Below are 57671 nucleotides of genomic sequence, written 5' to 3'. Positions count from 1 at the left end.
CCTGGTCACTAAGGCCGGCCTCTTTCACCGCCTGCCCGGAACCAAGCATCATAATTCCCCAAACGCCCGCAGTGGCGCAAAGATCGGGGTTTTGCTGCAATACGGCTGCTGTAATATCATGGGCTTTCGTGGCATCCCACTGAGCGGCCTGATCATTGACGATTGAGATAGCAGAATCTTCGCCCAATGCCTTTTTGAGTCCGGCGACAAACCAGACATTCGCCGCAGCTGTCAATTCACCTTGTACAATAGCGACTTTGCCGCTCTTTCCGCTACCGGTGCCGCATTCCTTGACAATATCCTGTCCGATTTCTTCCCCATGGCTCACCCAGTCAACGCCAACAAACCCGCTGGAGCGATAATTGGAAGCCATATTCAGCTGAATAACATGTGTTCCGTTTTCTTCTGCCTTTTTCAGCAGCTTGGCCAGCACCTGGACATCAGGATTTTGGACCACAAGATAATCAACTTTATCGGAAATCAAAGCCGAGATAGCCTGCGTCATAGCATCGACTTTCCACGCTGGATCCTTAACCACGAACTTCATGCCCGCAGCTTCAGCTGACGTCTGAATGCCATACATCCAATAGTCAGACAGCGGCAGGCCCAAGGAAATTGGCACATAGGCTACCGTCTTACCTTCAACCGCAGTAACATAATCACTACGCACCATACGTTCCGTTTTACCGCTGATTTTGCCGGCGGCCATTGTTGTAGATGCGACTGTAATCGCGACGCCCGCTATCATGAGCGTGCTGGCGATTTTCTTGATTGTTGCCTTTACCATTTTCGTAAGCCTCCCTTACATTGATATTTTATTCTTCTCTCAGAACGCGACCTCATCCGAACTATGTGACCTAGTCGCTAGTGGTCTCCCTGCTTATCTGTTTCTTCGTCTTTTGGATGTAATCTGCGATCCACGATAATTGCCGCCAGCAAAACCACCGCCTTTGCAATATTCTGGACATCCGAATTGATATTCAAAATTGTCATGCCGTTGAGTAGAATACCGATCAGTATGGCACCAACGACAACACTGACTATTCCTCCCCGGCCACCGCTCAGGCTTACTCCACCCAGCACCACGACGAGCAGCACATCGAAAATCAGTGTCGAATTTACGATTTCCGTGTTCATCGACGCGACAGTTGCGGCGGTCGTAATACCCGCAATAAACGCAGCAGCGGCGCTTATCATGTAAGTTAAAATTATGAGCGGCCGCACTGATATCCCAATTAGTCTCGCGGCTAGAATGTTATCGCCCAGACCGTAAATATGTCGCCCGATCGTTGTGCGCCGTAAAAACACATGAATAACGCCCGCAACAACAAGGAAAATCAGAACCGGCATCGGCAATCCAAAGACGATCCCTTGCCCCAGAAACAGAAAATCCGCAGCCTCTTTCGGTGGATAAGCATGAACGCCACTTAAGAGCACCCATCTGCCAACTCCAAAACAGACTAACCCGGTTGCAAGGGTCGCAAATAGCGGTGGAATTTCTATAAACGCTACAATCCAGCCATTCAGAATTCCCACTACAAGCGCAAAACCAAGGCCCAGGAACATGATCGTCACAAGACTCATGTCACTCGACATCAAGGTCAGGACCCAGGCTGAAGAAATGGCCATCACCGAGACTTGAGATAAATCAAGACCACGCCCGATTACGACGACCGCCATTCCTGTACTGAGAATTCCTAAAACCGCAATACTGCGCAGCATGGTCACCAAGTTCCCGAAAGAAGCGAAACCCGTGAGCGTCACCGCGAAGAAAAGAAAACAAACAAGGGCCGTCGCCAAGACGATCAGTTCCTGACTTGGTTTTTTTAGCCATCCCTTTTTTGCATAAGAGTTCTGATTTAAAGACGCATTTTCAGCAGTCTCAGCAAGATCTTGCCTGCTCATGCGACGCTCGCGGATAGATAGTTCCAGGCTAATGTCAAATTTTCTCTCCCCCGAGCATTGACGATTATTACTGTTTTTACGCCTTCCTCATTACTCTAATCCAAAATCCTCTAAATTAGCAAATTAGAAATCTTTGTTTTTTTAAATTCAACCATTGAGAGTTGAATTATCAAAAGACATCTTGATGAACTAATTTGACGCCCAATTTGAAGGGGCATCCCCTAGTCGTTCTCGCACTGGACATTAATAGAGATATTTTGGGCAGAGTTCAGAAGCGGTGAGAACAATGATCAAGCGATGAACTGATCAATGTTTTTTTCAGCGGGCGTTATATGTATGATCACAGAAATGATAAAACCATGACAGTCGAAGACGATAAATGTCGTAATGGTTCTCAGGGGACATCATCCTGTTGGTACGCGGCACATCTATAGTTTATACTACTTAAGCGTTATCGCCGACCCAAAGAGTGAATAGCTCTTCAACAATAGTCCCGCGCATGAATAGATTGTAAAATAGTCTTGCGAAGGTTCGCTCGGCTCGGCGTTGAATTACTCCAACTCAGTGATTACCAGCAAACCGGTAGATGTCATTTCAACGACTTGACCCGGTAGCACCAAGCAAGTTGTCGTAGGCTCTTCAATTATCAAAGGTCCCTCAAGCTGGCAGCCTGAGAAAAGCAATTCACGATCATAAACGGGGCATTCTACCCAGCCGTAATCTGGACCAAAAAAGACATCCCTCACGCCTTTCTTTGAATGGATAACCGATTGTTTTTCTTTCGGTATTTCACTTAGTGCGATGATATCGCTCTTATACTCAGCTTGCAGATGCAGATTAGTGATTTCGACCGGGCTTTCCGGCAACTGAAACGTATAGGCGGTTTCATGGGTCGCATGAAATGTGTCTAAAAAGCTCGCCACCGTATCATTGAGTTGAAAAGCGGCAGAAACGGAATGCTCCTGTCCTTGATAGCGCGCCTCAACGGAAAAATGAAGATGCAATTCCGCAGCTTCACTCACATTAAAATGTTGTTCTGCCTGAGCGATCAATTGTTGGAATTCCGAACGGACCTTTTCCAATCCCTCATTATCCATTTCACAGAACAAAGTCCTCCGCAAATCAGTCCGCGGCAAGGCCGCGAGCATCCCCCACGCGGAAAACACACCCGGATATACCGGAATTACCGTTGATTTTACGTTTAGCTCCCGCCCTAATTTAGTGGCCAACATGGGCCCCGCACCGCCCGTCACGACCAAGGATAAATCCCTGGGATCATGCCCACGCTGAACTGTTACAAGCTTCAAGGCATTTATCATATTAGCTTCAGCGATACGAATAACCGCGCTTGCGGCCTCTTCAACTGAGCATTTTAATGCAAGAGCAATTGGTTCAAATGCAGTACGCGCACTTGCTATGTCTAGGACCATTTGGCCATTGGCGAAATTCTCAGGATCAAGAATTCCAATAACCAACTTGGCATCAGTTACAGTTGGCAAAGTGCCGCCTCGCCCGTAGCAAACCGGTCCCGGCGTTGATCCCGCACTATCCGGACCAACATGTATATGACCCGCGTCATCTATCGACGCAATAGAACCGCCGCCTGCGCCGATCTCAACGATATCAACGACCGAGACTTGAACCGTATAGCCTGGCGAAAAGCGGCTCCATTCAAGTTTATACTCAGGAACTATTTGCGGACGTCCGTTCCGGATTAAAGAACACTTAGCCGTGGTCCCCCCGACATCAAGCAACAAAACATCCGGTGCATCAATCGCTTGGCCAATTCTCACAGCCCCGGCAATTGCTCCCGATGGCCCCGATTCAACAAGCGTGAGTGGCTGCAACCTGACATCATTAAATGTCGCCACCCCACCGTTAGACTGCATCGCATATAGCGGGCAATCGATCCCGATTTCTGTCAGTTTGCTCTCAAGGTTCCTGAAATACCTATCTATTACAGGTTGAACATACGCATTCAAAACTGCCGTACTCGTTCGCTCATATTCACGCCATTGTTGTGAAATCTGACTACTTGTAGAGACCATGACGCCCGGCAAAAGCGAGCGCAACAAGTCGGCACACCGCACTTCATGCCGATCATCGATATAGCTATGTAGAAATACAACCGCGATAGCCTCAATACCTGCGTCTCGACAGATATCAGCAACTTCGGCCACTTCGGCTTCAACTAACGGCGTGACAATATTGCCTTGCCCATCAAGACGCTCAGTTATTTCAAGGCGATAACGACGCGGAATATAAGGCGGCGGCGTTCTCGCCTTTAGATTATACAGATCGGGTCGATTACCGCGCCCAATCTCCAAAACGTCCCGAAAGCCGCGCGTCGTAACAAGCGCCGTTTTCACGCCTTTCCACTCAGTAATAGCGTTAATAACTGTGGTGCCGCCATGAACAAAAAAGTCAACAGCCGCTAGGTCAAGATTGCTCGTTTCGCATGCATCAGAAATGGTGTTAAGAACACCAGTGGATTGATCATCTGTCGTGGTTAGCGTTTTTGTAAACGTGATTTTTCCCGTTTCCTCATCATAAGCGATCAGGTCAGTGAATGTGCCGCCTACGTCTGTTGCCAATCTCACCATAAGCCTGTCACTCCTCACCCATCTTGAGGGCGGTCTGACTCAGACCATATGTCTCGAAAGCTTCTTCTGGCGTCATAAATCCATCAGCGATATCCGTCTGAATATCGGTAATAGAGCGGTCTTCTGAAGCCCCCCAACCGCCACCGCCACCGGTGACAACCTTTACATGGTCACCCTCCTGAAGTTGCCAGTTCGGATGATGATGGACACGAGAAGGAGTACTATCTGCGGCCGTCTGAACCTCAACGAAATTACAACTTCCTACAGCGCCGCCCTCCATACCCCAAGGTGGTGTACTGTTGCGACTGATGCCGCAAAAGAAAGACGCCTCGTCAGTGCGCATTTCATATTCGCGTATCAAACCGTAGCCACCACGATGGCGTCCTGCGCCGACACCCCCTTCAATATTGAACCCGTAGCGACGCACAAGAACCGGCAATTTCGCCTCCAGCAACTCTACAGAATGGTTATAGGTATCGCCATCAGTCAAAGCAATGAGCGCATTAGCGCCGTCACGATCAGAGGTCGCCCCCCAGCCACCGTGCTGCGGCTCGATATGAACGAACAGGTCTCCATTTTCCTTTTTACCGGTTAGATAGAGTACGGTTAAACTAGTATAGGATCCGGCCGAGAATTGTTCCGGCTTCAATGGAGCCAAGGCACGCCACACAAGCTCTGATGCATGAACGGACCCTTCATAGTACCAGCCTGTCGGTGCTGGCTTGGCCGCGCTAAAAACCGTGCCTTCCGGAACGATAACATCCAATGGCGCAAACCAGCCCTCATTAGATGGCGCACTTGGATCAACAAGCGCCTTAAAGACAGTCTTCACAGCCGATTCCAGCGCGCCACGTGTACAATTGACTGGCCCCGCTGTTGTTGGGGAACAGCCCGTAAAATCAGCTGTCATATGATCGCCCGCGATGGTGATCCGCACACATACCGGAATGGGATCGTCCGTCACCCCGTCACCATCGATTGTATCTTGGGCTTCATAGACGCCGTCCGGAAGCTCTGCGATCACTCGACGGCTACTCTGAGAGCTGCTCTCATTAATCTCAGAGAACGCTGCACTGACTGTCTCAAAACCATATTTCTGAGTGGCGTCACGAAGATTTCGCTCCGCAATTCGGACGGTTGCGATTTGAGCCCGGAGGTCGCCCATTGCCAATTCAGGCATACGCACATTCTCTTCAATCAGACGAACCAGGTCATCATTGAGTTTATCTTCACGGGCGATACGGATTCCGGGAAGTCGCAATCCTTCCTGAAAAAGAGAGGTCGCATCAACAGGCAAGCTGCCCGGCACAGTACCGCCGATGTCCAACCAATGCGCAACAGTAATCGCATAGGCTAACAATTGTTCTTCAAAAAATATGGGCCGAATAATGGCGACATCATTTGGGTGGGTTCCGCCCGCAAACGGGTCATTCGTCACAAAGATATCTCCGGTCGCCATGTCATCCTTGTAGCGTGCCGCCAAAGCTCTCACTTGATAAGAAAAAGTACCCGTGAATAAGGTGATACCGTTTGATTGTGCAATCAGGTCGCCGTTTGGCGCACAAATACCACACGCGAAATCAAGAACCTCGTATACGATTGGGCTCATGCTGGTCTTTGTCATGATGATGCCCATTTCATCGACGGTCGCCAGCAGTTTCCCGGTCAGAATTTCGACTGTTACCGGATCAACCTTCTTAATTGGCTCTGGGCTATTAGACATCAGTTTCCAGTGTTAATCCGCCCAGAATAATCTATCGCGGTATCTCAGAAGCGAAATTTACTCTAAATCGGCTTGTGTTATTTGGTTCGTATACGATCAACAAAGACGGCCGCAATTACGACACACCCCAGAACAATCATCTGAACATTGCCATCAATGCGCGTCAGGTTCATTCCATTTGACAGAACAGTAACAAACACGGCACCCAATAAGACCGCCGGGATACCCCCAACACCACCACGCAGGCTTACCCCGCCAATCACGGCGGCGGCGATACTCTCCAGTGCAATGCTGCCACCTAAGTTCGGTTCACCCGAACCTGTACGCGCCGTCAACAGAATGGCTCCGATTGCCGCCAAGACAGAACAAATAATATATGCATATGTCAGGTACAGGCGGCTCGGCATGCCGGCAACCTTAGCGGCCCTTGGATTACTGCCCAAAATGTAGAAACCCCGCCCGAACACGGTCCGAGTTAAAATCAAATGGATGATCACGAGCAGAACTGCGGCAATAATAATTGGCGCAGGTATGCCCAAAAATTCTCCACTATAAACCATATTACTGAATTCGCGTGGCACCCCAAAGACCGGCCGGCCACCGGATATCGTTGACGCAATCCCGTAACAGATATTCAACGAACCAAGTGTTACAATAAAGGGATTTACGCGCAGAACAGAAACGCAGAACCCGTTAAACGCACCGACTAGGACACCAAAGGCAATTCCGGCGGATACAGAGAGAACAATAGCCAGCGTCAAGGATTCAGGGTCGGACTTAACAATACCCGTCATAACCAACGCGACCAGCACACTGACGGACGATACGCACATGCCAAGCGACAAATCGAATCCACGGGTCAGGATCACCACCATTTGTGCGGCGGCAAAAATGACCAGATAACTGGCTTGCGTGGTAATATTCAGAAGATTTGCTTCAGACAGGATGCGCGGCTCGACAGCGGCAAAACCAAGCCCCATCAAGACAAGACAAATTGGCATCAGCCAACGCATGATTAGTGGCATAATGCGAGAAAGCTGCCCTTTTTGTGCGGAAACCGATGCGTCACTCACGAATTTTCCTCCGGTTACCATATTCTTCAAGTGCAACAGCAAAAATCACGATAACGCCAAGCACGATCGTCTGAATTTTACTGTCAATCCGCACTAAATTCATGGAATTTGTTACAATCGACAAGAACAAAGCGCCCAATGTCACCAGCTCGACCCGGCCAATACCGCCCCGCAAGCTGACACCGGCAATGACCGCCGCCGCAATAGATTGCAGCATCATAATATCACCGCCAAGCGTCGCCTGGCCCGAGCCAACACGAGCGGTCAGAAGAACGCCAGTAATCGCAGCCAGCGCGCCGCACATCGTATAGGCTGTGATCAAATAGCGTTTCGTCGATACACCGGATACCTGCGATGCCTGCAAATTTCCGCCAATGGCATAGATGTATCTCCCAAGAACCGTAAATCGCTGAATAATCCAAACGATTATAACAAGGGTCAAAGCGACGTAGACTGTGGTTGGTAAACCAAGCCAAAGAGCACGGCCAAAACCGTTTACAAAAACTTTCGGCATTCCATAAACAGGAATGCCGTTAGTTAGCAGCAAGGCAACACCAGAGGCAATTGAGAGCGTTCCCAAGGTGACCATAAATGGAGACACCCGAAGGTATGCAACGCACAGACCATTCACTAACCCTACAACTACGCCGCACCCAATCCCAGCCGCGACGCCAATGAAAATCACCAAACCGACGTCATCCGGCATGATACCGAGCATATTCGCCATTACCGTGGCCATGACAGTACTAGATAATGCGACAACCGCTCCGACGGATAAATCAAAGCCACCGACAATCAGAACCAACATTTGCCCCGCGGCCAGGATCGCCAGAAACGAAGTTTCCCTGAGCACATTGAGGATATTGAATATCCCCAGGAACCGAGGTTCGAAGATTGACAAAGCGGCGACAATGATCACCAGCAGAATAGGCAATAATCCCATCGTTGAAATGACCCTGACAAGATGGTTCACTTCTTTTTGGGGCAGATGACCTGAAGCTATGTTATTGCTCACCAACTAGGCTCCTGCTTTTGAATTTGCTTCTTCATCTTGGAAGAAACAGGATAAGACAGCTTGCTCGGTCATATCATCACCGGTCAATTCAGCGACCAACTTCGCACGATGCATGACGTAAAGCCGATTTGAAAGGTTCAAAACTTCTGGCAACTCTGACGAAACGAGAATAATTGCTGCACCGTTGTCGACTAATTCTTTCATGAGATCATAGACCTCGACCTTGGCGCCAACGTCAATCCCGACCGTCGGTTCATCAAACAAAAATATATCGGTTTCCCGGGTTAATCCGCGCGCCAACATGACTTTCTGTCGGTTACCACCGGATAGATTGCCTACTGCACGCTCAATATTGGGTGGCCGCAATTTTAATCGATCAACAATGCCCTGAATGAGCTTTCGCTCGTTCAGTTTTTTCAATACTCGCATCCATGAGAAATCCGTCAAATTGAGTGCGGCCATAGACGCATTTTCGCGAATGGGACGTTCCAGGGCCAAGCCTTCGGCAACCCGATCAGAAGGAAAATAACAGACACCTTTACTTAAACTGATATCCGGGCGCGGGTGCGAGATTTGTTCGCCTTTAACAATGATCTCTCCCTCTTCTAATGCCTCCAGCCCAAATACGGCCCGCACGAGTTCTGATTTGCCGCAACCAACAAGTCCTGCAATACCTGTAATCTCGCCAGCGCGAGCATAGATACTCACATTCTCAACCACGTGATTGGCGAGTGTAAGATTATTAATCTCAAGCAGTTTTTCTGCCGGCTTATGGTCAATTTTTGGAAACAGGACATCAATTTTGCGCCCTGTCATCAATTCCACGAGCTCATTTTCACCGACATCGGCGGCATTGCATGTTTCAATTTTGAGACCATCACGCAATACAGTAATTCTATCACCGATTTCTTTTATTTCGCGCATGCGGTGGGAGACATAAATAATGCCCACACCGTCGGCTTTTAATCGGCCAATCAGTTCGAACAGCTTATAGGTTTCGTTCTCGGTCAGGGATGCAGTGGGCTCGTCCAAAATCAGCAACCTAACATCGGCGAGCAGGGCTTTGGCAATCTCAACCATTTGCTGGTGCGCTCGTGACAATGACGACACGCGTTTTTTGGGATCTAAATCGAAGCCCAACATCTCAATGACTTTAGCGGCACGGGCACTCATCGCCTTTTTGCGAAGGAACCCGGTCGTAGATGTTTCTCGTCCCAAAAAGAGGTTCTCTTCAACCGTCAAATTCGGGATAAGTGAAAACTCCTGAAAAACAGGGCTAATTCCCATGACACGCGCTCGGTGGGGTGTCAGATGAGAAATGTCTTTCCCATCATAGCGAAATGTCCCTTTATCCGGCGGGAATGTTCCCGCGATAACATTTATAAGTGTTGATTTTCCTGCGCCGTTCTCGCCAAAAAGTATATGCACCTCACCACGACGAAGATCGAAATCTACGTTATCCAACGCGAGAACACCGGGAAACTGTTTAGAGATGCCACGCATCTCAAGGATACTTGAAGAAGGAACCTCCTCCCCAGTGTTAGCTGGGGAGGAAATCACTGCATCAAGAACTTGATCTGAATCTTTATACATAGGTTATGATTCTCTCAAGCTATTCGTTGCTTATTCTGCGGTCACAGAATATTCCGGCTTCCATGTCGCTGGCGCGAGTACCAGATCCATGTTGATTTTGTCCGCATTCGCTTTAGCAATCATATCGGGGATTGGCTTCAGGAATGTTTTCAATTCTTTACCTTCAAGAGCGCGGATTGCCATATCGACAGCAATCATGCCTTCAAGTACCGGATATTGCGTCGCAAATCCAAGAATTTCACCACTGTTCATGGCATCGAGCATTGCCTGATTTTCATATGAAGACATGATCATCATGTCATCGCTACGACCGATCTCGGCAACAGCGCCAATCGCGGCTTCAGCAGTCGGAGCTGAACCCCAGATAACATTCATGTCCGGATAAGCCTGCAGAGCGTCCTGGATCAGCTTGAGCTGAACACCAACGCCTGTATCACCAAACATTTCAGTTTCGATTTTCACGTTGCTGCCATCAAGAGCGCGCTGGAAGCCTTCATAGAATGCTTCTGCCCAACCAGATCCTGCAGGACCAGGGAATGCGACAGCGTTTGCCGGCTTACCCTTAAGGTGATCGAGTAGATATGCGCCAGTTTGTTCGCCCATGGTGTCAAACTCAACAAACATTTTTGCTGTTGTTTTTGCTTCTTTAACGGGGTTCACCGTCGCGATAAGCGGCTTGCCAGCAGCAATGCTTTCTTCGAACTTCTTGGCCAGTCCCGCTTCGGAAATCGGACCAACAATGATTGCATCGGCGTCAGAGGCCATGCAGTCATCGATTTGAGACAGCTGACGCGGGAGGTTCTCGTAACCACCAGCTTCAAGCAATGTCATATTGACGCCTTGGCGCTTGGCTTCAGTCACGATGCCGTAGGCAACAGCAACCCAGAAGCTATCTTTCATATGCGGGAAGGAAACGCAAAGGTTCCAAGGCTTGGATGCTTTTTCTAACGGAGAATATGTGGTTTCCACATTCTTGCCCGAGCTCGCATCATAGACCTTTACCGGCCACCAATCATCGGCTGCCTGTGCACTTGCAGCTGTGAGTGCAAATGCACCCAGAGCAGCTGCTACTAACGATGTTTTAAGACTTAATTTCATTATTTTCGCCTCCATGTATTAGCCTTGTTGTGAACGTCGGAAAATGAAATCTAACTTATAGAATTATGACGATTTCATTCAGACTTAATCAGATGATTTACTTGCCGACGTTATTTAACTGTCACCTTCGCTCCTACGCATTTACTTTAAGTGCCGCAGGTATCTTACGAGGAAGTTAGCGAAGCTCCCTCGTTGAAACTAAAGATCATCTTAGCGCTTCTGCTATCATTGTAAAATCTGAAAATCAAAACACTGACATCACTTTTTTCAATATTAAACAATGCTTTTTCACCAAAAAAAACACCTTTAGATAGTAAATATTACTGTTATCCCAGAATTTCTTTCGCCTCATCCAGTCCTCGCGTAATTCGATCGAACATCTCGTCGATTTCTTTCTCTGTAATTATAAGCGGAGGGCAAATACCAACGCCGTCACCAGGCATCGGCCGAAGTATAAGATTGTGTCCCAAGATTTTTTCAACAGCTAAGGGCGCCGCTTTTGCGCTGGCGGGATATTGCTCTTTGGTGGCTTTATCAGCCACCAGTTCCAGGCCACCAATCAGTCCGACACCGCGCGCCTCACCAACCAGCGGGTGTTCGCCCAAGGCCTTAAGTCTCTTTTGAAAATGTGGTGCGACACGTTGAACATGGCCTATGATATCGTCATCCTCATATATCTTTAGTGTTTCCAGCGCCACAGCCGCTGCAACAGGGTGTCCACCATAGGTGTTTCCCGTTCCAAAAGTCCCCAATTTGGTACTGTGTTCGACGAATGCGCTATATATCGCGTCCGTAATCAAAACGGCACCAATTGGCAAGTAAGACGAGGAAAGCTGCTTGGCGCATGTCAGGATATCAGGCTTGATTCCATAGGTATCTGATCCCCACATTTCTCCAGTTCGACCAAAACCGCAGATCACTTCATCTGCAATCATCAGCACGTCATGCTTTTTCAGAACCTTCTGTATTTTTTCGAAATAGGTTTTGGGCGGCGTCATAACACCACCCGCGCCCATGACCGGTTCCGCGATGAAAGCAGCAACCGTTTCCGGACCTTCATCCTGTATTTGCTGATCGAGATTTTCTGCCAGCCGTGTGGCAAAGTCCTCTTCTGACTCGCCATCTTCTCCATACCGATAATAGCATGGTGTGTCAGTATGGCGGATGCCTTGGATTGCGGGCAGATCCCATCCATCCTGCACATACGGCAGAGCCGTCAACGAGCCAGCCGCCACCGTTACGCCATGGTATGCGCGTTTGCGAGAAATGATCTTTTTCTTCTCCGGTTTGCCGATGGCATTATGATAATACCATACCATCTTGATGGCCGTATCGACAGCTTCAGAGCCAGAATTGACCAGATAAACCTTACTCAGGTCACCCGGGGCCAATTCAATCAACTTTTCAGATAGGTCGATAACCGGCACTGTCGCCCGGTGCGAAAACGAATGCGAAAATGGCAGGACGTCCAGTTGACCCTTAATCGCATCAACGAGCCGTTTTTCACTAAAGCCAAGGCCCGTACACCAAAGCCCCGCAAGACCTTCGATATATTTATTATCTTGGTCATCATAAATGTAAATGCCTTCGCCTCTCGTTATAACAAGAGGTCCTTTTTCCTGATGAACGGCCAAGTTGGTGTATGGATGTAACGAATAAGCCAGATCGCGACCGGCAAGAGAATTTGGTGCATAGTTCATAAGTGTATCTCCGTGATCAAATATCCCGTGGACTGATCGCTTACTTCATTTCGATCACTAAACAAGGACATCGAGTTATATTAAAGTTCGTGTCGATTACTTCTTTTGTTTGTGCTTCAGCACGTAAGAACCAGACTTATCAAGTTTCGCTGACCAACCTGGCTGAACAACAATTGAAGTCGTTGTTTCTTCAATGATAGCAGGCCCCTCAATCTGAGCGCCGGCACCAAGCTTATCACCATCATAAATAGGTGTTTTGGTCCCCTTGCCTTTCGCAGAAAAGATCGCTTTACGATGGCCTTTAAGGGCTTTTTCCAACTTGAGACCCTTGCCGAGTTTAAGCGGGTTTGGCTTTTCTATCCGGCCATAAAGCGTGCATTCAACATTCACTATTTCGACAAAATTATGCGGTTCTGAGTAGGTGTAAAGTTCCTCATGGCGCTTATGGAACGCCATTTTCACATCCTCGATAGACTTATCATCAATTTCAAAATTGCCGATTTCAACTGTACACTCGTGCACCTGACCAACATATCGCATTTCAATACTGCGTTTGACATCAATCTGTGACTTCTTGAAACCATCCGCGATGAGATGCTTCGTTCCTTTCGCCTCAAGTTCCTTGAATACCTTGTTAATACGCTTATTCGGCGCGCTACCTTCGAGCCGAACAGGACAAGTCGCCATATAGTTATACTTAACATCCGAAATAATCTGACCAAATGCGCAAAGGCCAGAGGCCAGCTTATTCAGAATGACAGTTTTGACACCCATTTCAGAGGCAAGCGCTGTGATATGTGCGGCGGTCGCACCACCTGCCCCCACAAAAACAAAATCACGCGGATCATAACCACGTTCAACAGAGACGCGGCGAATACCGTTCACCATATTGTTATTCACGATAGTAAACATCCCAAAGGCCGCATGCTCCACCGAAATACCGAGTGGGTCCGCCAAATGGGTCTTAATCGCGTTATAAGCCTTATCCATATCAAGCGGCAGGCGCCCGCCAATCAATCCTTCCGGACTCAAATATCCAAGCACGAGATTTGCATCAGATACCGTGGGCAACTCACCGCCCTTACTATAACACGCAGGCCCAGGGTCTGCGCCCGAACTCTGCGGCCCCATTTGCATGAGGCCCATATCATCAATGTGACCAATCGATCCGCCGCCGGCGCCAAGCGTTTCCACCTGGATCATCGGCACACCAATTCTATAGCGTAAAAAGTCGATATCTTTGTTGAGGTTTGTAACCCCATCTTTGGTTAGCGTAATGTCGAATGACGTACCGCCCATATCAACGGTTATGACATTTTTGCTGTTGAAAGGTTCTGCCACATACAACCCAGCTTGGGGCGCAGAGGCCGGTCCAGAATTAATCGCGTAAACGGAGCGATCACCCATTACTTCGCCAATAGCAAGACCGCCGTTAGACTGGAAATAACGGACTGGATATTTGGCCCCGAGATCGGAGAAATATTTATCCACAGATTCCACATATTTACGCAAAATCGGAGCTAAATAAGCGTTCGTTATCGCCGTTGAAGTACGCGTATATTCCCGGACTTGCGGATACAAATCACTGCCAACTGTAATGATAACCCCGGGCAGCATTTCGCGCGCAATCTCGGCCGCACGGAGTTCATGTTCCGGATGCAACACAGACCATACAAAAGAAATGGCGACACTTTCGACACCCTCTTTCTTAAACAAACGGCATGCGGCTCTTATATCAGCCTCATTCAATGGTGTTTTAACTGAACCATCAGAGACAACCCGCTCCCGAACACCCTTACGAAGATAGCGCGGCACCAACATCGTTGCCGGAGGATATTCAGGGTCGTAGCGATATCCATCTTCTTTATGGCCTAATCGAATCTCAATCGAATCCTCATGGCCCGCAGTACAAATCAAACCGGTCTTCGCGCCTTTATGCTGAATGAGCGCATTTAGCCCGACAGTCGTACCATTAATGCACAAATCACAATTTGATATTATTTCTTCGATACTTTCACCGATATCTTCAGAAATAAGTTCAAGGCCTGTTTGGATTGCTTTCCTCGGATCGGACGGCGTGGACGGTGTTTTGTACAGTTTGATCTGACCGTTTTGTTCTGCCAAAACGAAATCTGTAAAGGTGCCGCCGGCATCAACGCCCAAGCGATATTTCATACGCATGATATTTTCTTCTCTTTAGTCTATCTAAATAACTAGGCCGCGATGGATTTAGCGCGTAACTTCTTAGTGGCATCTGCGTCCACTTCCAAAGTTTTCGTGCTCTTGATCACGACACCGTAGTCACTTGCCGCGCCCTTAATCGACACCAAACCATTCTTAACGTCATCAACGACTTTTGGAACCTCACGCTCGAACGGATTACCATAGCCTCCGCCCCCGGGATTCTTGTTGGTAACTGTGTCACCGGGCTGAATGTCTTCGATAACATTTTCACGTATTATCTTTACCTTGCCCTTACGCTTCACTTCGACGCGACCAACTTTGCTATCAATAAGCGTCGATTTCGCACCGGCAGCACCCATAGCAGGAATATGCCGCCCCTCACCAAAAGTTATAAAAGTCATTTCGCTATCTAACGGCTCAACTTCCCAAGCAGTCCCAGAGCCACCGCGGTACTTCCCTGCACCACCGGAGTCTTCCATCAACGAATATTTATGAATTATGATTGGGTAGGAGTATTCCAAAAGCTCGACATCCCCTGATGTCAACGCCCCGAAACAGCACTCTGGACCACACGCGTGCCAACCGTCCTGCTGCGGTGTCGCGCCGGCACCCGAAATCATGCTCGCCAACACCATGGTGACGTATTCTTCGTCATGTCGTTTATCCCACCCGGTAATATTCAAACCGTTTGAATGCCCCCAGGAGGCCGACACTTTCGACGGCATCGCCTGTTCAAATGCCAAGCGAACCGCGTCAGTCAATGTTTCCATTGGCGTGGTCGTGCAGTTCATATGAGGGGCCGGTTCCTTCGCATTACAAAGGGTGCCTTTTGGGCCCATATTGACGCTGATGCAACGATACAGCCCTTCGTTATAAGGGGGTGGAAGTTGCGCATACATCATCAGACCGAGATAAACGCCTGAGTAGGAGTTACCCTCATAGGAATTGATGAAATACGGGATCTGCGGCGGACTTGCGATTTCAATATGGCAAGTATCTTTCTTGATCGTTACGGTCGCCGTAATATCAAAGTCACCTAATCCGTGGCCAGCATCTTCAAGGACCGCCGTCCCGGTATACTTGCCATCCGGGACCGTCTTAATTAACGATCGCATATGTTGTTCTGCCATCGACAGAAGTTCATCGATACAGTCGTCAACGACATCCATGCCGTATTTATCGATCAAACCTAGAAGGTTCCGCTCACCTACCTGACAGGCGCCGATCAATGCATTGAAATCGCCTTCCTGATCGCGGCGCGCCCGCATGTTGGTCAAGATCATATTCAATACATCTTTGCGTGGCTTTCCTTTGTCCCAGATTTTTACTGGTGGAATCCGCAAGCATTCTTCATAGATTTCCTTAGCATTCGGGTTATAGCCCGCAGGCACTGGCCCGCCAATGTCCGTCAGATGCCCCTTGCAAACGGTCCAGTATCGGAGCTTGCCTTCAAAAAATACTGGCTTGTAAAAACAGACGTCGATCGCATGACTGCCGCCATAGGCTGGATCATTATGCAAGATAAGATCGCCTTCGTGGATATCGTCGCCAAAATAAGCGGCAACAACTTTCATCGCCGGGATCAGCGACCCTAGATGGATGGGAATGTCTTGCCCCTGCAAGATCATCTCGGGTTCACCATTAAATAGGGCCGTTGAGTAGTCATGCGCCAAGTTAAACACGCTGGAACGAGCGGTTTTCTCAAGTGATAACGTCATTTCACGTTGCGTGGTCTCAAGTACACCCCGAACAACAGATAAAGTGATCGGATCAACCTTGCGCTTATTTGCTGACTTCTTTGCCATCATAACCTCTTCTTTTAGAAATGTTATACATTGCCGCAACGGCCCTAATTCTTATTCTACTATGCTAATGATGCCCTTACTTTATCGAGCATTGCCTGCCGATCGTGGCGTGCCGCGAGCGCCTCTTCCATATCCACTTTGACGAAGCGGGTTTCAGAGTGCGGCTGCAGTTGGCCAATTAGATCCATATCTGCGGAAATCACGGTGCCAACCATGAAATACCCGCCGCCTGACACCGCATCACGATGCAGAACGATTGGTTCTGTACCGCCGGGCACCTGAATGGATCCATAAGGATAACAACCATCAACAATATTAGACGGATCGGAACCCGCGCCGAATGGGCGCTCACGTTCATTGAACTGAATGTGCTGACCCCCTTTGAAACGATACCCGATACGGTCCGCTTCTGGCGCCACTTTCCATGTATCGGAGAAGAAGTTAGTTCCCGATTCCTCGGTGATCCAATGCCAGTAGAGCCCCGGCAAAGCCCTCAACTCGGCAGGATTTCCTGGCAGACGACGAAGCTCTGGAACAACGGTCCTGCCACTCCCCGCCCCGAGGGTTTCAGACAATAACTTCAGTTCATCATCTTTACCGAGCGGGCGGCCTTCAAAACCGCCAAGGGCACCAAGGGCATATGTTGACCTGCTACCTAACACAACGGGAACATCGATACCGCCAGAAATAGCGATATATGCCCGTGCTCCAGACTTTAGATAATCAAATGACAAGACCTGACCCGCCTTTATTTCAAAAGACGACCAGGATTCCCGCGCTTCACCATCGACCTTTGGTGGCAAATCGCCACCTGTAACAGCAACGGTAGCGTCTGCCGTGAATTCCAGCTCTGGCCCCATGAAAACCGCTTCAAGAGCAGCCGCACCTTCCTCATTACCAACGAGCATATTGGCAACCCGGAGGGCAAAGCGATCCATGGCACCTGAAATCGGGATACCCAAATGATAATAACCGGGGCGTCCGAGATCCTGAACTGTGGTCGCAAGACCTGGAGAAATGACTTTAATCGCCATAGAGGACCTCCTCGAGCTTTTGGTTGTAGGCATCAATATCTTTATTAAAATCATCGAGAGAAAATGTGACTGTTTTCACTCGCGGCTGATAAGTACCAGCCTCTACTTCAGCGACAATTTTATCATGCGTTGTATGATCAATTGGCGCGAACTTGACGATGTCTCCGGGCTTAAAGAACACCATGAAGTCTTTAAGGTAGCTGATTTCTTGTTTGGGATCGTAAATCGGCATAGGCGTCACACCGAACATCTGATACCCGCCGGCCCCTCGCACCGAATAAATGCAAGAAAAACACCCACCGTACCCTACCGTCTGCTTTGGCGTATCGGTACGGGGCCTTAGATACTTCGGCACCTCAAGCTGGCGCGCGCGATCAACCATCTGATAAAGGAATGGCAATCCTGCCACGAAGCCGACCATTGAAACGAACCAAGGCGCGGAATGATGGGCCTTGATAAATTCATCTGCATTATCAAACCCGTTAATTTTCGCTGCATAATCAAGATCTGTCCCGTTAGGGTCCTGATGGCGTTCGCGAAAGCGCATTAATGTTTCATGCGTCCACGGATCTTTATAGAAGACCGGCACTTCGACAATGCGGGTTTCAATCGTATGATCGGCGTGTTCCGCTGTCGCTTCTATTTTCTTGAGTTCCGCCAACATCTCGTTGGGACTGATCACATCAGGATCAAACTTAATCTGGAAGGATGCATTTGCCGGACAAATTTCTGTAACACCCTTTATGCCCTTGTCACGAACACCATTCGTCATCGACAAGCTTTTAAAAAAGGCTTCGAGAGACATTTCCTCGTCTACTTCAACAAAGATGTGTTCATCGCCGCCGAAAGTGTACCTCGTTTTCATATATTACCCACCTTCCCAGTTATACCTACTCGCCCAACTTAGCCTTATTTTTCTCCAACCAACCCTCAAGCCATCGGGTGTCAAACCGCGCGTTACGAACATCTTCGTCCGCGGCCAAGGCAATAAATAATGATTTTGTCGTCTTCACGCCCTCGGTCTTGAGTTCATTCAGAGCGCGCTGCAAGCGAATAATTGCTCCATTTCTATCCTCATCCCAAACAATCAACTTACCCAGCAACGAGTCATAGAATGGTGGAATGGCATACCCTGCATACAGCATCGTATCAAAGCGAACACCCGGACCGCCGGGCGCGATAAGTTCACTGACGACGCCAGGAAACGGCATAAAGTCCTTCGCTGGATCTTCCGCATTAATACGCACTTCAATGGCATGACCGCGGGGAACAATGTCTTGCTGTGCATAGCGTAACGGCTCACCGCCCGCGATACGGATCATTTCCCGGACCAAATCAATACCGCAAATTAACTCAGATACAGGATGCTCGACCTGAATACGGGTATTCATTTCTATAAAATGAAAATCCTGCGTCATATCATCGTATAAAAATTCGACCGTGCCTGCGCCTTTGTAGTTTACCGAAACGGCCAGTGCGACAGCCGCCTGGCAAAGCTTATCCCGAACATTTGCGGGCAGCACCGCAGCCGGTGCCTCTTCCCACACCTTCTGGCGTCGACGCTGAAGCGAGCATTCACGCTCATAACAATGAATGACGTTCTCACCGTCACCGAGTACCTGCACTTCAATATGCCGTGCAGACTCTATAACTTTTTCAATGTAGAGGCCGCCGTCACCAAACGCAGCTTCTGCTTCTGCCTTTGCCTGAGGCGCCTGATGTTCAAATTCGGCCATATCGGCGACGATCCGAATTCCCCGGCCGCCGCCACCCGCCGCAGCCTTGATCATCACAGGAAAACCCGTTTTATCGGCAACTGCTCTGGCTTCTTCAATGTTTTCAATGCGGCCATCGCTACCCGGTACAGTCGGCACGCCAGCCTTCTCGGCGACTTGCCGCGCCGATACCTTATCACCCATCAATCGGATGGTGTCGCCGCTCGGCCCAACAAAGATCATTCCCGCAGCGACCACAGCATCTGCGAAATCTGCATTCTCTGAAAAGAATCCATAGCCTGGATGCACCGCATCGGCTTTGGTACTTTTCGCGGCTTCTATAATTGCGGAAACATTTAGATAAGATTTTGATGCCTGTGCGCCACCAATATTGACAGCTTCATCTGCTAACTTCACTGCGAGAGAGTTAGCATCGGCATCACTGAACACCTGAATAGTATGAATGCCCAATTCTTGCGCGGCACGGATTATCCGTACTGCAATTTCGCCGCGATTGGCGATTAATAGCCTACGAATAGTCATGATAAGTCCCTAGCATTCTAACATGATATATTTGACTTACTCCTGTTCAATCAGAGAGTTCAACTATTGGCTGACCTGCCATCACCGCATCTTCATTTTCAACCAGAAACGAACTAACTGTGCCCGCGGCATCCGACTTTACTTCGTGGAATGATTTCATGACCTCGACCAAGCCAATGACGTCACCGACAGCAACGCTATCGCCTTCGGATTTATATGCCGGATCATCTGGTGTTGGCTTACGATAGAACGTACCGGGAAGCGGAGATAATACCTGTTTGTTTGCCATTTTTCCTCATCCATTGCCAAAAGTTATAAGATTTTTATCTGTAACATTATACCTCATGCGGCCATGTACGGCTGGATGGCCGTACGAACTGCTGTCGCTATTTCAATCGCATTCGGCGTATCTGAATGTACGCATATTGAATCCGCGCGCACATCAATCTGGTTCCCGCTAACAGACGTTACCTTGCCTTCATTAATTGCCCGAACACATTTCGCTGCCGCGCCATCCGCATCGAACGCCTCGTGGACCTGAGAAACGATTAAACTACCGTCATCATTGTAATCCAGGTCAGTGTAAAACTCAGACACGAATTCATGCCCGCGCGCGGGGTACATTGTTTCGTGAAGTGTCCCTATCATGCCAAGCAAAGGTACCTTGAATACATCAGCGGCATCGCAAACCGCGGCGGCAATATGTTCTTGGCTGGCGGCCATGCCATAAAGCGACCCATGTGGTTTGATATGATTGAGGGTCATCCCCTCTGCGTCAAGAAATCCTTTAAGCGCGCCAATTTGATAAATCAGGCAATTCGCCATCTCTTCGCGCGACATCTTCATTTCGCGGCGGCCAAATCCCTGAAAATCCGGCAACGACGGATGCGCACCAACTTTCACACCATGCTGCTTCGCAAGCCGTACAGTTTTCCGCATATGGTTGAAATCCGATGCATGAAAACCGCATGCTACATTTGCAATTGAAATAAGAGGCATAAGACCTTCGTCATCGCCCATTTGGTACAATCCGAAACCTTCTCCCATATCACAATTCAACGTAACCGCCATTTTCCATTCCCTTATCGTGTTGTATTGGATTTTTTTATGCGTACAGTTTGGCAACGATTAAGCGGTATTGTAAAATAGAAAAAAATGCTTGATGATATCGATTTTGTAGATGCGCCTAAGGATCGAGTTTATGCCATTAACCTTGAAACAAATTCGTTACTTCATCGCAACAGCAGATTTTGGACAGATATCTCAAGCGGCCAAAGAGTTCAATATTTCACAGTCGACTGTGACTGCGTCCATTCGTCAGCTAGAAGAAGAAGTTGGCATGCCTCTATTTGAGCGCCTGCCGTCAGGTGTTTCACTCACCAATGAAGGTGCGCGATTCTTACAGCATGCACGCAACATCATGGCTGCTGTTAATGAAGCAGTCCAAACACCACTATCAACCGAAATCAATTTGTCGGGCAGCATTCGCGTTGGAATTACTACTACTGTTGCCGGCTATTTTATGCCAAAGCTCTATGTTCGCTTCACACGAAGCTATCCAAACTTAAAACTTGAAATGATCGAGGCTTCCCGGCCAGAGGTAGAAAAAAGTCTTTTAAAGGGGGATCTCGACATCGCCGTCATCCTGGTGTCAAACTTGGGAGATAAGCAACACCTTAAGTTTGAAACCTTGGTCCGCTCGAAGCGACGTCTTTGGCTCCCATCAAATCATCCGCTACTTGAAGCAAAAACCATTACTTTTGGTGACGTAGCCAAGGAATCCTACGTCATGCTGACCAGTGATGAAGCAGATCAGACGGCCGGTAAGTATTGGATGCCGACAGGGCTTAGCCCGAAAACAATTTTTACGACATCGGCTGTGGAGGCCGTAAGAAGCATGGTGGCTGCGGGCGTGGGGGTCACAATATTGTCCGATATGGTGTACCGCCCATGGTCACTTGACGGCCAACGAATTGAAACAGTTATCCTTGGGCGGGATATTCCAACGATGGACGTCGGTTTAGTATGGAACCCTGATAATCAGATGTCCCCCATGACAAAAGCTTTCATGGATTTTATGCATCTTTCGTTCAGCGGTGCCGGATCAGAATAAATTTATTGTAAAACAACCATCTTTGCGGAGAAGAAAAATGAAGCTGAAGAATAAGATTGCCATTGTTACCGGTGGCTCGCGCGGAATTGGTGCCTGTATCAGCAAACGGCTCGCGAGCGAAGGTGCGATTGTCGTGGTTGTTGCACGGTCCAGAAAGTCAGAAGCCGATGCATTAGTTGACACTATCAAGTCTGATGGCGGCCAAGCCCACGTCCATATGATTGATTTATCGACACCCGCAAATTGTCAAAAGCTGGTTGATCAGGTTGTCGAGGAATTAGGCCGCGTCGATATTTTAGTCAACAACGCTGGAATTTTTACGCCGACTCCTATTGAAGAAACGACTGAAGAAATTTGGGACCAGCAACTCGACATCAATCTCAAGTCGGTTTTCTTTCTCAGCAAGGCTGCCATCGCAGACATGAAAACTCGCAAAAGCGGGAAAATTATCAATGTGACGTCAATTGCAGGAGTTGGGGGTTTTCCGAATTCAGCCGCTTATTGTGCGTCTAAGGGCGGGCTCGTCAATATGACCAAGGCTATGTGCCTGGAAGTCGCGAAGTTCGGCATTAACGTCAATGCGGTAGCGCCCGGTAATATTAAAACAGAGATCAATGCAGACCTGAGAAAAGTCGAAGGTTACGACGAAAAAAATGCGTCCCTCACACCGAATGGTGTCGGGCATTTGGATCCGGAAGAGCTCACCGGCTCAGTCGTGTTCCTCGCCTCCGACGACGCCAACTCTATCCACGGAGTAAACCTTCTTGTCGACGGAGGATGGGCAGCCTGGTAGCAGAATTTTTCATTTCGGACATTGAAATTAGTGTCGGGTTCTAGATAATAGGCGTTTCGCATAAAGACTGTATTGTCCCATAATCGACTGAATTGATTGGCAAAAACATGAATAAGAAAGCTGATAGGGCCGAAGTCCTCATTATCGGCGCAGGTGTATCGGGCGCTATTGCCGCAAAACATCTTGCTGAGGCTGGGGTCCGTGTTGTTTGCCTGGAGCAAGGTCGTAAGGTTGAGCCGGAAGAGTTTTATGGCGATAAACCAGAATGGGAATTAATGTCTCAAAAGCGTTGGCACCCTAATCCAAATGTCCGTGACCAACCCACAGATTATCCGATCGACGTCTCTGAATCTGATGTTAATCCGCTAATGTACAGTGCCGTTGGTGGCAGCAGTGTAATCTATGCGGCGCATTGGCAGCGTTTCATGCCGTCGGATTTTCGCGTTCGCACACTCGACGGAGTCGCGGATGACTGGCCTTTTAAGTATGAAGACCTTGAACCCTTTTATGATCTTGTTGATATTGAAATGGGCGTGTCCGGGTTAGCAGGTGATCCGGCTTATCCGCCTATGTCACCTCCCCCCTTGCCTCCCCACCCGATCGGCGCGATCGGCAGGCGGGCGGCTAAAGGTATGAACGATTTGGGTTGGCATTGGTGGCCAGCGCCGCAAGCCATTCCATCCCGCCCTTATCGCAATCTCAGTCAATGCGCTCGGCGGGGGACCTGTATGCAAGGCTGCCCGGAACAAGCCAAGGCGTCGACCGACCTAACCCATTGGCCGGACGCCTTAAAATCCGGCGCCACCCTGATCACCGGCGCGCGAGTACGCCAAATCACTATGGACGCCCAAGGAAAGGCAAACGGCGCGATCTATCTGGATCGTGAGGGGGCTGAACAATTTCAAGCCGCAGAAACCGTTATTCTATGCGCGAACGGTATAGGTACACCGCGCTTGTTGCAGCTTTCGGCCACAGCCGCATATCCGGACGGGTTAGCAAATTCGTCTGGCCTCGTTGGTCGCAATTTGATGATGCACCCGTTCGCTGCTGTTGTTGGATATTTTGACGATCCAATGGAGAGCTGGGTTGGACCCGCCGGTCAGGCAATCCATTCGATGCAATTTTATGAAACCGATGAAAAGCGCGGCTTTGTTCGGGGCGCAAAATGGAATGCCATGCCAACAGGCGGACCGCTTGGCATGCGATCTGTTTACGGCGGCAAACCACTTGAAGAATCTTGGGGTGCAACTCTACATCAATCAACAAAGAAGCGCTTCGGTCGATCTTTCGAATGGGGGATTATTGCGGAAGATTTGCCAAGCCTCGACAATCGGGTTGTCTTGGATGATACCTTGATAGATTCTGACGGCATTAGCGCCCCTAAAGTAATCTATAAAAACTCAGAGAATACTGAACGCTTGTTGGCCTTCCATCTTGAACGCGCCAAAGAAGCGATGATGGCATCTGGTGCAACGGATATGTCGACGACCGAGTTGATGCGCGATTGCGGATGGCATCTGATGGGGACCTGTCGCATGGGGAATGATCCGAAGAATTCCGTTACCAACCAATGGGGTCAGTGTCACGACGTGCCCAATTTATACATTTTTGATGGCAGCTTGTTTGTCACCTCGTCAGGCTTCAACCCGACGGCCACTATCGCTGCAATTGCGTTGCGTTGCGTGGCTCATATGATTGAAAACCGTAGCTCCGTAGTGGTGGCATCATGACTGATCAAATCTTGACTAACCTCGAACATGAAACCTTCGCCACCTTAGCGGATGTATTGATCCCTGCAGCAGAGTCAATGCCATCATTTAGCGACCTAGGCGCGCATAAAACCCATGTAGAAAGAGTGTTGACGTTGCGCCCCGAACTTCAGGCAGACCTGCGTCGAGCCTTGGCAAAGGTGAATGCCTCGTTACCCAACGAAGCACTTGAAAAACTGAATATGGGTGATCCGCAAGCCTTTGGTACACTCGGCCTTGTTGCCTCGTCAGCATATTATCTGGATACTGAAGTTCGCGACTTACTTGGATATCCGGGGCAAATCAGTCGACCAGCAAGCCCGGAAGAAGAGCACGACTACCTAATTGATGACTTGCTTCAACCTGTTATTGACCGAGGGGCAATTTATCGTAAAGCCCCTGATTAAAGTGCAAGGTAAATGGTGTTTTATTTACTTAGTTTGATTGGCTCCACACAGAGGCATCGTAAAAGCAGATGCGCCAAATCAAAATTTTGAATTTTCCATACCGCGTCACATTTAATAGCCTTTTAACGAGAGATATTTTGCAACGCAGCCCTTTAATGGGAATGCATCGCCAGGAATCATCGCTAAATGCAAACAACACCTGACAAAATCCCTCCAAGCCCGCTTGTTTTGGCAAATAGTGTTGACGAAGCGCTTACCGTTCTTAAATCAGCAGGCCCAAATTCCGTTCTACTAGCTGGCGGTACTTGGCTGATGCGCGCCAAAGCACGCCAGGAAGCCACGGATCAGGTATTTGTCTCTCTTTCCCGCATTGAAGAACTACAAACGATTGAGATTAATGAAGATGCGATCAATTTGGGTAGCATGGTCACACATGATTCTTTATCCAAAGCATTAGTTGGCATGCAAGACCCTGCAGGGCTATTTCAGGCCGCAAACAAATCCGCTAACCCCGCAGTTCGTCGCATGGCGACAATTGGTGGAAATATCTGTACGACCGTTTTTCCGGCCGCCGATTTACTGCCGATGCTTTTGTCCCTGAATGCGTCTGTAAAACTAAAGAGTCTGTCTGGATCACGAAATATTCCACTCGCCGATTTTGTTGCAACCGGTCGTCAGTCAACGCACGATGAATTGCTCACCAATATTCATATCCCTCGCTGTGGTCACTTTAGTTCACATAGCCGAATGTTGATGCGAAAGGCTGGAGAATATCCGGTTGCCAACCTCAGCCTTTGTGCCGGTTTCGACCCTACCGGCATAGTAAACTATGCACGCATTGTTGTTGGCTCGGTAGAAACGCGTCCAAAACAATGGATTGGATTGGAACGCGCCATTTTAGGCGCACGCATTGCCGCTACCGACGTGAAAGCTCTCGCGAAATCTTATGTTGATGAGTTCGATGCGCGCGACGATACAGACGCCCCCGGTTGGTACCGCAAAAGAATGTTGCCCGTTCTTGCTGCTAGAGCGTTTAAAGAGGTCGCCTCAGAATATGATAGGAGTACCCGATGACCGTCAATCTGGCTATTAATGGCGACGCGAGTACTTACGAGGGAGATCCGCGTACCTCCCTGTTGGACGTACTCCGCAACCATTTCCGCCTGACCGGAACAAAGGCTGTTTGTGGCGAAGGTTTTTGCGGCGCTTGCACTGTTCACGTCAATGGCAAACCCATCATGGCTTGTCTGCAACCGATCGGGGTTCTTGACGGCGCGGAGGTCACCACCATTGAAGGCATTGCGCCATTAGATGAACTCAATGCTGTCCAACAGGCTTTTGAGGACTTTGATGTTGTCCAATGCGGCATGTGTTTTCCCGGCATGGTTATGAGCCTGTCCGCATTCCTAAAAGAAAACCCAAACCCCGAACGTGATGAAGTGAAGTCTGCAATGACTGGAAATATCTGTCGATGTACGGGCTATGAACGCATTATTGATGCCCTGATGTCGGTACAGGGGCTAGAACAAGTTTCCTCACAAAAATCAGAAAAGGTCACGTCATGAGCGGCAAATTCAATTCGAATAGCGCTGTCATGAACTTTCCGCGTCGTGACTCACAAGATAAATTGCGGGGCCGCACCAAATATACAGTGGACATGGAAAACTCAGATGTTCTTCATGCGGCGCTACTACGTGCTGAGATCCCAAGCGCACGCTTGATCAGCATTGATACGTCAGAGGCAAAAAAAATGCCCGGCGTAAAAGCAATCGCAACCCACTTGGATGCTCCGGGTCTTCACGGTATTGGCATTTCTGACCATCCCATTTTTGCCGGTGATGTTGTCCGATATCATGGTGAACCAATTGCTGCGGTAGCTGCCTTAACGAAAGCACAGGCTGAAGCTGCAGCCGCGGCAATAAAAGTAACGTTTGAACAAGACGACGCTGTCCTAACCATGGAAGATGCGCTGAGTATAGACGCACCACTTGTTCATCCAGATTGGGAAAATTACGAAATCCTTTTTGATGGCGCTGCTCGGGGAGGAAATATTGCCTGGGAAGCAACCGTTCAACGTGGCGACACAAATGCTGCGTTCTGTCGTGACGATGTCACAATAGTTGAAGGATGCTACCGGGTTGGCCGGCAAAGCCACGTGCCATTTGAACCCCGCGCAGTGGTCGCCTCATTTGAGGACGGTCGTTATCATATTCAAACATCCACACAAGTGCCGTGGACTGTCCGGCATGTAACGGCGAAGGTCTTGGGCATTCCGGAGGCGCAAGTACAGGTTACTGTACCTGCCGTCGGTGGCGGTTTTGGCCTGAAATTCGATTGTTCTTTAGAACCCTATGCCGCCATACTGGCCAAGAAATCGGGCCGGAGTGTCTCGCTCTATAACTCACGGCGAGAGGAGCAAATGACCTGCCTTTGCCGTGAAAATGCGGAAATCCGCCTTCGTTCGGCAGTTACCAAAGAAGGTGAAATTGTCGGTCGTGAAGCAACAGTTCTGATGGATTGTGGCGCCTATGGCGGAGAGCAGGTATTTCTTACAAGCATGACGGCACACACACTTGGGGGCAATTACAAGCTTGGTTCGGTGCGCATCTCAAGTCGCGCTATCTACACCAATACCCCGCCTAACGGTGCGTTTCGCGCCTGTAATGGCGTCTACAACACCTTCGCGCTTGAACGTCATACGGATGAAATTTGCAGCGCAATTGGCATGGACCAGATTGAATTTCGCCGTCGTAACGTTATTGGCAATGGCGATATTGGCGCTACGGGTCAGGTGTTCGAGGGAGATGTTCTCCGGCCAATGCTTGAACAACTTCTCGAAAAATATCCCATCGGTGATACACAAGAAGTTCTTCCCGATGGTCGGCTATTTGGACGCGCGACAACAGTCGGCACTTGGTTTATCTTTGTTGGACCATCGGCGGCTACGGTGAATTTGAATGCCGATGGCAGCGCGACCCTTGTGACATCAGGCGTCGAGATCGGCTCCGGTACCATGATGCAGTCACTGCCGCAGATGGTTGCGGCCAGTCTTGGTCTCCATCCAAGCGATGTGATCGTGAAAACAGCAGACACCGATGCTTCCGGCCGCGATTTGGGCGTCGGTGGCGGTCGCACAACAGTGTCAATTGGTGCCGCGAGCATGGCCGCCTGCGAAGAAGTGAGAGAAAAACTGCTTTCAGTCGCCAGCCAAATGTTACAAACCAAGGCCGAAGATTTGGTCCTGAAAAACGGACGGATAGAAATTAAGGACCGCCCTGGATCCGGCGCGACCATTCAAACCGTTGCCCAGCAAGCAGAGCTTGATTTTGGCCCCATTTCTGGAAGCGGCGCTTTCACCAATCCCGGAGTAAAGGCGATGCCCGGTTGCGCCTCAGGTCACTTTATCGAGGCAATAGATATTCCTGTTTTTGCCGTACATGATTGTGAAGTCGCCGTTGATCCGGATACAGGTCACGTCGAAGTACTGTCGTACCGCATCATTCAGGATGTGGGACGCGCCTTGAATCCACGCGCCATCCACGGCCAGATACAAGGAGGTATTGTCCAAGGATTGGGCTATGCCCTTCAAGAGGAAATTACCATAAATGCCGATGGCGCGTTTGATCAAACTGGTTTCGAAACCTACAGGCTTCCACTCGCCGGTGATGTTCTGCCCATAGATTTTGAACTATTTGAGGGAGCCCCCTCTTGCGGACCATTGGGCACTAAAGGCGCGGGCGAAGTTCCGATCCTGAACGTCGGCGCATCAATTGCCTGTGCTGTTGCCAATGCAACAGGTAAAGCGGTTTCTGAATTGCCCCTTACACCGCCCCGTGTTTTAGCGCTTTTGGATGATGACGGGTACACCGGATTATCACTCACGCACATCAGCAGTGAATGGCACAAAAACACCCTAGGCAGGACATCGTCATACTAACTTTGTAGTTAAGATAAATCAGCTACATCCATTTTATTCAAAGCCTTTTACTCGTCACAAGACGTGGCACGTTCTGATTTATTATTGAAAGGCCTCATCAAGCACTTTGCCGTCACGGACAACTTCGACACCGTCAAGTGATACTGTGCAATTTCGGAGCGGGATATCCATATGACAGGCCGTTGTGCGCGAGCCTCCCGCCTCGTTATTTGGACCCAGAGAAAAGAGAAAATTACCTTCGTAAGCCCGCGCATCCATACCAATCGTCGCTTCGCGGTCATATAAACCCAGTGTCGATCTCTTTGCCCTAGGTTGCAGTCCCCAGCCTATATGCGACATGGCATAGGCTTCTGGGTCTTTAAACGAGTCCATATATTCTGACAATAACTCCGCTTCCCAACCGCCACTGATATCGACAGCATAACCGTTTAACATTTCAACAATAATTGATTCTTGAAGGTAAGATTTTTGCGGCAACAGAATGTCACCTTTATCGATAATGATCCGCCCTTCACTGCCGCCTTCATTGGGAAAGCTGAAAAGGAAACCACTTGGCCAATGATCCCATCGTCCAGGCTCGTCCACGAAACCATATTCTCCTATCACCGGAAATTCCCCTAATTGACAGGTAAGGTCGGTTCCGGCGGGAGAGGTTACTTTCATGACACGGGCTTGTTCAAATACTTTCTTTGCTTTCAGGACACGACTTTTATCTTCAATTGTTGGTATCATACGCGCCAAAACTTCCGGTGGCTCCACCGCAAGAAGGATCTTTGTTCCTGTTTCAAGAATTTCCATTTGTTCAGGCGAGAACAACAATGTCATCAAGTCCAGAACAATGTCGCTTTGCTTGAGGGCCTCAATTACCGCAGTGTTACCAGTCAATGGAGTCGTGCCCAAATAAGCAAGCGGGTCGCGGCTTAATGCTTTTTCCCCATTCACGGGGGGCAAATCAATCCTGCTAACGATCGCCCCAAAAGACTGAACCGCGATTGTCGCCGTTGAAAGAGTTTGTGGATGCGTATTAATCGACGTCAGAATGGTAACTATTTGGCCTTTCTGCAGCTCTGAAAGTTTCAGAACTTCAGTCCAAGCTGTAATCATCTGATAGTCGCTAACCGGCATTTTTGCTTCCTTTCCAGTCTTGGGGCATTTCAGGGAATACTGAAATTTTCATCTATGAACACCTCCTGAAATGCGAGTGTCCATCTCCAGATTATTTATTAGTAAGGCTTATTTAGGTGCAGTGAATCTTGGCTAAAATTTATCTATTGATTTTAAGCGGCGAGCTTACCGAGATGCAAGTGCCGTTGTATGAATGACCACTGAATTTTCCGCCCTTTTCTGCTAAATACCTTTGACCACAATCAATGTTGAGCCAGTACACTCAGCCTATGTTATCATTCGGTTCGGTGCTTTGGCATATCCGGTTTGTTAGGCCAGACTAAATCCTACTCTCTAAGGGAGCGGCATGAAATGAAATTAAAAACCATCCTGACGATCGGTGTCATGGTTGTTGCCGTTGCGGCTGGGGGTTATTACTGGTGGCAACAACAGCAAAGCGATCTACCTGATGGGTTCGTCCGCGCCAATGGGCGAATCGAGGCGGAGCGAGTAGACGTTGCTCTCAAATTTGGTGGACGGATTGCTGAAGTTTTGGCTGACGAAGGGCAAATGGTTGCGTCCGGTGATGTTGTCGCTCGCATTGACTCCACTGAGCTAGAAGCAGAAATCCGTGCCGCCGAAGCGGCAACTCGTCAGGCCGAACAGGAGCTAGCGCAGGCAAAGGCTTTGGTCGCTCAGCGTGAGGGCGAAGTGACCCTTGCCCAAGCTGAGTTAAAGCGCACAGAGACCCTGATATCGCGCGGATATGCAACCGGACAGACGTTGGATCAGAGACGTTCACAAGAGATCACCGCGATTGCGGCACTAAATACCGCGCATGCTCAAATTGCCTCTGCCAAGGCAGCAATAGAAGCATCGGAGGCGAAAGTCGCAGCCCTGAGGGCAAATCTCGCTGACTATACTTTGACCGCCCCTAGAAACGGCCGTGTGCAATATCGCTTAGCCCAGCCCGGCGAGGTTCTCGCGGCGGGCGGGAAAGTAATCACCCTGCTTGATCTGACAGATGTCTATATGGATGTTTATCTACCCACTGATGATGCGGGCCGGCTCCGCTTTGGGGCCGAAGCACGGCTGATCCTTGATGCCGCACCACAATATGTGATCCCGGCATCTGTTGAATTCGTCGCCTCCGAGGCGCAGTTCACTCCCAAGTATGTTGAAACCGAAAGCGAACGCGCGAAGTTGACATTTCGCGTCAAATTGCAAATACCGGCAGAAGTTCTCGAGAAATATCAAGAGGTAGTGAAAACTGGCGTTCCCGGATTTGCCATTGTCCGCGTTTCTCCAGACGCGGAATGGCCGGAAATGCTGACAGTTAAACTGCCATGACTAAATCGGCTTCCGACATGGTCGCCACCCTCACCAGCGTAACCCACCGCTACGGGGCGACCGCAGCGCTTGAGGATGTGTCGGTTGCAATCCCCATGGGCCAAATGGTTGGCTTAATTGGACCTGACGGTGTCGGAAAGTCCACATTTCTGGGACTGATTGCGGGCGTGCGTCGACTACAAAACGGTACGGTAGAAGTGCTCGACGGCTCGATGAGTGACCGGGAGCATCGTGATGGGGTTTGCAGACGCATCGCTTACATGCCGCAAGGACTCGGGAGAAACCTCTATCCGACACTTTCAGTCATTGAAAATATAGATTTTTTTGGTCGTCTTTACGGCCAGTCGGCTCAGGAACGCACCACACGCATCACTGATCTGCTGAGGAGCACGGGACTTGCGCCCTTCATGGATCGCCCGGCAGGCAAGCTTTCCGGAGGAATGAAGCAAAAGCTTTCGCTTTGTTGCGCACTTATCCACGATCCCGATTTACTGATCCTCGATGAACCGACAACCGGTGTCGATCCTCTATCACGCCAACAGTTCTGGCAACTAATCGACCGCATTCGCGCGCGGCGTCCCGGCATGAGCGTCATTACCGCAACGGCCTATATGTCGGAGGCCGAGAGGTTCGAACACCTGATTGCCATGAATGCAGGCCACATCCTCGCTATCGGAACGCCAGAAGAATTGATGTCACAGGCTGGCACCGATACACTTGAATCAGCGTTTATCGCGCTATTGCCTGAAGAAGATAGGCAGGATCATCAAACTATTACGCTGCCTTCGCGCAAAGCTCAGGATGGCCCACTTGCTATTGAGGCCGACGGTTTGACTATGCGTTTTGGCGACTTTACTGCGGTCGACCAAGTCAGTTTCCGCATTGAGCCAGGCGAGATTTTTGGCTTTCTCGGGTCAAACGGCTGCGGTAAGACCACGACCATGAAGATCTTGACCGGACTTTTGACGGCAACCGAAGGCGATGCAAAGCTCTTCGGCAAACCCGTCGGCACCGATGGCTTGGCGACACGACGGCGCGTTGGGTACATGTCGCAATCTTTTTCTCTTTATTCGGAATTATCGGTACGACGTAATCTGGCACTGCACGCCGATTTGTTCCACTTACCCCGCGCAAGCCGCGATGTGCGTGTCGACGAACTGATTACACGATTTGATCTAAGCGACGTGGCGGATGCTATGCCTGAAAGTCTTCCACTAGGCGTGCGCCAGCGCCTCCAATTGGCTGTGGCGGTTCTGCATAAGCCCGAGTTACTGATCCTTGATGAACCAACTTCCGGCGTTGATCCAATAGCTCGTGATGCATTTTGGGCTTTGTTGATCGAGTTATCACGCAAGGACGGTGTGACGATTTTCATCTCCACCCATTTCATGAACGAAGCCGAGCGGTGCGACCGCATCTCGCTGATGCACGCGGGTAAAGTTCTGGCTCAGGGTACTCCCGATGCATTGCGTCAGCAGCGCGATGCCGCGACACTCGAAGAAGCATTTATTGCTTATTTAAAGGAGGCTGGCGCCGAGGATAATACACCCAATGAAGAACTTGACCTTCCCACGACGACCGGTCAGCGCGCCGCCAAAATCGGATGGGTGTCCCCTTCCCGTATCTGGGCATTCGCCCGGCGCGAGACCATGGAAATTCTGCGCGATCCAATTCGGCTGGTTTTCGCACTGCTTGGCCCGATCGCCCTAATGCTGGCGATGGGATACGGCATCACTTTTGATGTCGAGAACTTGTCCTATTCAACATTAGATCAAGACCAGTCCCGTGAAAGCCGGATGCTGCTCGATTCAATTTCGAGTTCGCGCTATTTTGATGAACGACCCCCGATAAAGGATTTCGCCGAACTGGATCGCCGCATGAAAGCCGGTGATATCTCGCTTGCGATAGTCATCCCCCCCAACTACGGCCGAGACCTCTTGGCGGGCCGAACACCAGAAATTGGTGCGTGGCTGGACGGGTCGAATACGACGCGTGCAGAAACAGGACGCGGATATCTACAGGGTGCGCTGTATTCGCACTTAGGTGATATATCAATGCGGGAATACGGTGAGATACCAAGCTACTACCCTGCGACTGTTGAACCCCGCTTCCGCTACAATCAGGCATTCCGTTCGCAATATGCGATACCGCCCGGCGTGCTAATGATGCTGTTAATCATGATCCCGGCCATGCTTACAGCACTCGGCGTAGTGCGTGAAAAGGAAATGGGCTCAATCGTCAATCTTTATGCAGCCCCAGTTCATAAAATCGAGTTCCTGCTCGGAAAGCAACTACCCTATATTGGCGTTGCAATGGTTAGCTTCGTTAGCCTTGTTGTCCTGATGCTTACAGTGTTTGGTATTGGAATGCCGGGCAGCTTTCTGGCATTGGTCGTCGGGGCGCTATTGTTCACGGCAGCTGCCACGGCATTTGGCCTCGTCGTATCGACATTTGTTCGCTCCCAAATCGCTGCGATTTTTGCGACAGCGATTATTGTCATGATCCCAACCGTCAATTTTTCGGGCATGATGTATCCGGTCTCCACCCTCGAAGGCGGCGCGCGGTTCATCGGTCAGGCTTTCCCTGCACTTTATTTTCAGCAGATTAGCGCGGGAGTCTTCAACAAAGGTCTCGATTTCGCGATATTGCTTCCCAATCATCTGATCCTTGCCGGATTTTGTATCCTCTTCTTGGCGACCGCAACTGTATTCTTGCGTAAGCAGGAGGCCTGAGCCATGCGCTGGATTACCAACATATACCGCCTGGGCGTAAAGGAATTATTCAGCCTTCTGCGCGACCCGGTGCTGATGGGCCTGATCTTTTACACCTTCACATTTGCGATCTACACCGTCGCCCACGGAGTACAGACCGAGCTGCACAATGCGTCCATCGCTGTTGTAGATGAGGATCGGTCGGAACTGTCGGGACAGATCACCGGAGCGTTTCTGCCCCCGTACTTTAAAACGCCGGAGGTGATTGATTTAAGCGCGGTCGATCCGGGCATGGACGCGGGCCGATACACTTTTGTGCTGGATATCCCCCCTGATTTTGAGTCAGACGTGTTATCAGGACGCATTCCTGAAATCCAGTTGAACGTCGATGCGACCGCGATGACGATTGCCGGTAACGGGGCAACTTACATTTCCAGCATCGTCAATGCCGAACTGCTGAAATTTGTTAGTAGATCCAGTGGCGCTGTGGTTTTACCAGTCGATTTACGGGTGCGAGCTAAATACAACCCAAACCTCGATTCCACTTGGTTCATGGCTGTGATGCAGATCATCAACAACCTCACAATCCTCGCAATTATCCTGAGCGGCGCCGCCGTAATCCGCGAGCGTGAGCACGGAACCCTCGAGCATCTGCTGGTGATGCCGGTTACCTCCAGCGAAATCATGTTGGCCAAAATCTGGGCAAATGGGTTGGTGATTGTACTTGCGGCGGTGCTCTCGCTGCATTTTGTCGTACAGGGGCTACTCGGGATACCCATCGTCGGTTCGATTGCGCTCTTTGCGCTTGGTTCCGCCGTATATCTTTTTGCCGTAACCGCAATGGGTATTACGCTTTCGACGCTAGCGACAACGATGCCACAGTTTGGGTTACTTTCTATCCCGGTTTTCGTTGTAATGAACCTGTTATCGGGAGGTATCACACCGTTGGAAAGCATGCCAGAGGCACTGCAAAACACAGTACAGGTATTGCCTTCCACGCATTTCATCAAGTTCGCGCAGGCCGTTCTATATCGTGGCGCGGGGATTGAGATTGTTTGGCCTCAACTGCTGGCAACTACAGTGATTGGGGTAGCCTTCTTCACTTTCGGCCTAGCTCGTTTCAGGGCAACACTCGCCTCTGCGAGATGAAGATTGGCGTGGATTTTGTCATCTAAAAACGCGGCGTTAGCTTTTCCGACGCAAGAATTAGCTGAACGGCGGTAACTTGCCGCCCGAATCTTTGTCTTTTGAATTTTTCTTTTTTAATGCTTCAAATCCCGTGATTACATCGAGAAGCTCATTGGTAATCTCTGACTGGCGTGCGGACCGGACAGCCTGAAGCATTTCCTCATGGCGATCATCAATGGCCCGTTCTGCTTGCTGCATGAGGGAAAGCCTAGCAGCATTTTCCGTTGCAATGGCCTCGGCGGCAGCGCGAAACAGGCTGGCAAAAAGGTGATTTCGGATCAGTGCCGTAAAAATTGCAGCATCATCCATCATCAGGATTGGTAAGGAGCGGGATTCCCATGGCCGTTTTGCAAGGTCCGTCAGGAATGTGGAAGAGAGCGGCAGTAACTCTTGCGCCTTCGGTGCCTGAAGAATGTGGCCGCTCCGCTGCATATAGATCAACGTCAAGGCAATCTCGCTCATCTGAATCTGCGCGCGATACTCATCTAACGCTACCAAAATCTCGCCCGCAAGCCGACCGATACCATCGGGCGAGGCTGGCGGTGTAAAGCGGTTCGAAACGTCAAGTCCAAGGCCGCACAACGCATCCTCCATTTGTGCCCCAACAGCAAGAATATGCCAACTATTTGCGCCCACATGCGCCTTGGCTGCGGCGGCAACGGTCTCGTTATATCCGCCGCAAAGACCGTGGTCCGAGCCGAAAACCAGAGCAATTTTCGGCGCATGGCGATCCACATCCACGCTTATATCAGGGAGCCGCGCAGACATCGCAAAAACCTGCAATCCTTGCAGAACGGTCTCATGATAGGCCTTGATTGAGGCCGCCGCGCGATCATAAGGAGCAGCGTTCACGGCAGAGAGCGTCTTCATCGTCCGCACGATACTGCGGATGCTTTGCAAGGTTGACATGCGATGGTTTAGCGTTTCAAGGGTCTGTGCCATCACCCTCCCCTTTTTCAAATTCGGCAAGCGCGTCCCGTGCGAAGTCAAGGATGGTTTGCTTATCTTCTTTTTCAAGCTTTTCTAGTGCCATGATCCTATCGGCAACTAGGCCAAGCCGGATCCGCGCCGTCTCGCGCAACGCTGTCATCGCCGCTGCCATTTCATTTTCGGCAATGCCATCAAGCAGACCGTTCATTGCCGCCAGCAGGATCGTCAACTGTTCAGGTGCAGGGATCGGATCACGTTCGGGCTGTCGGAGGGCCCCGCGAACCGCGCTTCCCCGCATCAGGCGTTTCTTCGTCTCCTCATCCAACCGGGTGCCAAAGCGGGCGAAGCTTTCCAGTTCCTCGAACTGCGATAGAGTCACACGAATATTCCCGGCGACCTCCCGAAATGCCGGGCTCTGCGCTTTACCGCCAACGCGAGAAACGGATTTCCCGAGATCAACGGCGGGAAACTGGTTCTTCCGAACCAGATGAGGCGATAGATAGACCTGACCATCGGTGATGGAAATCAGGTTAGTTGGAATATAGGCGGAAAGATTGCCAGCCTGTGTCTCTATGACGGGAAGTGCCGTTAACGATCCCCCGCCATGCGACGCGGAAAACTGTCCGGCCCGCTCTAGGAGGCGGGCATGAACATAGAAAATATCGCCGGGGTAGGCCTCCCGTCCCGGCGGCCGACGCAACAGCAGAGAAAGTTCCCGGTATGACTGCGCATGGCGCGTAAGGTCATCATAAATAACCAGAACATCGCGTCCCTGATCAGAAAAATACTCAGCCATTGTCGTCGCTGCATAAGGCGCAATATAGCTCAGCCCCGGCGTTTCCTCACCACTTGTCACCATGACAATGGTATTTTCCATCATCGCGCTGTCTTTAAGCGCGCCAATGACTCGCGCAACGGCATCGCCGCGTTGGCCAATGGCGCAATAGATACAGATCACACCGGTCGTCGCCTGATTGAGAATGGCATCGACAGCGATTGAAGTTTTACCGGTCTGCCGATCACCGATAATCAGTTCACGCTGTCCCCGGCCGATCGGTACCGCCGCATCAATCGCCTTTAGACCGGTCGACAGAGGGCGCGTAATTTCAACGCGGGAAAGGATTGCCGGGGCGTCCGCTTCCACCGGTCGCAACTGCACGCCCGTTATTGGCCCCAGATCATCCAACGGCTTTCCCATCGCATCCACAACCCGGCCCAGCAGCTTTTCGCCCACTGGCACACTCACCACCTTGCCCGTCCGGCGCACATCGTCACCGACTGCAACATTATCTGAAGGCCCCAAAAGGATCACCCCTAGCCGCGTCGGTTCAAGATCAAAAACAATGCCCTTCACGCCAGACGCAAAAACTACAAGTTCGTCCGAAAGCGCCCGACCAAGCCCGGATACCATGACAATCCCGGCGCTAACCTCCGATACCTTGCCAATTTCATTGACGGTAGGCTGTGGTGAGGGACCGGATATCAGTTCTCCGATAAGAGCGAGCGCATCCGAACCGGCCAGACCATTGTTGCTGGGGAGTTTCATGATCCACCTTTTCGATGTATCGTTTGCGTCGCCAGACGTTCTTCCAGCATCCCCTCAAGCCCGTCGATATAACTCTCAATCGTCCAGCCGATCCGCGCGCCACCAAGTTGTAAAATGACACCAAGTGATTGATCCCCGTCCGTCTCGAACTTCAGCGGCACGCCCGCAACCAGCTTGTGAAAGCTTTTCGTAAACCGGGTGCGGGATTTTTCGGACAGTTTGAATCTGGTCAGGACAACAGCTTTTTCGCTCGTCCCCGAGGATGCCTGAAGTTCCTGCCCAAGCTCGGGCAGCTTGCCTTCAAGATGCGCGACAATGTAGTCCTCCAGTTCGGCGTTTGCGAGATCATTAAGGACCTTCCGGGTCAGAGACAGGATGGCACCCGCGCCAGCCGCCTTGAGATCAGCTGCATAGTCGGCTCTCATCTTAGTCATTTCCGCCTGCCAGTTCGCTCGATCCACCTCGATAAGACCCTGTGTCTCGGCTTCGAGCTTCTCCAGCTCCTCTGCTGCTTTTGTGCGGGCGGCTTCAAGGAACTCGGATTTTTGAGCATGGAGCTTTTCAAGCTCAGATCGATGTTCGGCTTCTACCGAATGAGCCTTTTCTGTCGCGGCTTTTGCCTCAGCAACGCGCTGCGAGATTTCCGCCTCTCGTGCATCGATCCCATCAAGGATCGGCCGATAGAGGAAGCGCTTGAGCAGCCAGACCAGAATGAGGAAATTGGCAAGCTGCGCCGCAATCGTGACCCAATCGATTGACATGGACTAGCTGCCTGCAACTTTGGCGGCGGCTAGCGCTGCGTTCCAGAAGGGATTGGCAAAAATCAGGATCATCGCCACAACAAAACAATAGATGGCTGTCGATTCAATCATCGCGAGACTGACGAAAAGCGTTCGTGACAGAGTACCCGCCGCGTCCGGTTGCTGGGCAATGGAGGCAAGCGCCTGCGCTGCCGCACGAGCTTCACCGAGAGCTGGCCCGAGGGCGCCGAAGGAAACAGTCAGTCCCGCAGTAAAAATCGAGACCGCTGCAATAATACCTAGTTCAGTCATTCATTCCTCCTTTGTGGAAGTCATTTTTCCGTCACCTTCTGTCGTGGCGGCAATGTAGACCGTGGCGAGCACGGCAAAAATATAAGCTTGGATCAAGCCGGTGAGCAGCGCCAGCATATCCATCACCACCGGGAAAAAGAACGGCGCAACACTGAGCAGAATAACCGCGATAACCGCGCCACTCATGATGTTGCCATAAAGACGGACGGCAAGTGCCAGCGCCCGCGAAAATTCGCCGATAATATTAAATGGCAGCATGACGAAAGAAGGTTCTATATAGCGCTTGAGATACGTCCTGATGCCCTGACGCGCAATGCCGAATATGGGCACCGCAATAAACACCGAAAAGGCAAGCGCGACGGTAGTAGAGAGGGATGCCGTCGGCGGTTCGAACCCCGGTACGACCAGAAGCAGATTGGACACAGCGATAAACAGGAAGAGCGTGCCAACGAAATAGATCAGGCGCCCAGTCGGCCGGCGGGTGATCTCGTTTATTTGCTTTTCAATGCCCTGAACAATCACTTCAAGCGCGGTGCGCCAGCGGGTTGGTGGCGCATCGGGCCGCAGCCGCCAGGTCACAATCATCGAGACAACTGTCAACACCGCCATCACGATCCAGGTATTAAAAATGGTCGCGTTAATGGGAATGCGAAAAGCCGTAAAAACCACATGAGCATCAGGTGTGAGTTCCATCGCTACCCCTCCCGTCCGATCGGCGCACGGACCCAGGTGACGATGGCATAGCGCGCAACCAAAAACGCCACACCAAAACCGACTGCGCTCCAAAGTCCCCACTGCGCCACGGCCCAGCCGCTCAGTAACAACAGTGAAATCCGGAGCGCGGTACTCATAAGAAGGATCGGTCCCGGCCTCCCGCCCTTAAGTGCTATTCGGACGCCCAGTCCGAGACCGGCAAAAAAGAGAATACCGGCAACAATGCCAAAGGCCGCACCAACAGCTAAATCGATCACGTCCATCGTCGTCCTTTCTCTCTTATGTCCAGCTTATTCCAACTCATTCCTCGCCCCCTTCACGGATTGCCCAGCGCCAGGCTATCCCCATCCCGACAATTGCGCCGGCAATAATCAGGGCGATTGCCCAGGAAAAGTTTTGCGGTGCAACGCGATCAAGCCAAACGCCAAGGAAGGCCCCACCGACCGTCGGAACCGCAACGGACCAGCCGATCATGCCGAAAACCCCAAGACCGCGTAATGGGCTAGAGGGCGGCGCATTCCGCGCCTCTTCTATCCGCTGGGCCCGACGTCCGATATCTTCTACTACCTTGTCAGGCCTTTTCAGAGCTTTCGTCATTGACGTTGCTCCCGGAGTTCCATGAACCGACGCACCATATCCGCTTCCAGCCGCGATAACGCCGATCGCGCCGATCGTTCCATATCGTCAAGATCAATGAATTCGTCTCGAACGATCATCTCGAGACTACTAAGCGTCGTTCCCCGCGCCGCACGCCGCACGCAGATATCCACCTGCCGACCTCGCTTGACCATAATTCCTTCATCAACTCCGAAAACCAGCTCCTCTCCATCCAGAGCGGTCAGCATGAGGACGGAGGGAACCAGAGCCGTCGCAAAATCTATATGATCGGGCAGTATACCGAATGCTCCGTTCTCCGACCTTGCAGAAAGTTTGCAGGCGGCGCCCTCATAGAACACTCGCGCTGGAAGGCGTAGCGTGATGCTCATGCTGGCCGAGTCGGTCATGAGGCTTTCCTCAATTCACTTAACGCGCCGATCATGTAATAATCCTGCTCCGAATGAGAGAATTCCGTCTCACCAAGCAGCGCCTCACACCCATCCAAGGTTTCCTCAAGAGAGACACGCCGCCCCTTCTGGTCTGAAAAAGCCTCAGTCGTATAAAACGGCTGAGTTAAAAATCGTTCCAACCGCCGTGCGCGAGCGACAGTCATGCGATCCGCACTTGAAAGTTCCTCAAGCCCGAGCATAGCGATGATATCGCGTAAATCTTCATAATCGGCCAGGGTCCGTCGCACCGCCCGCGCGATGTCATAATGACGCTGCCCAACGGTATTCGCGGAAAGCATGGTGGATGTCGACGCGAGTGGGTCAATTGCGGGATAAAGCCCTTCACTCGCCCTTTTTCTCGACAACACTACCGAGGCAGAAAGGTGCGAGAAAATATGTGCGGCGGCAGGGTCGGTAAAATCATCAGCCGGGACATAAACCGCTTGGATGGATGTGATTGCCCCCGATTTAGTAGAGGCGATCCGTTCTTCGAGTTCCGCAAGTTCTGTCGCCAACGTCGGCTGGTAACCAACACGGGATGGCATACGGCCCAGAAGCCCCGAGACTTCAGACCCAGCCTGAACGAAGCGGAAGATATTATCGATTAGCAGCAATACGTCCTGATGCTTCTCATCGCGAAAATATTCAGCCATAGTAAGCGCTGTCTTCCCAATCAGAAAGCGAACACCCGGCGGCTCATTCATCTGTCCGAACAGCATTGCTGTTTGATCCAGCACACCTGCCCGGTCTATTTCGCGGTAAAGCTCCTCCGCCTCGCGGGATCGCTCACCAATGCCGCAGAACAAGCTGACACCCTTATGAATACTAACCGTATTATGAATAAGCTCCGTGATCAGAACGGTTTTACCAACACCCGCGCCACCGAAGAGACCTGTTTTTCCGCCGCGCTCAATCGGGCAGAGCAGATCGATCGCCTTGATCCCGGTCTGCAAAACCTCTGCGCGCACGACCCTATCCGTCAAATTTGGCGGCGGACTATGGATGGATACTCTCTGGCTCGCCTCAACGGGCTCCTTGCCATCTACCGGTTCGCCAAAGACATTCAACATCCGCCCGCGTACTGCATCCCCGACAGGAACAAGAATTGGAGAGCCGGTCGCAACTACTTCCATCCCAAGGCCAAGACCATGCGTCGGCGCAAGTGCAATACCCCTCACCACCCCCTGCTCGGCAAGGTCCGCGACTTCGATGGAAACTTCCCCGGCTTTCAGCAGATCATGGATCCTTGGTATCTTGCCGGAAAACTGAATATCGACGATGCCACCGCGAATGGCGACAATTTGGCCCTTCTCATTTGCTTGCGCGGGAGTTTTCATCATTTCACCCACGCACTGCCCTACTTCAAAGCCCGCTTAAACGCCTTCTGCATGTCCTCGGTCGCCTTGTCGAACGCCTTTCGGGAATCCGACAATGCCGAATCTAACGCGGACCAAGACTCCTGCCCCGCCTTTTTCATAGCCTCAAGCCGCGCTTCCGCATCCTCTGCGTCACTTTTCATTTGCCTGACCGCATCCTCAAGATCCGCTTTTCGCTCATTTGGAAACTTGGCTGCTGCCTTAAATGCGTCACTCAACGCAGACTGCCAAGCTTTCATTTGTACATCTGCCCTCGCCTTGAATGCTGCCTCATATTGCTCTGCGTTATCCTTAGTGGTTTTCACATAAGTTTCGACATCTTCCTCAAAGGCTTTCCAGTCCTTTTTCAATTTTTCTGATTGCTCTTCCCAGACGCTCTCAGCACTTTGCATATTCTTGTCGAGGTAATCTTTAAAGGAGTCACGCTGAGCCTCCATATCAGAAAGCACCGCCTTCGCTTTGCCACTGACGTCATCGCCGAGTTCCCCAGCCTTATTCTCGAATGTGGATAAGGTCGCATCCATTTCGTCAAGACGGTTTTTGGCCCATTCGATATAGGGATGAACTTTGCTTTCCTCGGTCATATCTCGCTCCTCATGTCAAAAGAATTGGATTGGGGTAGGCTTAAGAGGCACAGGCTACGACTTTACAGAATAATAAATTCCTCGCGTTGATCCTGATCAAAATCTGCAAGCTTGCCGGCGAGCCCTACTTCTTCAGAGCCCGGCGTAACCTTGAAAGCAACTTAGACTTCTGCTTGGTATCTGGTGTACTTTCCAGTTCCGATCGAATATCAAGTGTCAGCTGGGCGAGCTCGTTATGCCAATCAAGCTTGTCGACACTATCCATCGCCAAACGCTTGCTAACACCACGCAACCTACCCGTTTTACCGGAAGTACGCAGCTCATATTCCTCGTCAAGCGCAGGGGTAATAACCTTCCCCTCCTCAAATCCCTTTTCCAGCAACTGGGCTTGCATTGCCTGAAGAGATTCCTGAGATCCATGAGTGAGAAAGATAGCCTGACGAACGGGTTTGCGCGCCTCTACCCACGCGACAAGCCCATTGCCGTCGGCATGGCCCGAATAAGTATCTATGGATCGGATATGAGCGCGGACCTTGATCTCCTCGCCTTGAATTCGGACTTTCTTAAGCCCCTGCTGGAGCAAGCGGCCGAGCGTACCTGCCGCCTGATACCCGACCAGCAGAACAGTCGATTTAGGCCGCCATAAGTGATTTTTAAGATGGTGGCGAACACGTCCCGCGTCGCACATCCCGCTCGCCGCCACGATGATAACGCCGCCATCAAATCGGGCGATGGATTTGCTTTCCTCAACGGTTTCGGTGAAGTGAAACTTCGGGTTCGAGAAGGGGTGGTCACCCTTTTTGACATCTTCAAGGTCATTTTTATACTTTGAAAAAACTGATGTGACCCGGATGGCAAGGGGTGAATCAAGAAAAACCGCCGAGCAAGCGATTTGACCATTATCAAGAAGGTCGTCGATATCGAGCAGTAGTTCCTGTGTCCGTTCTACGGCGAAGGAAGGAATAATCAGCGCGCCCCCCGCTTTCATGGCCTCGTTAATTTCAGCCGACAGGATTTCCCGTCGCGCCTCCGACGTGGCATCCTCGCGGAACCGCCCACCATAAGTAGATTCGCAAACCACATAGTCGAAGCCGCCGGGAGCCTCAGGATCGCTATGAAACAGCTTGTTGTCCGGACCGATATCGCCAGAAAACAATAGTCGGAGCGTTTCATCACGCTCGGTGATTTCTATCTCGATTGAAGCAGCCCCCAGAATATGACCTGCATTCCAGAATTTTGCCTTTACCTCGGCGCAGGGTTGCAGCCACTCTTCGAACTCAACAGGATGAATCTGCGCAATCGATTGTTCGGCGTCTTTGCGCGTATAGATCGGTTCAACCGCCGCCTTGCCGCGCTGCTGGTTGCGCCGGTTGAGACGCTCGACCTCGACCTCCTGAATATAACCGCTGTCGGGCAGCATATAACTCAAAAGATCGCGTGTCTGAGCCGTGGTATAGACTGGCCCTGTGAAGCCAGCCTTGATCAATTTTGGAATAACCCCGCTATGATCGATATGAGCATGGGTGAGAAGAACAAAATCAATCTCCGCCGGATCGAAGGGGAAAGGCCCGTAATTTAGCTCCTTCAAGGTCTTTGTGCCCTGAAACATACCGCAATCCACAAGGAACTGTCGCCCTGCGACTTGCAATCTGTAACAGGATCCGGTAACCGTTCCGGCCGCGCCGCAAAATTTGATCCGCGTTGTCATGTCACGTCTCCTTTGTCAATGCGCGGCAAAGAAGCTGCGCGAGGCTGATTGCATTGGTCGAATGTGGCACGCTGTCTGTGGAACGGATACTTAGGACACCAGCCGTTTGTATTGCGATCAGATCTGCATCACTGCAGAGCGCATGAACTGCGATAACCTCGACAGTCTTCGCGCCTGCCTTTAGCAAGGCTTCCGCGGCACGGCAGACCGTCATCCCGCTCGAAATCACGTCATCAAGAATAACGGCATTCGCGCCCATTATCTTTTTTTCATCTGCGAAGCGGACCTCTACGTTCCGGTCGTCATGTCGAACTTTGGTCGCAACAATAAAGGGCGCATCAAGTTTTTCCGCAATCGCGCCAACCCATTGCAATGACTCGGCATCCGGACCAACAAGAAGCAGACTGCGATCTACTTTCGCCAAAAGGCTATTGGCGATCAAGCCACTTGCGGTCAAGGCATCCGCTTGGCAATTCGAAAATATGCTTTGCAGATTGTCGATACGGTGTAAATGCGGATCGACAGTGATCACCCGGTCAAAATAGCGGGATAGATAATCGCCGATGATCCGTTGGCTGACAGCATCGCCCGTCTCGAACGCCATGTCCTGCCGCATATAGCAAAGATAAGGCGCCACAAGGATCAGGCGCGTTGCCCCGTCGTTCCGCAGTGTGGCCGCGGCGAAGGCGAGATGTAGGAGTTTCTCGTTGGGATTGTTCAGGCTCGCGAACAGGATAGCCGTTCCCTTCACAGGATGGATACGCACCCGGCTCTCGCCGTCAGGAAAGCGGTGGATGATGATTTCATGAGCGCGAATGCCAAGACGGGCAGAAAGTTCTTCGGCGGCCGCCCGGCTTGTCGGCAGGAAATGCAGGGATGCCGCACTCATCTTCCGCCCCCGATCGTGTAGCCATTTCCCTCGCCCGCATATCTGACTGCAAAACCAAAATCAGATTGAAAACAGGCATGGATGCGGTAAAGCGGTTCGCCCTCGGCGATATTGTCACCGATTTTCGTGAACAGATCGATGCCCGCCCCCTTATCCATCGGTGCCCCCGCCAATCGCGCAATCCGGGCAAGACGAAAGCAGTCGATCGCTGTGACGGAGCCGCTTTTTGGCGCGAGAACATCATGGGTTAATTCACCAACGCAAGAGATTTCCGCCGCCCGGCCCTGCGCCGCAATTATCCGCTCCATGGATTTCAGCGCCTCGCCACTATCCAGCAATTCCTGTGCCCGTGCATAGCCGCCGCCGCCGCGCAAGCCCGGGTCGTTCTCAAGCAAGGCCCCCGCAATCCGCAGGGATTTTTCGCGTAGATCCATCGGCGCGCCCTCCTCCCGGCGGAGCACCGCCATCACGTCACGCGCTTCCAGCACCGGACCGATGCCATTGCCGATCGGTTGCGTTCCATCGGTCACGATCACGTCTATGGCGAGTCCGACCTGATCGCCGACATATTCAAAAAGTTTGCGCAGACGCATGGCATCAGTGTGGTTGCGGACCTTTGCGGAGGGACCGAGCGGGAGGTCAATCAGGAGATGCGTTGAACCGGCCGCGAGTTTTTTCGACAGGATGGAAGCAACCATCTGCTCGCGCGTATCAATTGAAAGCGGTCGCTCCACCGAGATCAGTATATCATCCGCCGGCGACAGATTGACATGCCCACCCCAGATAATGCAGCCGTTACATTCTTCCACAACTCGTTGCATCTCCGGCATGGATAGATCCACTTTCGCAAGCACTTCCATGGTATCCGCAGTTCCAGAAGGCGACGTAATCGCCCGCGACGAGGTTTTTGGGATGGTCAGGCCATGGGCGGCAACAATCGGCACGATGATCATCGAGGTACGATTGCCCGGAATGCCGCCTATGCAATGCTTGTCGACGACAGCCGGCGATTTCCAGCGAAGCTGTGTGCCCGCCTGCGCCATGGCTTTCGTTAGCGACAGCATTTCGTCCGTCGTCATAAAGCCGGCTGAGGATACAAGGAAGGCCGCAATTTCCATTTCCGAATAACGGTAGTTGACAATATCCTCGATGATCTCCTCGATTTGCCGGAAATCAAGAGTATGGCCGTGAATCTTGTTCCGCAAATGATCAAGGCTGCGAGGAGGCTCTGCCGGGGAGATGGTTACATCCGCCCCCTCTTTCAGCCCCATCCGCCGGAAAGCCTGCTCCGACAGGCCGAGTTCGTTTGGCCCGACAATTGACTCATCATCAACAATCAGAAGGGACGCCAGCAGATGGTGTTTTCCATTCATCACCTCAATTTTCTTTAAGGCTTGATATTCCTCGGGCCGGTACACACTGCAATTTCTTGCCAGAAACGCCACATTGTCCCGGTAGGTATCAATGGCAACCCGTTTTAATTCAAGCATTTCCCACCCTATGCCCCCTCTTAGCCTTGTTGTACAGCCCACCCCCCACCATGTCCTTGATTGAGGTCAAGTGGAAGCAGATAGTTCTGTCAGGTTGTTGTCACATTAACTTAGTGGCGGAAAAATTATTGGTGCTCTAATCTCGATCGATGAAAAATATCTCTTATTCCCGGCACCGATTTCCACCTCATATCATTCAACATGCAATTTGGCTTTATGCTCGATTTACGCTGAGCTATCGAGATGTAGAAGATCTGTTGGCCGAGCGAGGCCTGGATATTTCATACGAAACAGTTCGAAGATGGTTTCTAAAGTTTGGCGAACCAATAGCCAGAAATCTGAGATCCAACCGCCCTTCTCCCAACGATATCTGGCATCTGGATGAAATGGTCATTTTTATTCGTGGTAAACGACATTGGCTATGGCGTGCTGTCGATAGCGAAGGTGAAGTCTTGGATTTCCTTGTACAACCAAGGCGAAACGCCAAAGCGGCCTTAAAACTGATGAGAAAATTATTGAAGAAGCAGGGTTTCGCGCCGATGCAGATCGTCACGGATAAGCTAAAATCCTATCATAAGGCGCTTCGAATTCTAGGCATGAAAGCCGAGCATATTGATAAGAAAAGAGCGAATAATCGGGCAGAAAATTCACATCTTCCCATCCGGCGAAGAGAAAGAAAAATGCAGAAGTTTAAATCGCCAGGTTCAGCCCAGAGATTTCTCAATATCCAGTCTGCCACTTACAATAGTTTTTATCTTCAACGTCACCTAATAAACAGATCTCATCTCAAGCAAAGCCGTGCTAAAGCATTTGGCGTTTGGGAAAATGCAAGCGCAGCGGCCTAAACATTTTTTCTGAGGTTTCTATGCGACTTTCTCAAGTTAATGTGACAATGCCCTTGAGCCCCATTCAATCCCGTTTAGCGCGGAAAAAGATCCCTTGGCCCGTTGGCACAATTCCAACACTCGGTGCCTACGGTCTCCACTCGATCTCGCAAGTAAAGGTTGAAAACTAGTCGCGTTACTGTGATGATCGCCCCAACGCGTTAGATTTAATTTGGATTCGAAATGCCCGAAAATGCGATCAAGTCAGTTGGCAGTGAAGTCGATCAAGTTAGTGTTCAAATTGGCCCACAGTTCCTGAACCTATTTAGTAAGCAGCTATATTCGTCGCCTAACAAAGCTTTTGAGGAGTTGATAAGCAACTCTTGGGACGCGGATGCTGAAAACGTTTATGTTAGCGTCCCAGAAAACCTTGATAGCGTTAGCGCAAAAATCTGGATTCTTGATGATGGAATCTCCATGGATGTTTCCGGATTCAAAGACCTTTGGTCGGTCGCTACATCCAAGAAGCGCCAACCTGAATACAAAGCCATGCGTAAGCCAATTGGTAAATTTGGCGTCGGTAAACTTGCTACCTATCTTCTGGCCAACGAACTAACATATATTTGCAGGGCATCTGACGGAATAATTCGCGCTGTCACTTTGGACTACCGAGACATTGACGCGGAAAAAAACCGAGAGAAGCTGCACATTGATGCCTTGCCGTTGCCTGTGCGAGAGGTTTCGATGGATGAAGTAGAAGGGTTGCTCTCCGAAACTGACGAAGGCGCTAGATTGTATGATCTCTTGTCCCAAGATGTGCCGGACATTGTTGCAGCAGATTATGTCGATGAATTCGGTGGCCCAAAGGAAAAGCCATCATCACGCAATCATACTTGGACTGTTGCAATCCTTTCAGAGCTAAAAACGGAGGGAACTCAACTTAAATTAGGTTGGGTCAAGCACCTGCTAAAGACATCGCTGCCCCTTGGCGATTCAATTCGCATTTCAGTGAACGGTGAAACCATTGTGCCACGGAAGGTCGAAACGAAGGTTATTTCGGAGTGGACGCTCGGAAAGGACTACGATTTTGAAAGCATTGTCGTTGATGAAAAATTGGTCCCTGTGACCCACCATACGACACCTCACCCACATATTAAACTAGAGGGCATTGGGGAATTATCCGGAACTGTGAGACTATTTGCTGACAAAATTTCTGGTGGCCGCAGTGAAGAGAAAGAGAGTTCAAATGGCTTTATAGTAAATGTCCTAGGACGAAATATCCTACCGGAAGACCCCTATTTTGGACTTGAGAACCTAAGCCACTCAACGTGGGCTTCTTTCAGATGTGCCGTTAGAGCTGATTACCTTGATGGGAAAATTTCTGTAGATCGTGAAGGGGTAGCGGCTAGCCGCGAACTTCTTGCAACTCGTGCAATTCTGATGCGTTTTTTCAATGACGCTAGAAGTGCGGCAAACAAGGCAGCACAGGAAAGCTGGCCCACCGAAGGTGATGCCGTAGCCGGCGAGTTTGGCGCGCGAATGCCATTTCAGCCTCTTGAACGTCTCGTCGAGGAATACCTAGTTGACGTCAACGATACTCCAGATTTCATCGACGCGCGAGGTGTTGAAGACTCCGTTTCGTTTCGTAATAAGTGGCGTGAGGAGATCATTGGAAAACCTGAAAACTTGGTCCGTAAGATGCCAATGGTCGAGTTGGAGCCTTCTGAAAAACTGGTCCGGTACGACGTCTCTAAACAAGAGATTGTAATCAACAAGAGCCACCCGTTTAGCGTTGAATACTCTGACAACCCAGAACAGCTTCGAATGCTGCAAGACACAGCATTGGTCGAATTTCTTACTGACACGTATATGCTGGACAGTGGCTTGCCGGAGGACCGGCTGACAGAAATAAGCGATTATAGAGACAGAATGCTCCGTCTTGTGGCCACTCTCCGGAGGCGAACTGCACCGCAAATCGTAAAGCTTTTGAGCGAAACCACCGATCATGTTAAGGGGTTTGAAGTGATCGTCGGCGACGCATTGGACTATCTTGGATTTGTAGTCGAGCGCATGGGACAGTCTGGCAAACCAGAAGGGGTCGCGTCTGCTATCATTTCTCGAGAAAAGGACGAGCAAAAACAGGACTATAAACTGACCTACGATGCAAAATCTTCCATTCACGGGAAAGCTTCGGCTGGCAACGTTGGTGTCTCGGGTCTAGCTAGGCATAAAAAAGACTTCGACGCTGACTATGCTTTGGTTGTGGCTCAGGACTTCGCCAACGGTGCATTGCAAAAGGAGTGCAAGGCAAACAGTGTTACCCCGATGACGGCAGAAGCGCTCGGTCGATTGGTTTCGGTCACGTTACAGCAGGGACCACTCGATCTACGCAAATTGAAACCTCTCTTTGATCTTCACACTCCTGAAGAAACCGCCAAATGGGTAGAAGATTTTGAGAATGGTCTGATCCATGACCAAACGCTTACAATCAGTGTAATCATGCAGGCCTTGGATCAGATAGTATCCAAGAACCCCAAGTTGCCAGATGTTATCCACGCTACACAGATCGCAGCGAGTTGCCGTGAAATCCTTGACAACGAAAATTTTCCACAAAAGCTAAACATTATAGCCGCTATGCGTGGATTGCAGCTGATGGTTCCAAACGTAATTTCGGCAAACATGAGTGGCGATGTTTATCTGCTTACGACACCCAAGAAAATCGGGGAAGCGCTGCAACAACAGCTAGACGCGCTTCCCGAAAAGTACCAAAAAGGACAAGTCAGCTTGTCTCTTGGAAAATAGATGCTTCATTCACGATCATACTTACACCCGTTTCCCGCTCGGATGGCGCCGAATATTGCACTTGAAGAGATTGAACGCTTTGACGCAGGCAGTATCATAGTCGATCCAATGGTCGGATCAGGCACTGTTGCCATGACTGCCGTAGCCGCTGGGCACCAGTTCTACGGTTTTGATCTTGATCCCTTAGCAGCTTTGATAGCCCAAGTTTCAACAAGCTGCTTGGATTACGACAGGGTGCGCGGATTGTTCGAGACAATCATACGGCAAGCGAGATTGAACTCAGCTACACCAGCAGACCTTCCTTGGGTTGAAGTCGAAGATGAAACCCACAAGTTCATAGGGTTTTGGTTTGCAGACAAGCAAAAGCGGGCGCTGTCCGGCATTGCGGTGGAACTCGATCGACTCCATCAAAGTGAACCAAGCAAGGAAGTCGACGCGCTCAAAATTGCATTAAGCAGAATTATTGTAACAAAAGAGAGCAAGGCATCACTTGCACGTGATACATCTCATAGCAGACCGCATAGAGTAGCAAAGACCAGCGACTACGATGTCTTCAAGGGATTTGAGCAATCAGTCACCCAGATGTTGCAGCGGCATTCAAAATTGAAAATTGATGGAAATGCTACGATCCAGAGAGGAGATGCAAGAAAAATTGATTCAATTGGCGACGGTTTTTGCGATGCAATTGTCTCCTCACCTCCTTACCTCAACGCTATCGACTACTTGCGTGGTCACAAGTTGTCCCTAGTTTGGCTAGGCTTCACCATTCCTCAAATTCGGCAATTGCGATCAATGAGCGTCGGCGCCGAACGAGCAACAACAAAGTCCGTGGAGATGGTTTCCAAGGTTCTTGCTGGTTTCGGCGACATATCCAATCTCGCGCCTCGCCAGAAAGCTATGATATCAAGATATGCAATTGATCTCCACAGGTTGTCAAAGGAAGCGGAACGTATTCTAAAACCCAACGGAACTGCTCTGTACGTCATGGGAAACTCTTGTCTAAAAGGTGTGTACATAGATAACGCATCCGCGCTCGCAAACGCCGCAGAATTAGTGGGTTTGACGCTTTTGGACCGTTCAGAACGTGAAATTCCGCTGGGTAGCAGATACCTACCTACACCGAAGGAAAACAACGCACTTGCCTCAAGAATGCGAAAAGAGATTGTTTTGAAGTTTCAAAAGGTGGCGTTTTCTAGTTAAATTGGTGAAAATAATTGTTCAGTTTAAGCAGTTTCGCCCGGTACTTGCTAGAGTACAAAACACATCCTTAGATGTATGCACTGAGCTTTGGCCATGTGAGAGCGCGAACAACACGTTTCATAGCCCCCACAGAGCCGCTGAAGATTCGACGAATGTCTGCTTCAGTGAGCCGCACTGCAGCATGTTTGGGCTCCCCTCAAGGTCAGCTTTAGGCCGGAAGCACCAGTGCGTAATGCGATGTCGCAGACCTTGAGAGGACTCGGAGATTTCGTTTGCTTCAAATTCAGTTCAAGTCTGAACCATTACACCCAAGACCTGTACGGCGAAGCATCGCTTAACGACTCTGGCAAAATCACGAACCTAAATCATCGATATCGTTTGGGTGGCCAACGCTAGCATGGTGGCGGTGATGGTATCTCTGCTCCCGTTCCAATTCCACAATTGGCCTTCAGCTGAGTCCAGTGTCAGAAGCGCAAACGGGCGTATTCTTTTTCAGCTGTGAATGAGTCTGCCTTTGTATGAGCCGTGCTTTTAACAAAAGCAAGCTGTCTTATTGGGCCGTGAAGAACACTGCTCTGACAATGCCCCCCTTCTCCTTTCTTTTGTAACGCGCGTTCCCGTGCGGGCCTTTTTCTTTTGTTCTAGCGCACCGCTTCAGGTGCGCTGCAACTGGCTGCCGCATATGCGGGTCCAGTCCTTCTCTTGGTGTTTCGGTCCTGGCGGATGCAGCGTCGAGCGGCGCGCTCTTCGATCGTCATCAAGGCCGCGACAGGCGCGGTTCAAGAGACAAAAGGAGAAGCGCAATGGCCTATTTCATGAGCAGAGATCAGCTTCAGAATCTGACGATTAGACAACTCACCGCTTTATTCGCCACAGCACGTCAGGCCGTGATCTCAACAAGCCCCTGCACCGCAGAACACGCCAAAACCGTTGCTGCCATCCGCCAGATCGCTCAAATTATCGCATTCAAAGATGCCCAGATGCGCGCTTTCATACCGGCACCGCGCTGTATAATAGCCCCTCATCCGGGGCTTTAAGCCCTGAATTCTTGACTGTTTTCAACGCATGCGGAGAATACAACGCTTAATCTCCGCATATATTGCGCCGAATAATCTTGTTTTTGCGGAGAATACGAGCAATAATAACCGCACATTGTGCGGAGATTAAAATGTATATCTGGGAACAAACGGACTGGCCGGAGTTTAGCTGGGACGGAAAACAGATCACAACAACGCTTTTAAAAGCGCGTCACGAACAAGGGCGACTTCTGGGACATATGGAGGCATTAGGCTTCCAGCTACAGGAAGAAGCTGTCTTGCGCACACTCACTGAAGATGTTCTCAAATCCAGTGAAATCGAAGGCGAAAACCTCGACCCGGATCAGGTTCGCTCATCTATTGCCCGCCGGCTGGGAATGGATATCGGCGGACTTAAACCTGCCGACCGCAACGTTGAAGGCGTTGTTGAGATGATGCTGGATGCCACCCGCCACTTCGATCAGGCACTGACGAAGGATCGGCTGTTTGATTGGCATGCCTCCCTCTTCCCCACCGGGCGCAACCTGATGACTAAAATCCGAGTTGGCGACTGGCGTGATGATGCCAACGGACCGATGGAAGTTGTCTCCGGTCCGATTGGTCGGGAGCAAGTTCACTATACCGCACCGCCGGCAATGCGCCTGGAGGCTGAAACGTCTCGGTTTCTGGACTGGTTCAGCGGTAAACAGGAAATTGATCCGGTTTTGAAAGCAGGATTAGCGCATCTCTGGTTCGTCACCCTTCATCCCTTTGATGATGGCAATGGGCGTATCGCCAGGGCAATTGCTGATATGGCGCTAGCGCGCTCCGAAGGCAGTGCCCAGCGCTTCTACAGCATGTCAGCCCAGATCCGCAGTGAACGGAATGACTATTACGATATTCTGGAAGCTACGCAGAAAGGCCCGCTGGACGTTACGCGATGGCTGGTATGGTTTCTGGACTGCCTCCTCCGCGCGACTGAAAGTGCACAGGAGACGCTTGGCTCCGTTATGATCAAAGCACGCTTCTGGGAACGCTTTGCGACTGAAGCTTTAAACGAGCGCCAGATCAAAGTGCTCAACAGAATGTTGGACGGTTTTGAAGGTAAACTAACATCTTCGAAGTGGGCGAAGCTTGCCAAATGCTCGCAGGACACAGCCTATCGGGATATCCTTGATTTACTTGAAAAAGGTGCTCTTCAGAAAAACCCTGGCGGCGGGCGCAGCACCAGCTATGATCTGACACAAGGCTAGAAAACCGCCGATAATGAAAGGCAAGAGAGGTGACGGACAAGGATAAACTCAAAGAACTGCAATTGAGACAAGCCATCCGACAAGGTGATCTGCCAAAATGCCGGGCACTAATTGCCGCTGGCGCTGACTTCACCGCCACAGATGAAAACGGATGGACACCATTACATCTGGCCGCACTGGAAGAAACGCCAGAGATCACCGGCCTACTCTTGGAAGCCGGAGCTTCCACCAGCGCCCGCTGCGGCAAAGGCAACTGGACTGCTCTCCACATAGCCGTGAGTTACGGACACGCCGAAACTACCAAAGAGCTACTGGTTCACAGTGCTGATATTGAAGCGAAAGCAGATAAAGATTGGACCCCACTGCATATCGCTGCATGGGCTGGGCACGCCCAAACCCTATCGATATTGCTAGGGTGCGGTGCAGACACAGGCGCTCAGACAACGTCCAGCAAAACCGCAGCCGAGCTTGCAGAGGGCAAGGGGTATGCAGAAACTACGCTGGAAATTAGCAAAGCCGTCAGTTTGCGCCATGCGCTGCAAATGAAAGCACTGAAGAAACTCATGGCAAATCGGAAAAAGAAGAATTGAGCGAGAAAACCCACTACTTAAAAACACTCGCTGTTATGCTATTGCTATACTTATAGTAGTTTCCAACCATTTATAAAGGCCTGCCTGTTGAGCGCAAATAATACCAAAACAGATGGTAAGCTTTTCCAATTACCTTCCCCGCTCGACCCGGCGCAAGTCACCCGGATCGGCGCTGTCCATCGGGGATTCCTTTACCAACATTTGTACGGTGTAGCCTGCCTACTTACCGTTGGCCGCGTGGACGAGACAGTTATCATCATCGAGCACGATGAAGATATCGAAATCTCAATTCCAAACGGCCACCACTATGTTCAAGTAAAAACCCGAAACCGCCCACTTCAGCCAGGTGACCTTGGCGGCGCGAAGGAGCGCTTTGATCTACTTCGAAAAAAACATGCCGGAGGCCACCGCACAGGTACGGCTTCATTCTCATTTGTCAGCAACGTTGAATTGGGGCCGACACTGACCGCTGCCTTGAAAACTGACTGGCTTCCAGATGTCGCCCTCACGGTTCCCAGCTCTGCGGATGGATCGTTTCCTCCAGCATGGCCAACCATAGAGGACGCTTTCGCATGGTGTGTAGAAAAAGCTCGGGACATACCATTTGGGACATTGTCTGCTGAAACTCTTGTCTGGAAGCTAGCCGCACAGGTCGCTTACGCATCGACGGGTGGGCGAGACCGGATATTCCGCGCTAAAGAGCTGCCAGAGCTTCTGGAACAGCTTGTGCTCCAATTGCAGGACTTCCCGGACCCACCAGATCACTATAGGCCGCAGACGGACGAGCCGCCGCTAGTGACTGACGCTCGACTCCGATTGGTTATTGGGTTTTCGGGTGCAGGAAAGACAGCTTGGGCATCACAAACGGCGCTCCATTGTCCCGATCCAATTGTATATTTTGATGTCAGCGAAATCCCAGCTGCGTCGATCGCGACGGGCCTCGCACGAGAACTCGCCGCTCGGTTCGCAGGCGGGAGGGAAAAAGGTTTCGGAGGCGCGCTCTTAGCAGAACAGAGCGGGCTGAATGTCCTGCGCGCTTGCGATAAAAAGATGTCTGACGATGGTTTGTCGGTAAGCGTCATACTCGACAATGCCCATCGACTCGATTCAACGACAGTTCGCGCACTCCTGGAAGCGGCGCCCAATCTTCGATTTCTTTGTCTTGCCCAGCCATGGGATGGCGCCGCTCAGATAGAGGCGTTTCATCAGATTACAGCTGAGCGTCTTGCTGGGTGGTCCAGAGAAGATATCGCAGCTGAATTCAATCTTGTGGATGCACCGATTTCCTTAGAGACCGCAGATCGAGTGCATTCATTGACTGGCGGATTACCACTTTATGTACGTAACGCCGCAATGCTGGCGGCGCGGGACTATCACGGTGATGCTTCTGCTTTCTGCGACGCTATCGAACGGCGTGTACATGCTCAGGCCACAGCTCAAGACATCATCCTTGAAGAAGTATTCGCGAAACTGGAACCAAGTGCCTCTCGCGCAGCAGCGCTGCTGAGTCTTGCCGATGTGCCCCTGACGCAGATTGAATCTATTGAGCTGCTAGGTGCTGGCGAACTTTCTGAAACAGAGGCGGCTATAGTGCTTCGTCAACTCCGAAAGGCATCAATCGTAATTAGCTTTCAAGGTGATCGGCTCGGTTTGCACGATGCAACCAGACCAATAGCCATAGATGCTCGCCGGCACCTCGCCAAAGGGCAGGAAAGAGAAGGTCTTGAGCGGGTGTTGTCAGAGGAAAGTTGTTAGGCGAAGTAAAGAGGAAAGATGACGATCCTTAAGCGGCAAGCTGACGCCACTCCATAAGAGCGGCTTCACGTTTCAACTTGAAATTTTCGTGGCTATGGAGATGACGTTCGTGATTGAAATGGTTGTGGATTGACGAGTGAATAGAGACAAACTTCTGTAATGATTTTGTACTCCTGAATTTGATCATCGCGCGTTCTCGTCGGCGGAACGGTTGATGCGAATTTTCAGCCCGGTTGTTCAGCCATCGACCAGTTTCCTGATGATCCGCGTTGCCTATATCTTTCATTGCCGCTCGATAGGAGCGAAGTTTATCCGTCACAATAATCTTCGGGCTGCCATATCGTTTCATGGCTTTCTTCAGAAACTTCAAGGCAGCGCTGCGATTGCGCCGCTTAGATACGAAGGCTTCAAGAATTTCACCTTCGTGATCAACGGCTCTCCAAAGATAATGGATCTCGCCATTGATCCGCACGAAAACTTCATCCAGATGCCATCTCCATTGAGATGAGTTATGGAAGGAAACGGAGCGGGCTTTTCTGATTTCTGCCGCAAACACTGGCCCGAAACGATTCCACCATGCCCGGACTGTTTCATAGCTGACGTCGATACCCCGCTCATGCAGGAGGTCTTCAACCTGACGTAATGACAGCGGATACCGAACATACATCATCACAGCCAGTCGAATGATATCAGGTGAAGTCTTAAAATAGCGAAATGGATTTTTCATGTGCCGACCGTAAATCCAGCTTCGTTACGGCTCAAGCCATTTTCCTCTGACAACACCGAGAGCGGTACTGTGACAGCGATTTAAGGGTGCCTGACCGCCTCCCCTCGCCAGCCCGGCTCTCCTTCCCTCAGGCGTCGGGCTCGCCTCAGTGCAAGCCCCGGCGCACCGTCGGGACAATAGCACGGAGGTCGATATGACAGCAGCAAAGACAGAACCGAAACCGGAGGCAATCGAAGCAAAGGCAGCAGGAACGTTGCCCCCGAGTAAAGCGCACGCCAAAACGGCAACCAAACGGGCGGCTTCATCCGGAGCGCGGAAACCGGTAAACCCCTCCCCTAAAAAGCCCGATATTATCCTCAAACTTGTCAAACGTTCAAAAGGCGCGCGGATGCAGGACCTGCAGAAGGCAACCGGATGGCAGGCCCATAGTATCTGGGCGGCGCTGACGGGGCTGCGCAAACAGGGCGTGCGAATTGATCATTCTCGAACCCCTTCCGGAAAGACGATATATAAAGCCGTTGAGGGATGAGATGATGGCAAACGTAACTACGGACGCCCAACCATCTCGACCTGACCTTGTTGACGCCTGGATTAAGGATTACGGCGGACCGCCGCCCAAGGGCTTGAGCACCCGGCTTCTTCTCTACGCCTGTCATTACAACCGTCAGGCAAAGGATTGCGGTGGTTTGAAGAAATCGACCCTTCGCCAGCTTCGGCGATATGTACCGGCTTCGCCTGGAACGATGACCGCCGATACAGGAATGCCGGCAACTCACAAGCTTAGTCCCGGCAGCAGGCTGGTTCGGGAATGGCGGGGAATGACCCAT

General features: G+C 50.7%; 51 protein-coding genes (1 of these 51 running past the window's edge). 20 read left to right on the top strand and 31 right to left on the bottom strand.

The genetic code is table 11. The features are described from left to right. A protein-coding gene (locus LKE13_RS10060) for a sugar ABC transporter substrate-binding protein (protein WP_227950868.1) crosses the window boundary here: on the bottom strand, positions 1 to 787 show its 5' portion. 245 nt of this gene lie to the left of the window's left edge; only the first 787 of its 1032 coding nucleotides appear in the window; the start codon lies at positions 785 to 787; the stop codon falls past the left edge of the window. 77 nt (positions 788 to 864) lie between these two features. Beyond that, positions 865 to 1905 carry an ABC transporter permease gene (locus LKE13_RS10055; RefSeq protein WP_227950866.1) on the bottom strand — a complete coding sequence of 347 codons (1041 nt, stop codon included), beginning with the start codon at positions 1903 to 1905 and terminating at the stop codon, positions 865 to 867. Positions 1906 to 2292: 387 nt separating this feature from the next. On the opposite strand from LKE13_RS10055, the gene LKE13_RS18895 reads away from it, so the two are divergent. Next, positions 2293 to 2382: a hypothetical protein gene (locus LKE13_RS18895; RefSeq protein ID WP_227950864.1), complete on the top strand. Its 90-nt coding sequence runs from the start codon at positions 2293 to 2295 to the stop codon at positions 2380 to 2382. A gap of 74 nt (positions 2383 to 2456) precedes the next feature. On the opposite strand, the gene LKE13_RS10045 is transcribed toward LKE13_RS18895, so the two are convergent. The 14 genes from LKE13_RS10045 to pxpA form a co-directional block, all read right to left on the bottom strand. Further along, a complete protein-coding gene (locus LKE13_RS10045; RefSeq protein WP_227950862.1) occupies positions 2457 to 4508 on the bottom strand; it encodes a hydantoinase/oxoprolinase family protein in 2052 nt (683 codons plus the stop codon). 7 nt (positions 4509 to 4515) lie between these two features. Further along, positions 4516 to 6231, bottom strand: coding sequence for a hydantoinase B/oxoprolinase family protein (locus LKE13_RS10040; protein WP_227950859.1), 1716 nt, complete (start codon positions 6229 to 6231; stop codon positions 4516 to 4518). Positions 6232 to 6308: 77 nt separating this feature from the next. Next, complete coding sequence (locus tag LKE13_RS10035; RefSeq protein ID WP_227950857.1) at positions 6309 to 7304, bottom strand: ABC transporter permease; 996 nt, start codon at positions 7302 to 7304, stop codon at positions 6309 to 6311. Continuing rightward, entirely contained in the window at positions 7297 to 8319 is a 1023-nt protein-coding gene (locus LKE13_RS10030) for an ABC transporter permease (RefSeq protein WP_227950854.1), read from the bottom strand. Before LKE13_RS10030 ends, LKE13_RS10035 begins: the two co-directional genes overlap by 8 nt. 3 nt (positions 8320 to 8322) lie before the next feature. Further along, positions 8323 to 9912, bottom strand: coding sequence for a sugar ABC transporter ATP-binding protein (locus LKE13_RS10025; RefSeq protein ID WP_227950852.1), 1590 nt, complete (start codon positions 9910 to 9912; stop codon positions 8323 to 8325). Positions 9913 to 9942: 30 nt separating this feature from the next. Beyond that, entirely contained in the window at positions 9943 to 11010 is a 1068-nt protein-coding gene (gene torT, locus LKE13_RS10020; RefSeq protein ID WP_227950850.1) for a TMAO reductase system periplasmic protein TorT, read from the bottom strand. A 326-nt stretch (positions 11011 to 11336) separates the two neighbouring features. Then, the gene (locus LKE13_RS10015) at positions 11337 to 12710 is read right to left on the bottom strand and encodes an aspartate aminotransferase family protein (RefSeq protein ID WP_227950848.1); all 1374 of its coding nucleotides are present in this window, start codon (positions 12708 to 12710) and stop codon (positions 11337 to 11339) included. Positions 12711 to 12806: 96 nt separating this feature from the next. Next, a complete protein-coding gene (locus LKE13_RS10010; RefSeq protein WP_227950845.1) occupies positions 12807 to 14891 on the bottom strand; it encodes a hydantoinase/oxoprolinase family protein in 2085 nt (694 codons plus the stop codon). A gap of 32 nt (positions 14892 to 14923) precedes the next feature. Beyond that, a complete protein-coding gene (locus tag LKE13_RS10005) occupies positions 14924 to 16702 on the bottom strand; it encodes a hydantoinase B/oxoprolinase family protein (RefSeq protein WP_227950843.1) in 1779 nt (592 codons plus the stop codon). A 56-nt stretch (positions 16703 to 16758) separates the two neighbouring features. After that, complete coding sequence (locus LKE13_RS10000; RefSeq protein WP_227950841.1) at positions 16759 to 17733, bottom strand: biotin-dependent carboxyltransferase family protein; 975 nt, start codon at positions 17731 to 17733, stop codon at positions 16759 to 16761. After that, positions 17723 to 18598, bottom strand: a complete 876-nt coding sequence (locus LKE13_RS09995; protein WP_227950838.1) for a 5-oxoprolinase subunit B family protein — start codon at positions 18596 to 18598, stop codon at positions 17723 to 17725. Before LKE13_RS09995 ends, LKE13_RS10000 begins: the two co-directional genes overlap by 11 nt. A 25-nt stretch (positions 18599 to 18623) precedes the next feature. After that, complete coding sequence (locus tag LKE13_RS09990; RefSeq protein ID WP_227950836.1) at positions 18624 to 19991, bottom strand: acetyl-CoA carboxylase biotin carboxylase subunit; 1368 nt, start codon at positions 19989 to 19991, stop codon at positions 18624 to 18626. 46 nt (positions 19992 to 20037) lie between these two features. Then, the gene (locus tag LKE13_RS09985) at positions 20038 to 20280 is read right to left on the bottom strand and encodes an acetyl-CoA carboxylase (RefSeq protein ID WP_227950834.1); all 243 of its coding nucleotides are present in this window, start codon (positions 20278 to 20280) and stop codon (positions 20038 to 20040) included. A 53-nt stretch (positions 20281 to 20333) separates the two neighbouring features. Continuing rightward, positions 20334 to 21062: a 5-oxoprolinase subunit PxpA gene (pxpA, locus tag LKE13_RS09980; protein ID WP_227950832.1), complete on the bottom strand. Its 729-nt coding sequence runs from the start codon at positions 21060 to 21062 to the stop codon at positions 20334 to 20336. A gap of 130 nt (positions 21063 to 21192) precedes the next feature. On the opposite strand from pxpA, the gene LKE13_RS09975 reads away from it, so the two are divergent. The 7 genes from LKE13_RS09975 to LKE13_RS09945 all read left to right on the top strand — a co-directional run bounded on the left by LKE13_RS09975 (position 21193) and on the right by LKE13_RS09945 (position 28989). Beyond that, positions 21193 to 22104, top strand: coding sequence for a LysR family transcriptional regulator (locus LKE13_RS09975; RefSeq protein WP_227950829.1), 912 nt, complete (start codon positions 21193 to 21195; stop codon positions 22102 to 22104). Positions 22105 to 22141: 37 nt separating this feature from the next. Next, positions 22142 to 22897 carry an SDR family NAD(P)-dependent oxidoreductase gene (locus LKE13_RS09970; RefSeq protein ID WP_227950827.1) on the top strand — a complete coding sequence of 252 codons (756 nt, stop codon included), beginning with the start codon at positions 22142 to 22144 and terminating at the stop codon, positions 22895 to 22897. A gap of 107 nt (positions 22898 to 23004) precedes the next feature. Then, the gene (locus LKE13_RS09965; RefSeq protein ID WP_227950825.1) at positions 23005 to 24627 is read left to right on the top strand and encodes a GMC family oxidoreductase; all 1623 of its coding nucleotides are present in this window, start codon (positions 23005 to 23007) and stop codon (positions 24625 to 24627) included. Beyond that, on the top strand, positions 24624 to 25052 hold the full coding sequence (locus LKE13_RS09960; RefSeq protein WP_227950823.1) for a hypothetical protein: 429 nt from the start codon (positions 24624 to 24626) through the stop codon (positions 25050 to 25052). The genes LKE13_RS09965 and LKE13_RS09960 overlap by 4 nt, the downstream gene beginning before the upstream one ends. 186 nt (positions 25053 to 25238) lie before the next feature. After that, positions 25239 to 26126, top strand: coding sequence for an FAD binding domain-containing protein (locus tag LKE13_RS09955; protein WP_227950821.1), 888 nt, complete (start codon positions 25239 to 25241; stop codon positions 26124 to 26126). Next, complete coding sequence (locus LKE13_RS09950) at positions 26123 to 26617, top strand: (2Fe-2S)-binding protein (RefSeq protein WP_227950819.1); 495 nt, start codon at positions 26123 to 26125, stop codon at positions 26615 to 26617. Before LKE13_RS09955 ends, LKE13_RS09950 begins: the two co-directional genes overlap by 4 nt. Next, entirely contained in the window at positions 26614 to 28989 is a 2376-nt protein-coding gene (locus LKE13_RS09945) for a xanthine dehydrogenase family protein molybdopterin-binding subunit (RefSeq protein ID WP_227950817.1), read from the top strand. The genes LKE13_RS09950 and LKE13_RS09945 overlap by 4 nt, the downstream gene beginning before the upstream one ends. 81 nt (positions 28990 to 29070) lie before the next feature. Here the strand turns inward: LKE13_RS09945 and LKE13_RS09940 are convergent, their stop codons facing one another. After that, positions 29071 to 30114 carry a 2,5-dihydroxypyridine 5,6-dioxygenase gene (locus LKE13_RS09940; RefSeq protein ID WP_227950815.1) on the bottom strand — a complete coding sequence of 348 codons (1044 nt, stop codon included), beginning with the start codon at positions 30112 to 30114 and terminating at the stop codon, positions 29071 to 29073. Between the two features lie 351 nt (positions 30115 to 30465). Here LKE13_RS09940 and LKE13_RS09935 point away from each other — a divergent pair, with 351 nt between their 5' ends. From LKE13_RS09935 to LKE13_RS09925, 3 genes are read left to right on the top strand one after another with little or no spacing between them, the layout of a single operon-like run. Then, complete coding sequence (locus LKE13_RS09935; RefSeq protein WP_227950813.1) at positions 30466 to 31443, top strand: HlyD family secretion protein; 978 nt, start codon at positions 30466 to 30468, stop codon at positions 31441 to 31443. Beyond that, positions 31440 to 34175, top strand: coding sequence for a ribosome-associated ATPase/putative transporter RbbA (rbbA, locus tag LKE13_RS09930; protein ID WP_227950811.1), 2736 nt, complete (start codon positions 31440 to 31442; stop codon positions 34173 to 34175). The genes LKE13_RS09935 and rbbA overlap by 4 nt, the downstream gene beginning before the upstream one ends. A 3-nt stretch (positions 34176 to 34178) precedes the next feature. Further along, entirely contained in the window at positions 34179 to 35303 is a 1125-nt protein-coding gene (locus LKE13_RS09925; RefSeq protein WP_227950809.1) for an ABC transporter permease, read from the top strand. A gap of 57 nt (positions 35304 to 35360) precedes the next feature. On the opposite strand, the gene LKE13_RS09920 is transcribed toward LKE13_RS09925, so the two are convergent. The 13 genes from LKE13_RS09920 to LKE13_RS09860 all read right to left on the bottom strand — a co-directional run bounded on the left by LKE13_RS09920 (position 35361) and on the right by LKE13_RS09860 (position 46677). Next, positions 35361 to 36284 carry a FoF1 ATP synthase subunit gamma gene (locus LKE13_RS09920; protein WP_227950807.1) on the bottom strand — a complete coding sequence of 308 codons (924 nt, stop codon included), beginning with the start codon at positions 36282 to 36284 and terminating at the stop codon, positions 35361 to 35363. Beyond that, complete coding sequence (locus LKE13_RS09915; protein WP_227950804.1) at positions 36268 to 37818, bottom strand: F0F1 ATP synthase subunit alpha; 1551 nt, start codon at positions 37816 to 37818, stop codon at positions 36268 to 36270. The genes LKE13_RS09920 and LKE13_RS09915 overlap by 17 nt, the downstream gene beginning before the upstream one ends. Beyond that, entirely contained in the window at positions 37815 to 38579 is a 765-nt protein-coding gene (locus tag LKE13_RS09910; protein WP_227950802.1) for a hypothetical protein, read from the bottom strand. Before LKE13_RS09910 ends, LKE13_RS09915 begins: the two co-directional genes overlap by 4 nt. Positions 38580 to 38582: 3 nt before the next feature. Next, positions 38583 to 38870: a F0F1 ATP synthase subunit C gene (locus LKE13_RS09905; protein ID WP_227950800.1), complete on the bottom strand. Its 288-nt coding sequence runs from the start codon at positions 38868 to 38870 to the stop codon at positions 38583 to 38585. Next, positions 38871 to 39563 carry a F0F1 ATP synthase subunit A gene (locus LKE13_RS09900; protein ID WP_227950798.1) on the bottom strand — a complete coding sequence of 231 codons (693 nt, stop codon included), beginning with the start codon at positions 39561 to 39563 and terminating at the stop codon, positions 38871 to 38873. Between the two features lie 2 nt (positions 39564 to 39565). Beyond that, on the bottom strand, positions 39566 to 39847 hold the full coding sequence (locus LKE13_RS09895) for an ATP synthase subunit I (protein ID WP_227950796.1): 282 nt from the start codon (positions 39845 to 39847) through the stop codon (positions 39566 to 39568). 37 nt (positions 39848 to 39884) lie between these two features. Beyond that, positions 39885 to 40181 carry an AtpZ/AtpI family protein gene (locus LKE13_RS09890; protein WP_227950793.1) on the bottom strand — a complete coding sequence of 99 codons (297 nt, stop codon included), beginning with the start codon at positions 40179 to 40181 and terminating at the stop codon, positions 39885 to 39887. Continuing rightward, a complete protein-coding gene (locus tag LKE13_RS09885) occupies positions 40178 to 40588 on the bottom strand; it encodes a F0F1 ATP synthase subunit epsilon (protein ID WP_227950791.1) in 411 nt (136 codons plus the stop codon). Before LKE13_RS09885 ends, LKE13_RS09890 begins: the two co-directional genes overlap by 4 nt. Continuing rightward, on the bottom strand, positions 40585 to 41967 hold the full coding sequence (gene atpD, locus LKE13_RS09880; RefSeq protein ID WP_227951911.1) for a F0F1 ATP synthase subunit beta: 1383 nt from the start codon (positions 41965 to 41967) through the stop codon (positions 40585 to 40587). The genes LKE13_RS09885 and atpD overlap by 4 nt, the downstream gene beginning before the upstream one ends. A 20-nt stretch (positions 41968 to 41987) precedes the next feature. After that, positions 41988 to 42590, bottom strand: coding sequence for a hypothetical protein (locus LKE13_RS09875; protein WP_227950789.1), 603 nt, complete (start codon positions 42588 to 42590; stop codon positions 41988 to 41990). Positions 42591 to 42714: 124 nt separating this feature from the next. After that, a complete protein-coding gene (locus LKE13_RS09870) occupies positions 42715 to 44298 on the bottom strand; it encodes an MBL fold metallo-hydrolase RNA specificity domain-containing protein (protein WP_227950787.1) in 1584 nt (527 codons plus the stop codon). Between the two features lies 1 nt (position 44299). Beyond that, positions 44300 to 45187, bottom strand: coding sequence for a ribose-phosphate diphosphokinase (locus LKE13_RS09865; RefSeq protein ID WP_227950785.1), 888 nt, complete (start codon positions 45185 to 45187; stop codon positions 44300 to 44302). After that, positions 45184 to 46677 carry a thymidine phosphorylase family protein gene (locus LKE13_RS09860; protein WP_227950783.1) on the bottom strand — a complete coding sequence of 498 codons (1494 nt, stop codon included), beginning with the start codon at positions 46675 to 46677 and terminating at the stop codon, positions 45184 to 45186. The genes LKE13_RS09865 and LKE13_RS09860 overlap by 4 nt, the downstream gene beginning before the upstream one ends. Positions 46678 to 46826: 149 nt before the next feature. On the opposite strand from LKE13_RS09860, the gene LKE13_RS09855 reads away from it, so the two are divergent. The 7 genes from LKE13_RS09855 (at position 46827) to LKE13_RS09825 (ending at position 56117) form a co-directional block, all read left to right on the top strand. Next, positions 46827 to 47522 (top strand): IS6 family transposase, encoded by a 696-nt coding sequence (locus tag LKE13_RS09855; protein ID WP_227950780.1) that lies wholly within the window; start codon positions 46827 to 46829, stop codon positions 47520 to 47522. 222 nt (positions 47523 to 47744) lie between these two features. Then, positions 47745 to 50303, top strand: coding sequence for an ATP-binding protein (locus LKE13_RS09850; protein WP_227950778.1), 2559 nt, complete (start codon positions 47745 to 47747; stop codon positions 50301 to 50303). Next, positions 50304 to 51503, top strand: coding sequence for a site-specific DNA-methyltransferase (locus LKE13_RS09845; protein ID WP_227950776.1), 1200 nt, complete (start codon positions 50304 to 50306; stop codon positions 51501 to 51503). A gap of 803 nt (positions 51504 to 52306) precedes the next feature. Further along, on the top strand, positions 52307 to 52540 hold the full coding sequence (locus LKE13_RS09840; protein WP_227950774.1) for a hypothetical protein: 234 nt from the start codon (positions 52307 to 52309) through the stop codon (positions 52538 to 52540). A gap of 131 nt (positions 52541 to 52671) precedes the next feature. Continuing rightward, complete coding sequence (locus LKE13_RS09835) at positions 52672 to 53772, top strand: Fic family protein (protein ID WP_227950771.1); 1101 nt, start codon at positions 52672 to 52674, stop codon at positions 53770 to 53772. 29 nt (positions 53773 to 53801) lie between these two features. Further along, the gene (locus tag LKE13_RS09830; RefSeq protein ID WP_227950769.1) at positions 53802 to 54362 is read left to right on the top strand and encodes an ankyrin repeat domain-containing protein; all 561 of its coding nucleotides are present in this window, start codon (positions 53802 to 53804) and stop codon (positions 54360 to 54362) included. A gap of 87 nt (positions 54363 to 54449) precedes the next feature. After that, positions 54450 to 56117, top strand: a complete 1668-nt coding sequence (locus tag LKE13_RS09825; RefSeq protein WP_227950766.1) for a dsDNA nuclease domain-containing protein — start codon at positions 54450 to 54452, stop codon at positions 56115 to 56117. Between the two features lie 28 nt (positions 56118 to 56145). Here LKE13_RS09825 and LKE13_RS09820 read toward each other — a convergent pair whose 3' ends face one another. Next, positions 56146 to 56844 (bottom strand): IS6 family transposase, encoded by a 699-nt coding sequence (locus tag LKE13_RS09820; RefSeq protein ID WP_227950764.1) that lies wholly within the window; start codon positions 56842 to 56844, stop codon positions 56146 to 56148. A 193-nt stretch (positions 56845 to 57037) separates the two neighbouring features. On the opposite strand from LKE13_RS09820, the gene LKE13_RS09815 reads away from it, so the two are divergent. Further along, positions 57038 to 57373, top strand: a complete 336-nt coding sequence (locus LKE13_RS09815; RefSeq protein ID WP_227950762.1) for a DUF3489 domain-containing protein — start codon at positions 57038 to 57040, stop codon at positions 57371 to 57373. A gap of 4 nt (positions 57374 to 57377) precedes the next feature. Beyond that, positions 57378 to 57671, top strand: a 294-nt coding sequence (locus LKE13_RS09810) for a DUF2924 domain-containing protein (protein ID WP_227950760.1), incomplete at its 3' end; no start/stop codon positions are given.

Origin of the sequence: Sneathiella sp. HT1-7 (genome assembly GCF_020731145.1) — a bacterium.
Lineage (GTDB): Bacteria > Pseudomonadota > Alphaproteobacteria > Sneathiellales > Sneathiellaceae > Sneathiella.
This window is presented reverse-complemented; position numbering and strand designations above follow the sequence as displayed.

What these genes read in the sequence shown, in the direction of transcription:
- LKE13_RS10055 (WP_227950866.1), bottom strand. Translation starts at nt 1,905, where the DNA reads ATGAGCAGGCAAGATCTTGCTGAGACTGCTGAAAATGCGTCTTTAAAT.
- LKE13_RS18895 (WP_227950864.1), top strand. Translation starts at nt 2,293, where the DNA reads ATGGTTCTCAGGGGACATCATCCTGTTGGTACGCGGCACATCTATAGT.
- LKE13_RS10045 (WP_227950862.1), bottom strand. Translation starts at nt 4,508, where the DNA reads ATGGTGAGATTGGCAACAGACGTAGGCGGCACATTCACTGACCTGATC.
- LKE13_RS10040 (WP_227950859.1), bottom strand. Translation starts at nt 6,231, where the DNA reads ATGTCTAATAGCCCAGAGCCAATTAAGAAGGTTGATCCGGTAACAGTC.
- LKE13_RS10025 (WP_227950852.1), bottom strand. Translation starts at nt 9,912, where the DNA reads ATGTATAAAGATTCAGATCAAGTTCTTGATGCAGTGATTTCCTCCCCA.
- torT (WP_227950850.1), bottom strand. Translation starts at nt 11,010, where the DNA reads ATGAAATTAAGTCTTAAAACATCGTTAGTAGCAGCTGCTCTGGGTGCA.
- LKE13_RS10015 (WP_227950848.1), bottom strand. Translation starts at nt 12,710, where the DNA reads ATGAACTATGCACCAAATTCTCTTGCCGGTCGCGATCTGGCTTATTCG.
- LKE13_RS10010 (WP_227950845.1), bottom strand. Translation starts at nt 14,891, where the DNA reads ATGCGTATGAAATATCGCTTGGGCGTTGATGCCGGCGGCACCTTTACA.
- LKE13_RS10005 (WP_227950843.1), bottom strand. Translation starts at nt 16,702, where the DNA reads ATGATGGCAAAGAAGTCAGCAAATAAGCGCAAGGTTGATCCGATCACT.
- LKE13_RS10000 (WP_227950841.1), bottom strand. Translation starts at nt 17,733, where the DNA reads ATGGCGATTAAAGTCATTTCTCCAGGTCTTGCGACCACAGTTCAGGAT.
- LKE13_RS09995 (WP_227950838.1), bottom strand. Translation starts at nt 18,598, where the DNA reads ATGAAAACGAGGTACACTTTCGGCGGCGATGAACACATCTTTGTTGAA.
- LKE13_RS09990 (WP_227950836.1), bottom strand. Translation starts at nt 19,991, where the DNA reads ATGACTATTCGTAGGCTATTAATCGCCAATCGCGGCGAAATTGCAGTA.
- LKE13_RS09985 (WP_227950834.1), bottom strand. Translation starts at nt 20,280, where the DNA reads ATGGCAAACAAACAGGTATTATCTCCGCTTCCCGGTACGTTCTATCGT.
- pxpA (WP_227950832.1), bottom strand. Translation starts at nt 21,062, where the DNA reads ATGGCGGTTACGTTGAATTGTGATATGGGAGAAGGTTTCGGATTGTAC.
- LKE13_RS09975 (WP_227950829.1), top strand. Translation starts at nt 21,193, where the DNA reads ATGCCATTAACCTTGAAACAAATTCGTTACTTCATCGCAACAGCAGAT.
- LKE13_RS09970 (WP_227950827.1), top strand. Translation starts at nt 22,142, where the DNA reads ATGAAGCTGAAGAATAAGATTGCCATTGTTACCGGTGGCTCGCGCGGA.
- LKE13_RS09965 (WP_227950825.1), top strand. Translation starts at nt 23,005, where the DNA reads ATGAATAAGAAAGCTGATAGGGCCGAAGTCCTCATTATCGGCGCAGGT.
- LKE13_RS09960 (WP_227950823.1), top strand. Translation starts at nt 24,624, where the DNA reads ATGACTGATCAAATCTTGACTAACCTCGAACATGAAACCTTCGCCACC.
- LKE13_RS09955 (WP_227950821.1), top strand. Translation starts at nt 25,239, where the DNA reads ATGCAAACAACACCTGACAAAATCCCTCCAAGCCCGCTTGTTTTGGCA.
- LKE13_RS09950 (WP_227950819.1), top strand. Translation starts at nt 26,123, where the DNA reads ATGACCGTCAATCTGGCTATTAATGGCGACGCGAGTACTTACGAGGGA.
- LKE13_RS09945 (WP_227950817.1), top strand. Translation starts at nt 26,614, where the DNA reads ATGAGCGGCAAATTCAATTCGAATAGCGCTGTCATGAACTTTCCGCGT.
- LKE13_RS09940 (WP_227950815.1), bottom strand. Translation starts at nt 30,114, where the DNA reads ATGCCGGTTAGCGACTATCAGATGATTACAGCTTGGACTGAAGTTCTG.
- LKE13_RS09935 (WP_227950813.1), top strand. Translation starts at nt 30,466, where the DNA reads ATGAAATTAAAAACCATCCTGACGATCGGTGTCATGGTTGTTGCCGTT.
- rbbA (WP_227950811.1), top strand. Translation starts at nt 31,440, where the DNA reads ATGACTAAATCGGCTTCCGACATGGTCGCCACCCTCACCAGCGTAACC.
- LKE13_RS09925 (WP_227950809.1), top strand. Translation starts at nt 34,179, where the DNA reads ATGCGCTGGATTACCAACATATACCGCCTGGGCGTAAAGGAATTATTC.
- LKE13_RS09920 (WP_227950807.1), bottom strand. Translation starts at nt 36,284, where the DNA reads ATGGCACAGACCCTTGAAACGCTAAACCATCGCATGTCAACCTTGCAA.
- LKE13_RS09915 (WP_227950804.1), bottom strand. Translation starts at nt 37,818, where the DNA reads ATGAAACTCCCCAGCAACAATGGTCTGGCCGGTTCGGATGCGCTCGCT.
- LKE13_RS09910 (WP_227950802.1), bottom strand. Translation starts at nt 38,579, where the DNA reads ATGTCAATCGATTGGGTCACGATTGCGGCGCAGCTTGCCAATTTCCTC.
- LKE13_RS09905 (WP_227950800.1), bottom strand. Translation starts at nt 38,870, where the DNA reads ATGACTGAACTAGGTATTATTGCAGCGGTCTCGATTTTTACTGCGGGA.
- LKE13_RS09900 (WP_227950798.1), bottom strand. Translation starts at nt 39,563, where the DNA reads ATGGAACTCACACCTGATGCTCATGTGGTTTTTACGGCTTTTCGCATT.
- LKE13_RS09895 (WP_227950796.1), bottom strand. Translation starts at nt 39,847, where the DNA reads ATGGACGTGATCGATTTAGCTGTTGGTGCGGCCTTTGGCATTGTTGCC.
- LKE13_RS09890 (WP_227950793.1), bottom strand. Translation starts at nt 40,181, where the DNA reads ATGACGAAAGCTCTGAAAAGGCCTGACAAGGTAGTAGAAGATATCGGA.
- LKE13_RS09885 (WP_227950791.1), bottom strand. Translation starts at nt 40,588, where the DNA reads ATGACCGACTCGGCCAGCATGAGCATCACGCTACGCCTTCCAGCGCGA.
- atpD (WP_227951911.1), bottom strand. Translation starts at nt 41,967, where the DNA reads ATGAAAACTCCCGCGCAAGCAAATGAGAAGGGCCAAATTGTCGCCATT.
- LKE13_RS09875 (WP_227950789.1), bottom strand. Translation starts at nt 42,590, where the DNA reads ATGACCGAGGAAAGCAAAGTTCATCCCTATATCGAATGGGCCAAAAAC.
- LKE13_RS09870 (WP_227950787.1), bottom strand. Translation starts at nt 44,298, where the DNA reads ATGACAACGCGGATCAAATTTTGCGGCGCGGCCGGAACGGTTACCGGA.
- LKE13_RS09865 (WP_227950785.1), bottom strand. Translation starts at nt 45,187, where the DNA reads ATGAGTGCGGCATCCCTGCATTTCCTGCCGACAAGCCGGGCGGCCGCC.
- LKE13_RS09860 (WP_227950783.1), bottom strand. Translation starts at nt 46,677, where the DNA reads ATGCTTGAATTAAAACGGGTTGCCATTGATACCTACCGGGACAATGTG.
- LKE13_RS09855 (WP_227950780.1), top strand. Translation starts at nt 46,827, where the DNA reads ATGAAAAATATCTCTTATTCCCGGCACCGATTTCCACCTCATATCATT.
- LKE13_RS09850 (WP_227950778.1), top strand. Translation starts at nt 47,745, where the DNA reads ATGCCCGAAAATGCGATCAAGTCAGTTGGCAGTGAAGTCGATCAAGTT.
- LKE13_RS09845 (WP_227950776.1), top strand. Translation starts at nt 50,304, where the DNA reads ATGCTTCATTCACGATCATACTTACACCCGTTTCCCGCTCGGATGGCG.
- LKE13_RS09840 (WP_227950774.1), top strand. Translation starts at nt 52,307, where the DNA reads ATGGCCTATTTCATGAGCAGAGATCAGCTTCAGAATCTGACGATTAGA.
- LKE13_RS09835 (WP_227950771.1), top strand. Translation starts at nt 52,672, where the DNA reads ATGTATATCTGGGAACAAACGGACTGGCCGGAGTTTAGCTGGGACGGA.
- LKE13_RS09820 (WP_227950764.1), bottom strand. Translation starts at nt 56,844, where the DNA reads ATGAAAAATCCATTTCGCTATTTTAAGACTTCACCTGATATCATTCGA.
- LKE13_RS09815 (WP_227950762.1), top strand. Translation starts at nt 57,038, where the DNA reads ATGACAGCAGCAAAGACAGAACCGAAACCGGAGGCAATCGAAGCAAAG.